At 63.9% G+C, this 55,487-nt stretch carries 59 protein-coding genes (2 of these 59 cut by a window edge); 35 read left to right on the top strand and 24 right to left on the bottom strand.

Annotated elements, in window-relative coordinates; all coding sequences use genetic code 11:
• From GRI68_RS13285 to GRI68_RS13275, 3 genes are all read right to left on the bottom strand, one after another.
• Positions 1 to 1,352: the 5' portion of a glycine betaine ABC transporter substrate-binding protein gene (locus tag GRI68_RS13285; protein WP_160617723.1), read on the bottom strand. It extends 181 nt beyond the left edge of the window; only the first 1,352 of its 1,533 coding nucleotides appear in the window; the start codon lies at positions 1,350 to 1,352; its stop codon lies beyond the left edge, outside the window.
• A complete protein-coding gene (locus tag GRI68_RS13280; RefSeq protein ID WP_160618000.1) occupies positions 1,349 to 2,071 on the bottom strand; it encodes an ATP-binding cassette domain-containing protein in 723 nt (240 codons plus the stop codon). The genes GRI68_RS13285 and GRI68_RS13280 overlap by 4 nt, the downstream gene beginning before the upstream one ends.
• 67 nt (positions 2,072 to 2,138) lie before the next feature.
• Entirely contained in the window at positions 2,139 to 3,626 is a 1,488-nt protein-coding gene (locus tag GRI68_RS13275; protein WP_160617722.1) for a sensor histidine kinase, read from the bottom strand.
• A 120-nt stretch (positions 3,627 to 3,746) separates the two neighbouring features.
• Between GRI68_RS13275 and GRI68_RS13270 the strand changes: the two genes are divergently transcribed.
• The 7 genes from GRI68_RS13270 (at position 3,747) to GRI68_RS13240 (ending at position 9,513) form a co-directional block, all read left to right on the top strand.
• Positions 3,747 to 4,913 (top strand): isovaleryl-CoA dehydrogenase, encoded by a 1,167-nt coding sequence (locus GRI68_RS13270; protein ID WP_160617721.1) that lies wholly within the window; start codon positions 3,747 to 3,749, stop codon positions 4,911 to 4,913.
• Positions 4,910 to 5,215, top strand: coding sequence for a zinc ribbon domain-containing protein YjdM (locus GRI68_RS13265; protein ID WP_160617720.1), 306 nt, complete (start codon positions 4,910 to 4,912; stop codon positions 5,213 to 5,215). Before GRI68_RS13270 ends, GRI68_RS13265 begins: the two co-directional genes overlap by 4 nt.
• 1 nt (position 5,216) lies before the next feature.
• Complete coding sequence (locus tag GRI68_RS13260; protein WP_160617719.1) at positions 5,217 to 6,824, top strand: carboxyl transferase domain-containing protein; 1,608 nt, start codon at positions 5,217 to 5,219, stop codon at positions 6,822 to 6,824.
• Positions 6,821 to 7,369, top strand: coding sequence for a hypothetical protein (locus GRI68_RS13255; protein WP_160617718.1), 549 nt, complete (start codon positions 6,821 to 6,823; stop codon positions 7,367 to 7,369). Before GRI68_RS13260 ends, GRI68_RS13255 begins: the two co-directional genes overlap by 4 nt.
• A 112-nt stretch (positions 7,370 to 7,481) precedes the next feature.
• The gene (locus GRI68_RS13250; protein WP_160617717.1) at positions 7,482 to 8,009 is read left to right on the top strand and encodes a chitin-binding domain-containing protein; all 528 of its coding nucleotides are present in this window, start codon (positions 7,482 to 7,484) and stop codon (positions 8,007 to 8,009) included.
• A gap of 84 nt (positions 8,010 to 8,093) precedes the next feature.
• Positions 8,094 to 8,717, top strand: coding sequence for a lysophospholipid acyltransferase family protein (locus GRI68_RS13245; protein WP_160617716.1), 624 nt, complete (start codon positions 8,094 to 8,096; stop codon positions 8,715 to 8,717).
• Positions 8,710 to 9,513 (top strand): DUF1295 domain-containing protein, encoded by an 804-nt coding sequence (locus GRI68_RS13240; protein WP_160617715.1) that lies wholly within the window; start codon positions 8,710 to 8,712, stop codon positions 9,511 to 9,513. The genes GRI68_RS13245 and GRI68_RS13240 overlap by 8 nt, the downstream gene beginning before the upstream one ends.
• Before the next feature lie 4 nt (positions 9,514 to 9,517).
• Here the strand turns inward: GRI68_RS13240 and GRI68_RS13235 are convergent, their stop codons facing one another.
• The 7 genes from GRI68_RS13235 to gyrB form a co-directional block, all read right to left on the bottom strand.
• Positions 9,518 to 11,035 carry a putative bifunctional diguanylate cyclase/phosphodiesterase gene (locus GRI68_RS13235; protein ID WP_234028812.1) on the bottom strand — a complete coding sequence of 506 codons (1,518 nt, stop codon included), beginning with the start codon at positions 11,033 to 11,035 and terminating at the stop codon, positions 9,518 to 9,520.
• An 86-nt stretch (positions 11,036 to 11,121) separates the two neighbouring features.
• Positions 11,122 to 11,985, bottom strand: a complete 864-nt coding sequence (locus GRI68_RS13230; RefSeq protein WP_234028811.1) for a CheR family methyltransferase — start codon at positions 11,983 to 11,985, stop codon at positions 11,122 to 11,124.
• Positions 11,982 to 13,085 (bottom strand): chemotaxis-specific protein-glutamate methyltransferase CheB, encoded by a 1,104-nt coding sequence (gene cheB, locus GRI68_RS13225; protein WP_234028810.1) that lies wholly within the window; start codon positions 13,083 to 13,085, stop codon positions 11,982 to 11,984. The genes GRI68_RS13230 and cheB overlap by 4 nt, the downstream gene beginning before the upstream one ends.
• 14 nt (positions 13,086 to 13,099) lie before the next feature.
• Positions 13,100 to 13,465 (bottom strand): response regulator, encoded by a 366-nt coding sequence (locus tag GRI68_RS13220; RefSeq protein WP_160617714.1) that lies wholly within the window; start codon positions 13,463 to 13,465, stop codon positions 13,100 to 13,102.
• Positions 13,466 to 13,554: 89 nt separating this feature from the next.
• Positions 13,555 to 13,998, bottom strand: coding sequence for a chemotaxis protein CheW (locus tag GRI68_RS13215; protein WP_160617713.1), 444 nt, complete (start codon positions 13,996 to 13,998; stop codon positions 13,555 to 13,557).
• Positions 13,995 to 16,376: a chemotaxis protein CheA gene (locus GRI68_RS13210; protein ID WP_160617996.1), complete on the bottom strand. Its 2,382-nt coding sequence runs from the start codon at positions 16,374 to 16,376 to the stop codon at positions 13,995 to 13,997. The genes GRI68_RS13215 and GRI68_RS13210 overlap by 4 nt, the downstream gene beginning before the upstream one ends.
• 102 nt (positions 16,377 to 16,478) lie before the next feature.
• On the bottom strand, positions 16,479 to 19,034 hold the full coding sequence (gene gyrB, locus GRI68_RS13205) for a DNA topoisomerase (ATP-hydrolyzing) subunit B (RefSeq protein ID WP_160617712.1): 2,556 nt from the start codon (positions 19,032 to 19,034) through the stop codon (positions 16,479 to 16,481).
• Positions 19,035 to 19,220: 186 nt separating this feature from the next.
• Between gyrB and GRI68_RS13200 the strand changes: the two genes are divergently transcribed.
• The 9 genes from GRI68_RS13200 (at position 19,221) to GRI68_RS13160 (ending at position 27,941) form a co-directional block, all read left to right on the top strand.
• Positions 19,221 to 20,603 carry an L-serine ammonia-lyase gene (locus GRI68_RS13200; RefSeq protein WP_160617711.1) on the top strand — a complete coding sequence of 461 codons (1,383 nt, stop codon included), beginning with the start codon at positions 19,221 to 19,223 and terminating at the stop codon, positions 20,601 to 20,603.
• Positions 20,603 to 21,301: a ZIP family metal transporter gene (locus GRI68_RS13195; protein WP_234028809.1), complete on the top strand. Its 699-nt coding sequence runs from the start codon at positions 20,603 to 20,605 to the stop codon at positions 21,299 to 21,301. The genes GRI68_RS13200 and GRI68_RS13195 overlap by 1 nt, the downstream gene beginning before the upstream one ends.
• A 232-nt stretch (positions 21,302 to 21,533) precedes the next feature.
• Positions 21,534 to 23,108 (top strand): glutamine-hydrolyzing GMP synthase, encoded by a 1,575-nt coding sequence (gene guaA, locus GRI68_RS13190; protein ID WP_160617709.1) that lies wholly within the window; start codon positions 21,534 to 21,536, stop codon positions 23,106 to 23,108.
• A 97-nt stretch (positions 23,109 to 23,205) separates the two neighbouring features.
• Entirely contained in the window at positions 23,206 to 24,219 is a 1,014-nt protein-coding gene (locus tag GRI68_RS13185) for a zinc-dependent alcohol dehydrogenase family protein (RefSeq protein ID WP_160617708.1), read from the top strand.
• Positions 24,220 to 24,361: 142 nt separating this feature from the next.
• The gene (locus GRI68_RS13180) at positions 24,362 to 24,994 is read left to right on the top strand and encodes a serine hydrolase domain-containing protein (RefSeq protein WP_160617707.1); all 633 of its coding nucleotides are present in this window, start codon (positions 24,362 to 24,364) and stop codon (positions 24,992 to 24,994) included.
• A 38-nt stretch (positions 24,995 to 25,032) separates the two neighbouring features.
• Positions 25,033 to 25,314 (top strand): hypothetical protein, encoded by a 282-nt coding sequence (locus GRI68_RS13175; RefSeq protein ID WP_160617706.1) that lies wholly within the window; start codon positions 25,033 to 25,035, stop codon positions 25,312 to 25,314.
• A 68-nt stretch (positions 25,315 to 25,382) separates the two neighbouring features.
• Entirely contained in the window at positions 25,383 to 26,093 is a 711-nt protein-coding gene (locus GRI68_RS13170) for an endonuclease III domain-containing protein (RefSeq protein ID WP_160617705.1), read from the top strand.
• 60 nt (positions 26,094 to 26,153) lie between these two features.
• Complete coding sequence (locus GRI68_RS13165; protein WP_160617704.1) at positions 26,154 to 27,287, top strand: alkene reductase; 1,134 nt, start codon at positions 26,154 to 26,156, stop codon at positions 27,285 to 27,287.
• Between the two features lie 3 nt (positions 27,288 to 27,290).
• Positions 27,291 to 27,941, top strand: a complete 651-nt coding sequence (locus tag GRI68_RS13160; protein WP_160617703.1) for an endonuclease III domain-containing protein — start codon at positions 27,291 to 27,293, stop codon at positions 27,939 to 27,941.
• On the opposite strand, the gene GRI68_RS13155 is transcribed toward GRI68_RS13160, so the two are convergent.
• Entirely contained in the window at positions 27,938 to 28,492 is a 555-nt protein-coding gene (locus tag GRI68_RS13155; protein ID WP_160617702.1) for a beta-class carbonic anhydrase, read from the bottom strand. The genes GRI68_RS13160 and GRI68_RS13155 overlap by 4 nt on opposite strands.
• A gap of 123 nt (positions 28,493 to 28,615) precedes the next feature.
• Here GRI68_RS13155 and GRI68_RS13150 point away from each other — a divergent pair, with 123 nt between their 5' ends.
• Positions 28,616 to 29,992: an MATE family efflux transporter gene (locus GRI68_RS13150; protein ID WP_160617701.1), complete on the top strand. Its 1,377-nt coding sequence runs from the start codon at positions 28,616 to 28,618 to the stop codon at positions 29,990 to 29,992.
• On the opposite strand, the gene GRI68_RS13145 is transcribed toward GRI68_RS13150, so the two are convergent.
• The 4 genes from GRI68_RS13145 to GRI68_RS13130 all read right to left on the bottom strand — a co-directional run bounded on the left by GRI68_RS13145 (position 29,982) and on the right by GRI68_RS13130 (position 31,855).
• Entirely contained in the window at positions 29,982 to 30,530 is a 549-nt protein-coding gene (locus tag GRI68_RS13145; RefSeq protein WP_160617700.1) for a DUF924 family protein, read from the bottom strand. The genes GRI68_RS13150 and GRI68_RS13145 overlap by 11 nt on opposite strands.
• A 12-nt stretch (positions 30,531 to 30,542) precedes the next feature.
• Entirely contained in the window at positions 30,543 to 30,965 is a 423-nt protein-coding gene (locus GRI68_RS13140) for a hypothetical protein (protein WP_160617699.1), read from the bottom strand.
• Positions 30,966 to 31,050: 85 nt separating this feature from the next.
• On the bottom strand, positions 31,051 to 31,275 hold the full coding sequence (locus GRI68_RS13135) for a zinc-finger domain-containing protein (protein WP_160617698.1): 225 nt from the start codon (positions 31,273 to 31,275) through the stop codon (positions 31,051 to 31,053).
• Positions 31,276 to 31,348: 73 nt separating this feature from the next.
• Complete coding sequence (locus tag GRI68_RS13130; RefSeq protein ID WP_160617697.1) at positions 31,349 to 31,855, bottom strand: DUF4402 domain-containing protein; 507 nt, start codon at positions 31,853 to 31,855, stop codon at positions 31,349 to 31,351.
• Positions 31,856 to 32,064: 209 nt separating this feature from the next.
• Here GRI68_RS13130 and GRI68_RS13125 point away from each other — a divergent pair, with 209 nt between their 5' ends.
• The 5 genes from GRI68_RS13125 (at position 32,065) to GRI68_RS13105 (ending at position 39,367) form a co-directional block, all read left to right on the top strand.
• On the top strand, positions 32,065 to 33,012 hold the full coding sequence (locus tag GRI68_RS13125; protein ID WP_199799766.1) for an ABC transporter ATP-binding protein: 948 nt from the start codon (positions 32,065 to 32,067) through the stop codon (positions 33,010 to 33,012).
• 509 nt (positions 33,013 to 33,521) lie between these two features.
• Entirely contained in the window at positions 33,522 to 35,360 is a 1,839-nt protein-coding gene (locus tag GRI68_RS13120) for a GGDEF domain-containing protein (protein WP_160617695.1), read from the top strand.
• Between the two features lie 126 nt (positions 35,361 to 35,486).
• Complete coding sequence (gene nadB, locus GRI68_RS13115) at positions 35,487 to 37,085, top strand: L-aspartate oxidase (protein ID WP_160617694.1); 1,599 nt, start codon at positions 35,487 to 35,489, stop codon at positions 37,083 to 37,085.
• A 451-nt stretch (positions 37,086 to 37,536) separates the two neighbouring features.
• On the top strand, positions 37,537 to 38,424 hold the full coding sequence (locus GRI68_RS13110; RefSeq protein ID WP_160617693.1) for an alpha/beta fold hydrolase: 888 nt from the start codon (positions 37,537 to 37,539) through the stop codon (positions 38,422 to 38,424).
• Positions 38,425 to 38,527: 103 nt separating this feature from the next.
• Positions 38,528 to 39,367, top strand: coding sequence for a GGDEF domain-containing protein (locus GRI68_RS13105; protein ID WP_160617692.1), 840 nt, complete (start codon positions 38,528 to 38,530; stop codon positions 39,365 to 39,367).
• 16 nt (positions 39,368 to 39,383) lie between these two features.
• On the opposite strand, the gene GRI68_RS13100 is transcribed toward GRI68_RS13105, so the two are convergent.
• Positions 39,384 to 39,620 carry a GlsB/YeaQ/YmgE family stress response membrane protein gene (locus GRI68_RS13100; RefSeq protein ID WP_160617691.1) on the bottom strand — a complete coding sequence of 79 codons (237 nt, stop codon included), beginning with the start codon at positions 39,618 to 39,620 and terminating at the stop codon, positions 39,384 to 39,386.
• Between the two features lie 684 nt (positions 39,621 to 40,304).
• Here GRI68_RS13100 and GRI68_RS13095 point away from each other — a divergent pair.
• The 3 genes from GRI68_RS13095 to GRI68_RS13085 all read left to right on the top strand — a co-directional run bounded on the left by GRI68_RS13095 (position 40,305) and on the right by GRI68_RS13085 (position 42,910).
• Positions 40,305 to 42,362, top strand: a complete 2,058-nt coding sequence (locus GRI68_RS13095) for a ribonucleoside-diphosphate reductase subunit alpha (protein WP_160617690.1) — start codon at positions 40,305 to 40,307, stop codon at positions 42,360 to 42,362.
• Positions 42,363 to 42,527: 165 nt separating this feature from the next.
• Positions 42,528 to 42,707 (top strand): hypothetical protein, encoded by a 180-nt coding sequence (locus tag GRI68_RS13090; RefSeq protein ID WP_160617689.1) that lies wholly within the window; start codon positions 42,528 to 42,530, stop codon positions 42,705 to 42,707.
• An 8-nt stretch (positions 42,708 to 42,715) separates the two neighbouring features.
• On the top strand, positions 42,716 to 42,910 hold the full coding sequence (locus GRI68_RS13085; protein WP_160617688.1) for a hypothetical protein: 195 nt from the start codon (positions 42,716 to 42,718) through the stop codon (positions 42,908 to 42,910).
• 100 nt (positions 42,911 to 43,010) lie between these two features.
• Here the strand turns inward: GRI68_RS13085 and GRI68_RS13080 are convergent, their stop codons facing one another.
• Positions 43,011 to 43,253: a DUF2171 domain-containing protein gene (locus tag GRI68_RS13080; protein ID WP_160617687.1), complete on the bottom strand. Its 243-nt coding sequence runs from the start codon at positions 43,251 to 43,253 to the stop codon at positions 43,011 to 43,013.
• 161 nt (positions 43,254 to 43,414) lie between these two features.
• Here GRI68_RS13080 and GRI68_RS13075 point away from each other — a divergent pair, with 161 nt between their 5' ends.
• Positions 43,415 to 43,942, top strand: coding sequence for a hypothetical protein (locus GRI68_RS13075; protein WP_160617686.1), 528 nt, complete (start codon positions 43,415 to 43,417; stop codon positions 43,940 to 43,942).
• A gap of 55 nt (positions 43,943 to 43,997) precedes the next feature.
• Here the strand turns inward: GRI68_RS13075 and GRI68_RS13070 are convergent, their stop codons facing one another.
• From GRI68_RS13070 to GRI68_RS13060, 3 genes are all read right to left on the bottom strand, one after another.
• Positions 43,998 to 45,074, bottom strand: a complete 1,077-nt coding sequence (locus GRI68_RS13070) for a serine hydrolase domain-containing protein (protein WP_160617685.1) — start codon at positions 45,072 to 45,074, stop codon at positions 43,998 to 44,000.
• Between the two features lie 67 nt (positions 45,075 to 45,141).
• Entirely contained in the window at positions 45,142 to 46,014 is an 873-nt protein-coding gene (locus GRI68_RS13065; protein WP_160617684.1) for a helix-turn-helix domain-containing protein, read from the bottom strand.
• A 90-nt stretch (positions 46,015 to 46,104) separates the two neighbouring features.
• A complete protein-coding gene (locus tag GRI68_RS13060) occupies positions 46,105 to 46,617 on the bottom strand; it encodes a hypothetical protein (protein WP_160617683.1) in 513 nt (170 codons plus the stop codon).
• 215 nt (positions 46,618 to 46,832) lie between these two features.
• On the opposite strand from GRI68_RS13060, the gene GRI68_RS13055 reads away from it, so the two are divergent.
• The 3 genes from GRI68_RS13055 to GRI68_RS13045 are packed head-to-tail and all read left to right on the top strand — an operon-like array spanning position 46,833 to position 49,137.
• The gene (locus tag GRI68_RS13055) at positions 46,833 to 47,906 is read left to right on the top strand and encodes a ribonucleotide-diphosphate reductase subunit beta (RefSeq protein WP_160617682.1); all 1,074 of its coding nucleotides are present in this window, start codon (positions 46,833 to 46,835) and stop codon (positions 47,904 to 47,906) included.
• Positions 47,907 to 47,938: 32 nt separating this feature from the next.
• On the top strand, positions 47,939 to 48,196 hold the full coding sequence (locus tag GRI68_RS14045; protein ID WP_160617681.1) for a hypothetical protein: 258 nt from the start codon (positions 47,939 to 47,941) through the stop codon (positions 48,194 to 48,196).
• 2 nt (positions 48,197 to 48,198) lie between these two features.
• Positions 48,199 to 49,137, top strand: coding sequence for a toll/interleukin-1 receptor domain-containing protein (locus GRI68_RS13045; protein WP_160617680.1), 939 nt, complete (start codon positions 48,199 to 48,201; stop codon positions 49,135 to 49,137).
• Positions 49,138 to 49,367: 230 nt separating this feature from the next.
• Here the strand turns inward: GRI68_RS13045 and GRI68_RS13040 are convergent, their stop codons facing one another.
• On the bottom strand, positions 49,368 to 49,574 hold the full coding sequence (locus GRI68_RS13040; protein ID WP_160617679.1) for an SEC-C metal-binding domain-containing protein: 207 nt from the start codon (positions 49,572 to 49,574) through the stop codon (positions 49,368 to 49,370).
• A gap of 134 nt (positions 49,575 to 49,708) precedes the next feature.
• Here GRI68_RS13040 and GRI68_RS13925 point away from each other — a divergent pair, with 134 nt between their 5' ends.
• From GRI68_RS13925 to GRI68_RS13020, 4 genes are all read left to right on the top strand, one after another.
• The gene (locus GRI68_RS13925; RefSeq protein ID WP_160617678.1) at positions 49,709 to 49,834 is read left to right on the top strand and encodes an excalibur calcium-binding domain-containing protein; all 126 of its coding nucleotides are present in this window, start codon (positions 49,709 to 49,711) and stop codon (positions 49,832 to 49,834) included.
• Positions 49,835 to 49,972: 138 nt separating this feature from the next.
• Complete coding sequence (locus GRI68_RS13030) at positions 49,973 to 50,512, top strand: hypothetical protein (protein WP_160617677.1); 540 nt, start codon at positions 49,973 to 49,975, stop codon at positions 50,510 to 50,512.
• 10 nt (positions 50,513 to 50,522) lie between these two features.
• Entirely contained in the window at positions 50,523 to 50,810 is a 288-nt protein-coding gene (locus GRI68_RS13025) for a PRC-barrel domain-containing protein (protein WP_160617676.1), read from the top strand.
• Between the two features lie 164 nt (positions 50,811 to 50,974).
• A complete protein-coding gene (locus GRI68_RS13020; protein WP_160617675.1) occupies positions 50,975 to 51,265 on the top strand; it encodes a DUF1294 domain-containing protein in 291 nt (96 codons plus the stop codon).
• A gap of 276 nt (positions 51,266 to 51,541) precedes the next feature.
• On the opposite strand, the gene GRI68_RS13015 is transcribed toward GRI68_RS13020, so the two are convergent.
• Genes GRI68_RS13015 through GRI68_RS13005 form a run of 3 tightly spaced genes read right to left on the bottom strand, consistent with a single transcriptional unit; the run spans position 51,542 to position 54,108 of the window.
• A complete protein-coding gene (locus GRI68_RS13015; RefSeq protein WP_160617674.1) occupies positions 51,542 to 52,114 on the bottom strand; it encodes a thermonuclease family protein in 573 nt (190 codons plus the stop codon).
• Between the two features lie 48 nt (positions 52,115 to 52,162).
• A complete protein-coding gene (locus tag GRI68_RS13010) occupies positions 52,163 to 52,792 on the bottom strand; it encodes a hypothetical protein (RefSeq protein WP_160617673.1) in 630 nt (209 codons plus the stop codon).
• Positions 52,789 to 54,108, bottom strand: coding sequence for a NupC/NupG family nucleoside CNT transporter (locus GRI68_RS13005; RefSeq protein ID WP_160617672.1), 1,320 nt, complete (start codon positions 54,106 to 54,108; stop codon positions 52,789 to 52,791). The genes GRI68_RS13010 and GRI68_RS13005 overlap by 4 nt, the downstream gene beginning before the upstream one ends.
• Before the next feature lie 131 nt (positions 54,109 to 54,239).
• Between GRI68_RS13005 and GRI68_RS13000 the strand changes: the two genes are divergently transcribed.
• Both GRI68_RS13000 and argB read left to right on the top strand, forming a co-directional pair.
• Entirely contained in the window at positions 54,240 to 54,935 is a 696-nt protein-coding gene (locus tag GRI68_RS13000) for a queuosine precursor transporter (protein ID WP_160617671.1), read from the top strand.
• Positions 54,932 to 55,487, top strand: partial view of an acetylglutamate kinase gene (gene argB, locus GRI68_RS12995; protein WP_160617670.1) — the 5' portion only. The gene runs 335 nt beyond the window's last position; only the first 556 of its 891 coding nucleotides appear in the window; it begins with the start codon at positions 54,932 to 54,934; its stop codon lies off the right edge, out of view. The genes GRI68_RS13000 and argB overlap by 4 nt, the downstream gene beginning before the upstream one ends.

Below are 55,487 nucleotides of genomic sequence, written 5' to 3'. Positions count from 1 at the left end.
TCGTAGCTCGGAAACGCACCGCGCGGATCGCTTAGCACAACCAGATTGTCCGCCGCGATGCGCCCGTCCGATGTGTAGGCGCTGATGACATCCGCTTCGCCCGATTGCAGTGCGTTGTACATGAAGGTCGCCGAGAAATTGCGCGCCTCGCCGAAGCGCAAGCCATAGGCGTCGCGCACCGCGATCCATTCGGGGCGCTCGAAAAACTCGGGATCCCCGCCGATCGTCAGCTGCGGCGCCACGCGCGCGAGATCGGCGATACTCTCGACACCCAGAGACTCGGCTCGATCCTCGCGCAGAGCGAGGCCATAATTGTTCTCGAAGCCGAGCCGCCCGAGCACGAGCGTGCCGGTGGTTTCTGCTTCCCAATCGACCAGCGCCTCATAAACCGCTTCGCGACCGGGATTATCGTCCCGCTTCATCTGGTTGGTCCACAAGGTGCCGGTGTAATCGATCGCGATGTCGATCGCCCCGGTCGTAACCGCGCTGTGGACCACGGCAGACCCCAGTCCGTCGCGATATTCGACATTGTATCCGGCATCCTCGAGCCGTTGCCCCATCAGCCGGGCGAGGATGTATTGTTCGGAAAACTGCTTTGCCCCGATCACGATCGTGTCATCGTCTTCGGGGGCGTAGAGCGTGAAAGCCGAGGCAGCGATTCCCGCCAGCGCTACGGCAAGACCGCCCCAGACCAGCGCAGGCTTGCGATTGGCGAAGCCCCGCTCGATCGCGCCAAGCAGCGTGTCCGCAATCAGAGCAAGGCCGGCCGAAGCGATGCAGCCAGCCAGCACAAGCGTCCAGTTCTGCGTCTGGAGCCCGGCGAAAATCGGATCGCCGAGGCTGGGCTGCCCGATCGTGGTCGATAGTGTCGCAGCCCCTATCGTCCAGACCGCCGCGGTGCGGATTCCGGCCATGATATAGGGCGCGGCGAGCGGCGCCTCGACCAGTCGTAGTTTCTGAGCGGCCGTCATCCCCACGCCATCGGCCGCCTCGAGCACGCCGGGCTCCATCTGCTCGCGCGCCGTCACCGCGTTGCGCAGGATCGGCAGCAGCGCATAAAGCGAAAGCGCCAGCAGGGCCGGAAGGAAACCGAGCGTTGGCAAACCTTCGCCGAACACTGCGCGCAGGCTCAGCAGGATCGGAAAGAACAGCGCCAGCAGGGCGAGTGCGGGGATCGTCTGCACCAGGCTCGCAAAACCCAGCGCTATGCGTGAGACGGTGGTCGATCGGCTTGCCCACACCGCCAATGGCAATGCCACCGCAATCCCCAGCCCGATCGCGGCGGCGGCAAGCAAAACATGCGCCGCAAGCTTGTCACCGAGCCCCAGCATCGCGGTCCACACCGCGCTCACCGCTCGATCCTCGCGAGCTTTTCCGCTTGCGCGCACGGCACCGCGACCAGAGCCTGCGCCTCGTCCCCACCCGCGCCGGCGAGAAGCGCGCCGGGCGCTTCGTCGGCGACGATCCGTCCGTCACTCATCACCAGCACGCGATCGGCAAGCAACAGAGCCTCGGCCATGTCGTGCGTCACCATGATCGTCGTCAGGCCCAGCCGTTCGTGCAACTCGCGCACCTTCTCGCCCAGGCTGTCGCGCGTCACAGGATCGAGCGCACCAAAGGGTTCGTCCATCAGCAGCAGGTCGGGCTGAGGCGCGAGCGCGCGTGCCACGCCGACACGCTGGCGCTGCCCGCCCGACAATTCGGACGGCATCCGCGATGCCATTGCGGGATCGAGCTCGACCAGTTCTAGCATTTCCGCAATCCGTCCCGCCCGGTCGCCCTCGCCCGCAAGCTTCAACCCGATCCCCACATTCTCACCCACGCTCATATGCGGGAATAGGCCAATCGCCTGGAACACATAGCCGATCCGCCGCCGCAAGGCGGGCCCCGGCACTGTGACGACATCCTCACCTTCGAACGTGACCCGTCCGCCGATGGGACGGATCAGCGCGTTGATCGTTTTGAGGAGCGTCGACTTGCCCGACCCCGAAGCGCCCACCAGCGCAGTGAAACTGCCCTCGGCGATGTCGCGCGTTACCCCGCGCAGCGCATCGACCGCGCCATAGCGCATCGCGACATCGTCGAGTTGTAGGATCGCCCCGCTCACCCACCCTGCCTAGGGGGCTGCGGGAAGCAGGTCAAAGCGCAGCGAGCGGCAATTCGATCTGCGCGCGGAAGCCGTCCTTACCGAAGTCGCGTTCGAGCTTGCCGCCGAGCTGCCCCTGCACGGTCATGGTAATAAGGCGCGTGCCGAACCCGTCCTCGCCCGGATCGCTGGCATCGGCCCCGCCTTCCTCGATCCAGTCGACCTCCACGTTCTCGCCGTCGATCCGGCTGGCAATCCGCACCGTTCCGGTGCCTGCATTGAGAGCACCATATTTGGCCGCGTTGGTCGCCAGCTCGTGAAAGACGAGTGCCAATGGAGTGGCCGACTTAGGATCGATCGGCACGTCCTCGCCCTCGATCACGACGCTGTCGCGCCCGTTCACGGTGTAAGGCTGGGCGAGTTCGCGCAGCAGACCGTGCAGCGTGTCGCGCGAGGCGCTGGCGCCAGGGCGGACATAATCGTGCGCCCGGTTGAGCGCCGAGATAGCTTCGCCGAAGCTGGTGGCGAATTCCTTCGCTTCGGGATGATCGCGGCTCTTCAATTGGGCGAGCCCACCGATGACGGCGAAGATATTCTTGATCCGGTGCGAAAGTTCGCGCGCCAGCAAATCCCGCTGCTCGCTCGCCTCGCGCTGGTCGTGGATATCGGTGATCGTGCCGAACCAGCGCCGGACCTTCCCGTCCACGCCTTTGAGCGGCAAAGCGCGGGTAATGACCCAGCGCCACTCGCCCGTTTTCGAGAGGAAGCGATACTCGCTTTCATACGGCTCTCCGCTCTTTGTAGCGGCCGTCCATTTCTCGATCGCGGATCGCTTCTCGTCCGGGTGGAGCAGGGGCGCCCAGCCGCTCGCATGGGCCGGTGGCTCGATGCCGGTGAATTCGGTCCAGCGGCGATTGTAGTAATCGAAATTGTCGTCGCTGTCGCACGACCAGAGGATATCGGGCATGTGATCGGCGACCACGGCGGTGCGATGTTCGCGCTCGAGGATTTGACGCCGCGCCTTCAGCCTCCGCATCACGGCCTGCGCCAGAACTTCGAGCCCTTCGCGCTGGAAATCGCTCAAGGCTTCGGTGCGTACCGCGCCATCGATCACGCACAGACTGCCGAGCGCGAGCCCTTCGTCGGACACCAGCGGCGCCCCTGCGTAATAGCGAATGCCGTCTTCCGGCGTGACGAGCGGGTTGTCGCGAAACCGATCGTCCTCGCGCGCATCGACCACTTCCATGATCTCTCGCCCGTGCATCGCATGGGCGCAAAAGCTCTGCTCGCGCGGCGTCCCGTTCATGTCGGAACCTTCACGGGCGATGAAATGCTGGCGTTCGTCATCGACCAGGCTGACGAAGCTCATCTTGGTGCCGCACAGTTTCGAAGCGAAGGCAGTGATCCGCTGGAGTTCGGGATCGTCTTGAAGCGCGTCGAATTCATAGTGCGACAGCACCGTCAATCGAAGGTCCTCGCGCCCCGTATCGGGCAGGTCGTAAAGGGCGGCGGGTGCCGCGTTCGAATCGTCGTGTGCCATTGCATTAACCGACAGCCGTTTTGCGCGATATCGTCAAGCGCCAGCCCGTTTCGAGTGCCTCCACCGCTTGCGGGCGCGCCCCGCCTTTGCCATGGCGCTGGGCAAGGAGAGACCAAGCCCATGCGCGCTACACCCGATTTCGATTTCCAGCTCGGCGAGACCGCCGAGATGATCCGCGAGACCACCGCCCGCTTCGCCGACGAGCAGATCGCTCCGCTGGCCGAGAAGGTCGATCGCGAGGACTGGTTTCCGCGCGACCTGTGGCCGGCGATGGGCGAACTCGGGCTCCACGGGATTACCGTCGCCGAAGAGGACGGCGGGCTCGGCCTCGGATATCTCGAGCATGTGATCGCGGTCGAGGAAGTCAGCCGCGCAAGCGCTTCGGTGGGGCTCAGCTACGGCGCGCATTCGAACCTGTGCATCAATCAGATCGCGCGCTGGGGGAATGACGAGCAGAAGGCGAAATACCTGCCCAAGCTGATCTCCGGCGAACATGTCGGTTCGCTCGCGATGAGCGAGGCGGGCGCGGGGTCGGACGTCGTTTCGATGAAGCTGCGCGCCGAAAGCGTCCAGGGCGGATACGTGCTCAACGGCACCAAGTTCTGGATCACCAACGCCCCCTTTGCCGACACGCTGGTGGTTTACGCCAAGACCACGCGCGATGCCGCCAGCCGCGGGATCACGGCGTTCCTGGTCGAAAAGGACATGAAGGGTTTTTCGATCGGCCAGAAGATCGAGAAGATTGGCATGAAGGGCTCGCCCACCGCCGAACTCGTGTTCGACGATTGCGAAGTGCCCGAAGAAAACGTGATGGGGCCGCTGAACGGCGGCGTCGGCGTGCTGATGAGCGGGCTGGATTACGAACGCGTGGTCCTGGCCGGTTTGCAATTGGGCGTAATGCAGGCCTGCCTCGACACGGTGATCCCCTATCTGCGCGAACGCCACCAGTTCGGCAAACCGATCGGCAGCTTCCAGCTGATGCAGGCCAAGGTCGCCGACATGTACGTCGCGCTGCAATCGGCGCGCGCTTATACCTATGCCGTCGCCAAGGCCTGCGATGCGGGCAAGACGACGCGCTTCGACGCGGCGGGCGCGATTCTGCTGGCCTCGGAAAACGCTTTTCGCGTGGCCGCCGAAAGCGTCCAGGCGCTGGGCGGCGCGGGCTACACGCTCGATTGGCCGGTCGAACGCTATATGCGCGACGCCAAACTCCTCGATATCGGCGCGGGCACGAACGAAATCCGCCGGATGCTGATCGGGCGCGAACTGATCGGAGCGGCAGGATGAGCAACGACGAAGATTACGTCTACGACGAGGCCAGCGGCGAATGGATGCCCGCCTCAGAACTCGAGGCCAAAAAGGCCGAGGCGGACCGGGTGGAAGTGCGCGACGCTGTCGGCAATTTGCTCGAAGACGGCGATCAAGTGACCCTCATCAAGGATCTCGAGGTCAAAGGCGCGGGCAAGACATTGAAGCAGGGCACGCTGATCAAGTCGATCCGCCTGACCGGAGACGATCAGGAAATCGACTGCAAATATCCCGGCATCAAGGGCCTCGTCCTGCGCGCCGAATTCGTGAAGAAGCGTTGATATGACCGCACCCGTCCTCACCTCCACGCTGGACCGCGACGCGCCCGACGCCAAGGCGCGGTTCGAGCATAACACATCGCTCGCCGCAGAGCTGCGCTCTACCGTGGCCGAGGCGGCGCTCGGCGGCTCCGAAGGCAGCCGGGAACGCCATGTTGGCCGGGGGAAGCTGTTGCCGCGCGAGCGGGTCGAGCGGCTGCTTGATCCGGGCAGTCCCTTCCTTGAGATCGGCCAGCTTGCCGCCAACGGCATGTACAAGGACGCGATCAACGGTGCGGGTCTGATCGCTGGGATCGGGCGTGTCTCGGGTCGGCAGGTGATGATCGTGTGCAACGACGCCACCGTGAAGGGTGGCACCTATTACCCGATGACGGTGAAGAAGCACCTCCGCGCACAGGAAATCGCGCAGGAAAACCGGCTGCCGTGCATCTACCTCGTCGATAGCGGCGGGGCGAACCTGCCGCATCAGGCGGAGGTCTTTCCCGATCGCGACCATTTCGGACGGATCTTCTTCAACCAGGCGAACATGTCCGCGCTGGGTATTCCGCAGATCGCCTGCGTGATGGGCAGCTGCACCGCAGGCGGGGCCTATGTTCCCGCCATGAGTGACGAGACCGTGATCGTGCGCAACCAGGGCACGATCTTCCTCGCCGGACCGCCGCTGGTGAAGGCCGCGACGGGCGAGGAAATCAGCGCCGAGGATCTGGGCGGCGGCGATCTTCACGCGAAGAAATCCGGCGTGGTCGACCACCTGGCGGAGAATGACGAGCACGCGCTCACCATCGTGCGCGATATCGTCAGCCATCTGGGCGAAAACACGGCAGCGGCGACCAATATCGACATCCGCGATCCGCGCCCGCCGAAATTCGACGCCGACGATCTCTACGCGATCGTCCCCGAAGACGTGCGGGCGCCGTACGACGTCCACGAAGTGATCGCCCGCCTTGTCGACGGCAGCGAATTCCATGAATTCAAGGCGCAATACGGCAGTACGCTGGTCTGCGGTTTTGCCCATATCTGGGGCATGCCGGTGGCGATCCTCGCGAATAATGGCGTGCTGTTTTCCGAAAGCGCCCAAAAGGGCGCGCATTTTATCGAACTCGCCTGTCAGCGCCGCATTCCGCTGCTGTTCCTGCAGAACATTTCGGGCTTCATGGTCGGCGGTAAATACGAGGCCGAAGGCATCGCCAAGCACGGCGCCAAGCTCGTCACCGCCGTTGCCACCGCGCAAGTGCCCAAGATCACCGTGGTGATCGGCGGCAGCTTCGGCGCGGGCAATTACGGCATGGCCGGACGCGCCTATTCGCCGCGCTTCCTGTTCACCTGGCCCAATGCGCGCATCTCTGTGATGGGCGGCGAACAGGCGGCATCCGTTCTCGCCACCGTCCACCGCGATGCCGATAGCTGGTCGGAGGAAGAGGCCGAGGAATTCAAGGCCCCGATCCGCCAGAAATACGAGGACGAGGGCAATCCCTATTACGCCACCGCGCGGCTGTGGGACGACGGCGTGATCGACCCGGCCCAGACCCGCGACGTGCTCGGCCTCGCCTTCGCCGCCACACTCGAAGCGCCGATCGAGGATCGCCCGCGCTTCGGCGTGTTCCGGATGTGACCGGAGTCAGGAAAACAACGCCGATAGTCGTCGGCATCGCGACGTTTCTCGTGGTCATTGCGATGGGTGTGCTTCACGAAGCAGGCCATGCCGTTGCTGCCAAAGCGCTCGGCTATGAAATTCGGGCCAACATAAACAGTGTCGGTCTGGCTTCAGGACACTATCGCACTCCGCTCGACGCGATGATTGTTAGTGCGGCAGGTCCCGTAATAACGATCGCGATCGCGCTATGGTCCATGACGTGGCGCGATCGCCGTGCATGGCTCGCACCGGTGATCGTGTTCGCGGCCCTTTGGAGCCGTGCCCTTGCTGCAATCGTCAGCGTGGCCAATCCCAACGACGAAGCGCGTGTCGGGCTCGAACTCGGCATCGGCTTCTGGACCTTGCCGATCGCGGTGAGCGTTTTGTTGGCGCTGCTGTTCGTGCGCCTGGCACGAAAGCGCAGGCTAGGCATGTCATGGTTCATGGCGTTCTGGCTCGGTGCCTCATTCGGCTTCGCGACCCTGGTATTCGGAGAAGCCCTCCTTCCGGACCTTCGTTTCTGATCCGGCCGAAACACACAGCGGTTTGTCAGCCGCCGATCTCTCGCCACTTTTTCGCCTTTTTTTGGAAACGCTCGCTCACTCGTTCGTTGGTGGGGCAAAGGAGACCGATTTCATGCGTAAATATACCATTATGCTCGCCGCCGCCCCGTTGGCCCTGCTGTCTGCCTGTGGCGATAGCGCCGACGACGAAACGGTGACCGAGACCGATGTCGTAGCCGAAACCGACGCTGCCGGCGATAGCGCCATGGTCGAAGATACATCGACCGGCCCCGCGACCAGGATCGATGATGCTGGCGAATATTCAGGTTCTTACAGCTTCGCCGATGATGCGGGCGAAACCCGCAATGTGCGTCTCTCGTCGAGCGACAACACCTACAGCTACACCGATGCCGACGGAAACGAGCAGACCGGAAGCTACACCGTCGACGACGACGGCTATCGCATCCGCCTGGCCGATTTCTACGGCGAGCCTGCCACCTTCGCCTATCGCAACGACGCGTTCTGGCTGGTCGATGGCGACCTGATCTTCGCCGAAGACACCGATGTGAACGGCGATCGCTATGCCCGCAATCGCGATGACGACGAAATGCCATCGCGCGCGCCCGAGCTCGGCAGCTCGGTCGATCGCGACCAGCAGTAAGCACAAGGAAAATCGGGCGCTTCTGCGCGACCGACTATCGCATTGCTCTCCCCGGGTGCTAAACCGCGCCCGGGGAGAGTTTTTTTGACGCGCAAACGATCATTCCTGTCGCGCGTGGTGCAGCGTGTGCTGATCGCACTTTATCGCTGGAAAGGATGGCGTCTCGAAGGCGAGAAACCGCCTTGCGACAAGTTCATCATCCTTGGCGCACCGCACACGTCGAACTGGGATTTCATATTCTTCATCGGCGCAGCGCACGAGCTTGGCATCCAGCCCAGCTTCATGGGCAAGCATACGTTGTTCGAAGGCCCTCAGCGCAATTTCATGCTCGATATGGGCGGCATTCCCGTCGTGCGGCATAAGAGCGGCGGCTACGTCCGGTCGGTGACCGAAGCGTTTGCGCAGGCGGACGAGATGGCGCTCGTCATTGCGCCCGAGGGATCGCGCACCAGCAAGGGCGAATGGCGCAGCGGGTTTTACCACATCGCGCTGGGCGCGGGCGTGCCGATCGTCCCCGCCTGGGTGAACCACGAGACCATGCGCGGTGGATTGGGCGATCCGATCATGCCGACTGGTGACTACCGCGCCGACCTCGCCCGGATCGCGGCTTTCTATCGCGAGAAAAGGCCCGATTGCGAGCGCTTCGTCGTGCTGGAGAAGACCGCCCAATCGCTCGATCAGCTTGATGGTGAACAAACCGATGCTTGACGCATTGCTCATAAATGCGGCTTTGCTCATTGTCGTGGTGCTGGTTTTGTGGCTGATCTCCGTGCGGCTTGGGGACGTCTCGTTCATCGATGCGTTCTGGGGCGCGGGCATGGCGATGCTGGCGATCTCGAGCTTCGTGCAGCTTGCCGATCCCGGTGTGCTCGCCTTCGTGCTGCTCGCCATGACCGCCGTCTGGGGCTTCCGGCTCGGCATCCACCTGTTGCGCCGCTGGTGGCGCGAAGGGGAAGACCAGCGCTATGAACGGCTGCTGCGCCAGGATCGCGAAAAGGGGCGCTTTGCCCTCGCCGCGCTGGTCAAGGTGTGGCTCGGCCAGGCGGTGCTGCTGTTCCTCGTGTCGAGTCCGGCGCAACTCGGCATTCTCGGCGCCGCTGCGCCCACACCCGTTACCGCGCGGGCGTGGGCCGGGTTCGCGCTTTACGGCGTCGGCGTCTTCTTCGAATGGCTGGGAGACTGGCAGCTGGCGCAGTTCAAGTCCGATCCGGCAAATGAAGGCGAGGTGCTCGACACCGGCCTGTGGCGGTACACGCGACATCCCAATTATTTCGGGGATGCCTGCGCGTGGTGGGGCATCTGGCTGGTGTGCGCTGCGGTCGACCCCTGGCTCGCGCTCTACACGGTAGCCGGGCCGATATTCCTCACTTTCACCCTCACCAAATGGTCGGGCGCGGCGCTGCTCGAAAGCGGGATGAAGAAGAAGCGCGGCGACAAATACGCCGGTTATATCGAGCGGACGTCCGCTTTCGTTCCCTGGCCGCCAAAGGACGACCGAACCTGAGCGATCAGGCCGCGTTCCGGCCGTTTTTCAGCCGCCCGCGGCGCTGCGCGGTAAGTTCTGCACCGAGTTCGTCCGCCGGCATCGGTTTGAAGTACAGCCAGCCCTGGATGTGGTCGCAGCCGGCGGTGCGGGCGAGATCCGCTTGCGCCTCGGTTTCGACCCCTTCGGCTGTAACAGCCATCTTCAGCGCACGAGCGACCGAAATGCTCGACAGCATCATCGCGCGGCTGCTTTCGTCTGTAGCCGAATCGACGATCAGCGAACGGTCGAGCTTGAGCTTTTCGAAGCGGAACTGGCGCAGGAAGCCGATCGACGCATAGCCCGTGCCGAAATCGTCGAGCGCGATGTTGACGCCAAAGCCGCGGATCAGGTCGAGGCTGCGCCCCGCCACCACGGGATCGATCACCAGCGAGGTTTCGGTCACTTCGAGCTCGAGGCGTTCGGGATCGAAGCCCGTCTCTTCGAGTATCACGCCGAGCTGGACCGGGAATTCGGGGTTGCGCAGTTGTGCCGCGGAGAGATTGACCGACAGCTTGATGTTGTCCCATTCGCCCGCATCCTCGCAGGCGCGGCGCAACACCCACAGCCCGATCGGATTGATGATCCCGGTGCTTTCGGCAACCGGGATGAACACGTTCGGGCCGATCTGCTGGCCATCCGGGCGATCCCAGCGCAGCAGCGCCTCGACCGCCGCGATCTCGCATGTCCTGGCATCGACCAGGGGCTGGTAGTGCAGCCGAAATTGTCCTTCGGCGAGCGCGACGCGCAATTCCGCGTCGATCCGCCGCATCGCCTCGTTGTCCTTGTCGAAATCGCGCGAGAACCAGGTGCAGCGCGCCTTGCCGCCGCGTTTGGAGGCATACATCGCGACATCCGCTTCGCGCACCAACTCGGCGCTAGACACACTTTCGCCGGGGCGGCGGCGTGCCAGACCGATGCTCGCTCCGATGCGCATTTCTTGGCCTTCGGCGCAGAGCGGGTGGCGCAACCGTTCAAGCAGGCTGCGACTGATGCCCTCGAGCAGATTGCCCGCAATCGGACCGTAAGCGAGGAGCGCGAATTCATCGCCGCCCAAGCGATAGGCGCATGCTTCGTCGCCGCAGACCTCGGCGATGGTGAGGCTGCATTCGCGCAGCATCTGATCGCCGACGAAATGCCCGTGGTGATCGTTGACGAACTTGAACCCGTCGAGATCGACCAACGCAAGTGCGCATTCCTCACCCTCGCGCAATTCGACTGCGGCGACATCGCGGTGCAGCGCGCGGCGATTGGGCAACCGGGTAAGTGCATCGACGAGGCTCAATTCCTCGATCCGGGAGAAACTGTGCAGCAGCGAGCGTGCAAGCAGGCCCAGCACGAGCAGGAAACTTGCCGTGGCGGCGATCATGGGTGTGGTCAGCAGCTCCTCGTGGCGGCCATATTGCCAGGCCACGAACATGCTCCAGGCGAACAGCGCGCAGACCAGCCATGCAAGCGGTCTCAGCACCAGCCTCTGCGGAGTCGTGGAATTCGTATCACCCATACCTGTTCGCAAGTCCGCCCGGTCCCTTAGTCTGAGGCGCCTTCGCCCGACTCCTTCACAATACTGAGAAGGAGTTACTGTCCGGTTTATCGGACAGCGGCAACGTCCGTCTGCACACCGGCACCATCGTCCTGATCGGCGCCGAACGGGCGGTACAGGCCCTGGCGCTTGCGATCCGGAATGAAGGCATCGGTCTGCCCGACCGAGGTCTCTCCCGCCCCGAGCATCAGCCAGCCATGCGGCGCCATCGCCTGGGCCAGACGGTCGAAGGCCTTGCGGCGGGTGTCGGCGCAAAAATACAGCAGCACGTTGCGACACAGCACAAGATCGAACTTGCGCGAGCTAGGAATCGGCTCGAGCAGGTTCTGCTGGCGGAAACTGATCATGTCGCGAATCTCGCGCCGGGGCTGCCAGCCCTGCGCAGTTTCCTCGAAATAGGTCAGCATCTGGCTGACTCCCAGCCCGCGCTGGATTTCGAATTGCGTGTAGCGCGCGTCGCGTGCCGATTTGATTGCCTTGCCGGACACATCGGTGGCGAGGATGTCGATGGTCCAGCCCTTCCATCGCAAGGCCTGATCGGTGATGATCATCGCGAGGGTGACCGCTTCCTGCCCGGTCGAGCACCCGGCCGACCAGATGGAGATACGCTTGCTTGCCTCGTTGCGCTTGGCAATCCGCGGGAGCACATCGTTCGCAAGCTGATCGAACATCGGTCGGTCGCGGAAAAAATAGGTCTCGTTGTTGAGCAGCGCCTCGACCGTCTCGCGCGCAAGGATATCGTCCGGCTGTTCCGAAAGGAGGCAGACGAGCTGCTGGACATTGTCGAGCCCGCGCTCGCGAAACAGTCCGGATAGCGCCGAGCCGATCCGCCAGCGCCGGGCGTCGGTCAGCTCCTGCCCGGTTCTCTCGAGCAGGAGATCGGCGATGATCTGTTCGGCGTAATCGTTCATCGCCAGGCCGACGGGTCCGCCATTTCGGCGATCCGCGCGCCGATCTTGTCGGGCGTCTCGACCGCGGCAGCGATCCCCGCTTCGGCAACCGCGCGGGGCATCCCCCACACCGCCGAACTTTCCTGGTCCTGCGCGATGATGACCCCGCCCACCTCGTGAATCTGTTTGGCACCGATCGCGCCGTCGCGGCCCATGCCCGACAGCACCACCCCGAGAGCGCGATCGCCGAAGCACTCCGCCATCGACGCAAACAGCGGGTCCACCGACGGCAGGCAGCCCGACGAGGCCTTGTCGTGCGACAATGCGGCCACGACGACATCGTCGCTGCCCCGGCGAACACCCATATGCGCTTCGCCCGGTGCGATCAGGATGCGATCGGCGCGCAGCGGCATGCCGTCCTCGGCCACCACTGCTTCGCCATCGTAAGCGAGCTCGAGCTGGCGCGCGAAAACCTGCATGAAGCTCGCCGGGAGATGCTGCGTGACGAGGATCGGCACGCCGAGTCCCTTGGGCAGCGATTTGAGCATCTGGGTGAGCGCGTGGATCCCGCCGGTCGAGGCGCCGATCCCGATGACCTGCGCCCGCCCGCGCGAGGCGGCGGGTCTGGCCGGCGGATCCGACAATTCGAAACTGGCTGGCTCGACCCGGCTCAGAGCGCTGCCGATCACACGGATCTTCTCGATCAGATTAGCCCGATAGGCATCGTCGAACTTGCCTGGGCGCGGCTTGAGCAGCGTATCGGCGGCCCCCATCGACAGTGCGGAAAGCGTCGCTTTCGCGCCCTTCTCGGTCAAAGCCGAATTGACCAGCACCCTCGCCCCGCGCGACAATTCGAGGATCTGCGGCATCGCGCGCAATCCGCCCATGCCGGGCATCTCGAGATCGAGCAGGATCAGGTCGACCCGGACCTGCTTGAGCTTTTCGATCGCTTCTTCTGCGGTACCGGCGACTTCGACGACTTCGAGGTCGTCCTCGCCTGCAACGATCTTGATCAGCACCGAACGCGCGGTCACCGAATCGTCGACGATCATCATCCGGATCGTCCGACTGGAGCTGCGGCGTCCGAAGCTGGGGCGGCGGTCCATCATGGCCTGGCTCATCGTCTCGTCTCCGCTCAGGCCATGCCGACCAGCTGCAGTTTGATCTGCAGCGTTTCATGGTCGAAGGGTTTCATCACATATTCGTCCGCGCCCGCTTCGATTGCGGCGCGGATATGGGCGACATCGTTTTCGGTGGTGCAGAACACGACCTTGGGCACATCGCCACCGTCGCAGGCGCGTAGCTTGGTGATGAACTCGATCCCGCTCATCACCGGCATGTTCCAGTCGAGCAGGATGAGGTCGGGCAAGGCCACCTCGCATACATCGAGCGCCTCGCGACCGTTTTCGGCTTCGCTGACGTCGAAACCGAGCGGTTCGAGGATGTGGCGTGACACTTTGCGAATCACGCGCGAATCATCGACGACGAGGCATTTTTTCATGCGTTTCCAGCTTTCTCAACGAATTGCTTGCGACCGTGCTAGGCCCCGATGGTAACGATCGCCTTAAGGCCCGCATGTGGCCACGCTTGTCAGGCAGCCTCTTCGAGCGGTCCGCCCACCACCTGGCCCAGATCGAGTAGCAGCACGGGGGCATCGTCGGTTTCGACCAGGCCGATCGCGCACCGTTTCCAGCCCGAGGCCAGCCTGCCCGGCACCGGAGTCGGTTCGGACCGCGCTTCCATCACGTCGAACACATCGTCGACCAGCAGCGCGTAGAGATGCCCGTCATGCTCGACCACGGCGGCGTTGCGCGAGGCGATCGATTCCAGCGCGACAGGTTCGGCCAGTTCGAGCGAACGCGCGCAATCGATCACGGTCAGCGCGCGGCTTCGCAGTGCGGTGAGGCCGGGAATGTAGTCCGGTACGCGCGGCACCGGCGTGACATTGTCGAGCGCGATTACCGAATTCACTTCGGCCGCGCGGATCCCGACCTTGCGGTTCGCGATCGTCACGATCAGCAGCAAGTCGCTCATGCTTCGCCTCCGCTGCGCGCATCGCCGAGCGCGGCGAGCAGCCCCGCCCGATCGTAGCGATAGATGGAATGCGGTGCGTTCTCGTTCGCCTCGGGCGTTTCGCGCAGCCAGATCACCCTGCCCGCGCGTGGCGCCCCCTCACCGTTTTCGACCGCAGCGAGCGCGATCGAGGCCTCTCCCTCGTCGTCCTCGCCGATCACCCGATAGCCGGCCGCCTCGACCAGCGGGCGCAGCAGCTGACGGGCCCAGGCATCGTCCAGCGGAAGTCGGCAGACTGGAGACTCACCTGTCGCGGTAGAGCGGGCATGGCGGGCGAACAGCCAATGGGCATCGACCAGTTCGGTCGGCTCGCCGCCGATGAGCGTAAGCCCTTCGATCTCGCCGGTGCTTTCCGACGTGATGATCTGGTGTTCGATCTGTGCGGTGTCGATCATTTCGCTGAAGGCATAGGTCAGCTCGGTCCGGCCATCGCCGACGCGGAACAATCCGACCCGGCCGTTCTTTGCGACGCTTTCGGGCTCGGCGCCGCCGAGACCGGCCAGGGGGAGGATATCTTCGCCCAGCACGACTTGCGCCCCGCCGCCCGACACGTCGATGGCCGATACCGGGACGCTTTCGATCCGGCAGACGATTTCCATCCGGATCGCACGCCGACGCCCGTCGACGCCTACGAACAGCAGGACTGGCTCGCGCGGTTTCTCGGCGCGCTGCTCTTCCTGCCGCGCTTCGTATTCCTCGCGATGGCGCGCCTCGGCCTCGAGATCGACGCCGCGCGCAAGCCCGGCGATATCGAGCAGCAATACCGGCGATCCGTCATCGAGCAGCGTCGTGCCGGCATACAGGCCGGTCGCCATGACGGCTGGCGCGATCGGCTTCACCACCAGTTCCTCGTGATCGAGGATCTGGTCGACCGAGATGGCGAACAGGTCTCCGCCCGGAAGACGCAAGAGGACGAGCGTACCGTCTTCGGCTGCCTTCTCGCCTTCGACACCGAGCACGTCGGCCAAGCGCAAGCAGGCCACGCGGCGACCACGGAGTTCGGCCAGCAGCGAATCGCCCACCCGCGCGAAATCGACATTGTCGCGCCGTCCGCTGACCAGCTCGACCACCGCCGACCGCGGGATGGCGAAGCGCTGGCCTCCGGTCTCGACCGTGAGCGCGGGAATGATGCTGAGCGTGAGGGGCAGGCGCAGGAAAATACGCGTGCCCTCGCCCGGGTCCGATTCGACTTCGATCGAACCTCCGACCCGTTCGATATTGGCGCGCACCACATCCATGCCCACGCCGCGTCCGGAAATACCGCTGACTTCGGTCGCGGTCGAAAGGCCCGGCTCGAAGATCAGCCGCTGGCGCTGCGTCGTGCTGTAGCGCGCGCCTTCGGAAGCCGAGACGATGCCCTTCTCGATCGCCTTCTCCAGCACGCGGGCACCGTCGATCCCCTTGCCGTCGTCCTCGATCGCGATGCTGATGCGATTGCCGGCCTGGCGGGCCGAGATCCTCAGCATCCCGCTTTCGCGCTTGCCTTTGGCGAGTCGCTCGGCGGGCGCTTCGATGCCGTGGTCGATCGCGTTGCGGATGATATGGGTCAGCGGATCGCGGATCATCTCGATCATTTCGCGATCAAGCTCGACTTCGCCGCCTTCCAGATCGACAGTCACCTGCTTTCCAAGCTCGTGCGCAAGATCGCGCACCAGCCGCGGGAAGGAGGAAAACAGCGTCTCGATCCGCTGCATCCGCATCCGCGTGATCGCGTCACGTACATCGGCCAGAATCGCCGAGAGCCGCTCGAACGGACCGTCGATGGTCGGCTGCGCTCCACTTTCGCGCAGGCGGCGCGACAAATCGTTGCGGGCGAGCACCATGTCGGAGACGCCGCTCATCACCCGGTCGAGCAGATCGACCGGAAGCCGGATCGAGCGTGCCGCCGCGGCCTGTTTGGCGGCAGGCTTGTCCTGATCGGCGACGACGGCGTCGCGCACCTCTTCGACGCAAATCACAGGCTCGGCCTCGGTCGCGCCCGGCGCGAGCGCATCGATCAGTGCGTCGTCGTCTCCCTCGATCTCCTCGCCGGCATCGATCGCGTCGATCATCGCGGAAATCCGGTCGACGATCGCGAGGACGGCGGACACCAGCTTTTCGTCGGCCTGCCGTTCGCCCGAGCGGCAATCGGCCAGCGCATCCTCGGCAGCGTGGCTGAGTTCGGCCAGTTGCGGCAGGTCGAAAAAGCCGCAATTGCCCTTCACGGTGTGTACGAAGCGGAAGATCGCGTCGAGCCGCTCGCTCTCGGTGGGATCGGCTTCCCACGCGACGAGCTCGCCCCCCAGTTTCTCCAGCATTTCACGGGTTTCGGCTACGAAATCCGCCAGCAGCTCATCCATCACGTCAAGTATACCCCACTGCGTGCACTGGCACGTCAATGGAGGCTGATGGTTAAGAAATGGCTATCCCTGCGCGCCGAGCAGTGCGCGAAGGGATGTCAATCAGACGTCCAGATTGGCCACATTGAGCGCATTGCGCTGGATGAACTCTCGGCGGGGTTCGACGACATCGCCCATCAGGCGGGTGAATATCTCGTCGGTGACGTCGGCATCCTCGACCTTCACCTGCAACAGTTCGCGATTGTCGGGGTCGAGCGTGGTCTCCCACAATTGCTCGGCATTCATCTCGCCCAGACCCTTGTAGCGCTGGACCGAGAGGCCCTTGCGCCCGGCGGCGAGCACGGTGTCGAGCAATTGCGTCGGCGTGGTGATCGCACCGTCGGCGGCGACGATCGGCGCGTCGGCATCGGTTTCCTGTGCCTCGTCGGTCTCGACCACTTCGCCGGTTTCGCCCTTCACCAGTTGCGAAGGGTGTTCGTAGGCGTCGGCCTGTTCGGCGGCGACCGAGTGGAGCTTGCGCGCTTCGGCACTGTCGAGGAACTTGGCCTCGATTTCGTGCGCGTCGGTGACCCCGCGCCACAGCCGTTCGAACATCACCGCGCCATCGCTGCGGATATGGGTCGACCAGCGGGCATCGGTATCGCCCGCCTGGAGGCGTGCGGCGGCATCGGACAGACGCTGCTGGCGCTGTTCGGGCGACGCCGCCGGATCGAGCGCACCGGTGAGCGCCATCTGTTCGATGAGCCCCTCGTCGTATTTGCGCGGCACGAAGGCGAGCAGATTGCGCATCCGCAGCGCATGGTCGATCAGCGACCGCAGATCCTCGCCGCTGCGGGGACCGGCGCGGGTTTCGAGGATCCGGCCCGACAGACCGCCATCGACGAGATAGCGATCGAGCGCCGCCTGGTCCTTCAGATAGACCTCGCTCTTGCCCTTCTGGACCTTGTAGAGCGGCGGCTGCGCGATGAAGAGGTGCCCGGCCTTGATGATTTCCGGCATCTGGCGGTGGAAGAAGGTGAGCAGCAGCGTGCGGATATGCGCGCCATCGACGTCGGCGTCGGTCATGATCACGATCTTGTGATAGCGCAGCTTGTCGAGCGTGAATTCGTCGCGCAGGCCGGTGCCCATCGCCTGGATCAGCGTGCCGACTTCCTTCGACGAGATGATCCGGTCGAACCGCGCGCGCTCGACATTGAGGATCTTGCCCTTCAGCGGCAGGATCGCCTGGATCTTGCGATCGCGGCCCTGCTTGGCCGATCCGCCGGCCGAGTCACCCTCGACCAGGAAGAGTTCGCAATTCGCCGGGTTGCGATCCTGGCAATCGGCCAGCTTGCCCGGCAGCGAAGCGACGCTCATCGCGCCCTTGCGGCTCATCTCGCGGGCACGGCGCGCGGCTTCGCGGGCGGCGGCGGCATCGATGATCTTCTGGACGATCGCCTTGGCGTCGTTCGGGTTTTCCTCGAGCCACTCGTTCATCTTCTCGCCCATCAGCGATTCGAGCGGCTGGCGGACTTCGGAGCTGACCAGCTTGTCCTTGGTCTGCGAGCCGAATTTGGGATCGGGCAGCTTGACCGAGACGATCGCCGTTAGCCCTTCGCGCATGTCCTCGCCCGAAAGCGAGACCTTGCCCTTTTTCAGAAGGCCCGAGGCATCGGCATAATTGTTGAGCGTGCGGGTGAGCGCCGAACGGAACGCCGCAAGGTGCGTGCCGCCGTCGCGCTGCGGGATGTTGTTGGTGAAGCAGAGGACGTTTTCGTAATACGAATCGTTCCATTCGAGCGCGACGTCGATCCCGATCCCGTCCTTCTCGGCCGAGACCGAGATCGGTTCGCCGACCAGCGCCTGCTTGTTGCGGTCGAGGTATTTGACGAAGGCGCCAATCCCGCCCTCGTAGAAGAGGTCGTGCTCTTCCGGCTCCTCGTGGCGGTTGTCGCGCAGCAGGATGCGGACGCCCGAATTGAGGAAAGCGAGCTCGCGGTAGCGGTGCTCGAGCTTTTCGAAATCGAACTCGGTAACGTTCTTGAACGTGTCGTGGCTCGGCATGAAGGTGACGCGGGTGCCCTTTTTCAGGCCGTTGTCGTCGCCATTCGAGGCCACTGGCGGCGCATCGCCGCGCACTTCGAGCGAGTGGACCGCATCGCCATGCTCGAACCGCATCCAGTGTTCCTTGCCATCGCGCCAGATCACCAGCTCGAGCCATTCGGACAGCGCGTTGACCACCGAGACGCCCACGCCGTGGAGACCGCCCGACACCTTGTAGGCGTTGTCGTCCGAGGTGTTCTCGAACTTACCGCCGGCGTGCAGCTGGGTCATGATGACCTCGGCTGCCGAGACGCCTTCTTCCTTGTGCATGTCGACCGGGATGCCGCGGCCGTTATCTTCGACCGAGACCGAGCCATCGGCGTTGAGTTCGATCAGCACCAGGTCGCAATGCCCTGCAAGCGCTTCGTCGATCGCATTGTCCGACACTTCGAACACCATGTGGTGCAGGCCCGAACCGTCGTCCGTATCGCCGATATACATGCCGGGCCGCTTGCGCACCGCATCGAGGCCCTTGAGAACCTTGATCGAATCGGCGCCATATTCGCCGTTCTGCCGCTTGCGTTCAGGGGTGATTGCGCCCTCTTCGGGGCCCGTTTCCGGAATGTTGTCTGCCATGCCCCCCGATATAGGCAGAAACGGCGAAATTCCCAAGTTTTCGAGCTCCGAACCCCGCGATTTATCCACCGGGTTGCCCCTGGCGCGAATCCGGCGCGGCAGCGGCTCGCGTGCCGCTACGGAAACGCAGGGCCGCAATGAAATCCCGTTTGCAATTCGGCGGCCCCGCGCGCATCGCTCGCCGCCATGCTTTCCGTCCTCGACATCTTCCGGATCGGGATCGGCCCGAGTTCGTCCCACACCGTCGGCCCGATGCGAATCACGCGGCGTTTCGTCCGCGCGCTGACCAGGGCGGGCGCGTTCGACCGCACCGCGCGGGTCCATGTCGAGCTGCAAGGCTCGCTCGCGCTGACCGGCGTCGGGCATGGAACGGTGGGCGCGACGATCTTGGGGCTGATGGGCTATCGCCCCGACACCCTCGATCCTGACGAGGGCGAAGCGGCGCTCGAGGCTCTGGAGAAAAGCCACACGCTCGATCTGGGCGGCAGCCGGTCGATCGCGTTCGACCCGAAGGCCGATATCGATCTTGCCGGCCACATCATCCCCGAACTGCATCCCAACGGCATGCGGCTGGACGCCTTCGACGAGGCGGGCGAACACCTGCTGACGAAGACCTATTATTCGACCGGCGGCGGCTTCGTTGCGAGCGAGCGGCAATTGCGCAACCCGCCGCGCAACGACCGGGTGCCGAGCGTATCGACGCCTTACGAATTCACCTCCGCCACCGATCTGCTCGCGATCTGCGGGCGTGAGGGACTGGCGATCTGCGACATTGTGCTCGCGAACGAGGATGCGAGGCGCTCGCGCGAGGAAACGCTCGACGGGCTCGACCTGATCTCCGAAGCGATGGACGGCTGCATCGATCGCGGCCTCTCCAAACGCGGCACCCTGCCCGGCGGACTGAAGGTCCAGCGGCGCGCGCCCGACATGTGGGACCGGCTCGAAGCCAATCCCCAATCGAATGAGCGCGAGCAATTGTTCGACTGGCTCAATTGCTTTGCGATGGCGGTGAACGAGGAAAACGCCGCGGGCGGGCGCGTCGTCACCGCGCCGACCAATGGCGCGGCAGGGATCATCCCGGCGGTGATGCGATTCTATTGCCGCGATACCGAAGCCAAGGCGTGCCGCGACAGCCGCCGCACCTTTTTGCTGACGGCGGGCGCGATCGGCCTGCTCTACAAGCAGCGCGCCTCCATCTCGGGCGCCGAGATGGGCTGCCAGGGCGAAGTCGGCGTGGCCTGTTCGATGGCGGCTGGCGGATTGGCGGCACTGTGGGGCGGCACACCCGAACAGGTCGCCAGCGCCGCCGAAATCGGAATGGAACACAATCTCGGCCTGACCTGCGATCCGGTCGGCGGGCTGGTGCAGGTTCCGTGCATCGAACGCAACGCGATCGGCGCGGTCAAGGCGGTCAACGCCGCCCGCCTCGCGCTTCATCGCACCGGCGCGGAAAGCTGCGTCAGCCTCGACCAGGTAATCGAAACCATGCGCCAGACCGGGCTCGACATGTCGACCAAATACAAGGAAACGAGCCAGGGCGGGCTCGCGGTCAACGTCATCGAATGCTGATGACCCTTGCCGTCGTCGTGGTCGTTTCGGGCGCGCTGATCGCCGGCGCGGCCTGGGGCATCTACGGCAAGCTCGGCAAACGCCTCGAAGGGTTCCTCGTCGCACTGGCTGGCGGCGCGCTGCTGCTGTCGGTGACGAGCGAGCTGATCGAACCCTCGATTGCCAAAAGCACGGTGTGGATGGCGATGGCCGGCGTTGCAGCAGGCGCAACCGTGTTCTCGATCGTCGACTACTGGATCGACGAGAAATGGGGACCCGAAAGCGGCGGCGGGCTGCTGGCGGCGATTACGCTCGACGGGATTCCGGAGAACCTCGCTCTCGGCGTCGCATTGATCGGGGCGATGCCGCTCGAAGTGGCGGCGCTGGCGGGCTCGATCCTGCTGTCCAACCTGCCTGAAGCGGCCGGCGGCGCGCGCCAGATGGCGCATGGCGGCAAGTCGAAACGGCGCATCCTTCTGCTCTGGACCGCGACGGCGACGTTGCTTTCGCTTGCGGCAGTCGGCGGCAATCTCCTCCTCGAAGGGGCCAGCGAACACCTGCTCGCCTTCATCCGCTGCTTTGCGGCAGGCGCGGTGATTGCCAGCCTTGCGACCGAAGTCTTTCCGCAGGCCTACAGGGACGACACGCACCTAGCCGGGATCGCCACCGCGCTGGGCGCAATCATGGCGTTCGTGCTCGGCTCGCTTGCCGGAGGCTGAAGGTTTCGGGTTTTGAAGGGAGGGTCGCGGCCGTCCGGAACCTGGGGGAAGGGGGAGAGGGGACGGTTGCCGAACGGCCGCTTGGAGTGACCCCCAAATGGTGCAGCGGCGGGATTCTCTCAAGCGCAATAATGTTACCATTTATTGCAAAAACTGCATGCCCAGCGCTCATTCCTCGTTCAGGTAATCGGGAGCGCTGGACAGAGCGGCGCGGTGGGCTTTAACGGGGCCCATGCAGCCAGACCATCTTCCCGATTCCATCCTCATCGTCGATTTCGGCAGCCAGGTGACCCAGCTGATCGCGCGCCGCGTGCGCGAGGCGGGCGTCTATTCCGAAATCGCGCCGTTTTCGCAGGCCGAGGAGGCGTTCCATCGCCTCAAGCCCAAGGGCATCATCCTGTCGGGATCGCCCGCCGGCGTGCCCGATGAAGGCAGCCCACGCGCGCCCGACATGCTGTTCGAGGCGGGGCTGCCGATCCTCGGCATCTGTTACGGCCAGCAGGTGATGACCCACCAGCTCGGCGGCGAGGTGCGGCCCGGGCACGAAACGGGTGAAGGTGGCGAATTCGGCCGCGCCTTCCTGACGGTCACCAAGTCCTGCGCGCTGTTCGACGGTTTGTGGAACGAAGGCGAGCGCCACCAGGTGTGGATGAGCCATGGCGACAAGGTCACGCGCTTCGCCGAGGGGTTCGAAATCGTCGCGGTCTCCGACGGCGCACCCTTCGCGGTGATCGCCGACGAGGCGCGCCAGTTCTACGGGACGCAGTTCCACCCCGAAGTGGTCCACACGCCCGACGGCGCGAAGCTGATCGCCAATTTCGCGCACAAGGTCTGCGGGCTGGCGGGCGACTGGACGATGGCCGAATATCGCGCGACCAAGATCGCCGAGATCCGCGAACAGGTCGGTGACGGCAAGGTGATCTGCGGCCTTTCCGGCGGTGTCGACAGCTCGGTCGCCGCGATCCTGATCCACGAGGCGATCGGCGACCAGCTGACCTGCGTGTTCGTCGATCACGGCCTGCTGCGGCTGAACGAGCGCGAACAGGTCGAGACGCTGTTCCGCGACCATTACAACATTCCGCTGGTGGTGGTGGATGCCGAGGAGCGCTTCATGAAAGGTCTCGCGGGCGAGACCGATCCGGAAAAGAAGCGCAAGTTCATCGGCGGTGAGTTCATCGCCGTGTTCGAGGAAGAGGCGAACCGGATCGGCGGGGCCGATTTCCTCGCGCAGGGCACGCTATATCCCGATGTGATCGAATCGGTGTCCTTCACCGGCGGGCCGAGCGTCACGATCAAATCGCACCACAATGTCGGCGGCCTGCCCGAACGCATGAACATGCAACTGGTCGAGCCCTTGCGCGAACTGTTCAAGGACGAGGTCCGCGAACTCGGCCGCGAGCTGGGCCTCAACGACATGTTCGTCGGCCGCCACCCCTTCCCCGGCCCCGGCCTCGCCATCCGCATTCCCGGCGAAGTGACCAAGGAGCGGTGCGACATCCTGCGCAAGGCCGACGCGATCTATCTCGAGGAAATCCGCAATGCGGGGCTCTACGACGCGATCTGGCAGGCCTTCGCCGTGCTGCTGCCCGTGAAAACCGTAGGCGTGATGGGCGACCACCGCACCTACGACAGCGTCTGCGGATTGCGCGCCGTCACCAGCACCGACGGGATGACGGCGGACGTCTATCCCTTCGACGCCAGCTTCCTCACCAATTGCGCCACGCGCATCGTCAACGAGGTGCAGGGCATCAACCGCGTGGTGTACGACTACACCAGCAAGCCGCCCGGCACGATCGAGTGGGAGTAGACCGGCGCGGGCGGAGAACCTGCGGGCGAGGGTGAACTTCTTGGACGCCTGGCCGTTGCCATCGTGAACCTGTTCACGCGCACACCGGAGCCACCCCATGAAAGCCGTCAAAGTCCGCAACCCCGCCAGTCTCGACAGTCTCGACAGTCTTGAAGTCGTCGAAATCGACGCTCCGGGCGAGCCGGGGGTCGGCGAAGTGCGGGTCAAGCTGCACGCCTCCTCGCTCAATTTCCACGACTATGCGGTCGTCGCAGGCATGATCCCGACCGAAGACGGACGCATCCCACTGTCCGATGGCGCAGGTGAAATCGAAGCGGTCGGCGATGGTGTCGAGGAATTCGCTGTCGGCGACCGGGTGATGTCGGTCTTCTTTCCGCAATGGAACGATGGCCGCCCGCCGCTGGGCAGTTTCGAAAGCACGCCGGGTGACGGGATCGACGGCTTCGCTCGCGAACAGGTCGTGAAACCCGCGCGCGCCTTTACCCGCATACCCGCCAATCTCGACTTCGCGCAGGCTGCCTGCCTGCCCTGCGCCGGGCTGACCGCATGGCGCGCGCTCATGGAGGATGGCAACCTGCAGGCCGGGCAGACCGTGCTGCTCGAAGGCACCGGCGGCGTGTCGATCTTCGCGCTGAAAATCGCCAAGGCGGCAGGCGCGCGGGTGATCATCACCTCCAGTTCGGACGAGAAACTGGCCAAGGCGCGCGATCTCGGCGCCGATCACACGATCAATTACAAAAGCAACGACGACTGGGGCCGACAGGCGTTCGACTGGTCGGACGGCGGCGTCGATCACGTGGTCGAGGTCGGCGGGCCGGGCACGGTCAACCAGGCGATCGACGCGATCCGTCCGGGCGGTCATATCCACCTGATCGGCGTGCTCACCGGGCAGAAGGGGGAGGTCGAAACCGCCGCGCTGATGCGCAAGATGGGGCGGCTTCAGGGCCTGACCGTCGGCAGCCGCGCGATGCAGTTGCGGATGATCGATGCGATCGAGGCCACGGGCATCGAGCCGGTCATCTCGGATCGCTTCGCGCTCGCCGACCTCCCCGACGCCTTCCGCCACGAACAGGACCAGAAGCACTTCGGGAAAATCGCCGTCGATATCTGACCGGCCATCGGACTCGCGCCTTGGTAAGCGCTGCGGTCTGCGGCGGGGCAATGCCGTCGTTGGCTGTCGGGCTTCCACGTCGACGCCGCTCAAGCTAGATGCCGTCGACGATGCGACCGCATCGGGACGGGAGATACCATCGATGAGACGTCACCTCTTGCTTGCAGCAACCGTACTTGCTGCTGCCTGCTCAAGCCCGGTATCTGCCGGCGACTATGCCGAAGCCGTGCTGACGCCCGGTGGCCATATCATCTCAGAAACCCATGGCGGAGACGCCCCCGGCGCGCTGTACGAAGCCGGCTCGATCGGCAAATTCGCCTGCACCATCGCGGTCTTGCGGCTGACGGATCGGGACATGGTATCGCTCGACGATACGATCGGTCGCTTGCTTCCGCAGTTTGCCGAAACGCCGATTGCGCCGATCACCTTGCGGCAAGTGCTCGCGAGCCGGAGCGGTCTGGCCGATGGACTGATGCCAGCCGTTCGCGAAGATCCGCGAAGCGTGCTGCAAACGCCCGATGCGACGACGGCGATCGGCCGCTTTGCGACCGGTCCTCTGGCCTTCCCTCCCAACTCGCAGTGGTCCTACGATCTGGTCAACTGGATCGTGGTCCAGGCCGTGCTCGAAAAAGTCGCGGGTCTTGCCGTGGACGAGTTGCTCGAGCGCGAGGTTCTTCGTCCCGCCGGGATGGGATCAAGCCGCATCTTCGTAGGCCGGCTCCGGAATGGCGCCGACGCACCGGCCAGCGACGCCCCCCTTTGCCGGGTTTCCTGACGTGCGCCGGCGGGCTCGGCACCACACCTGCAGACCTGGTGGCACTGGCCCGGTTCCCGCACATGGGCGGCCTCAGCACGAAGAGTTTGGCGGAGCTGACAACCGTGCACACGCCCGACGAGGGATATACGCTCGGCGGCCGTTTCATGTGGGAAAATGACGATCCCGCCAATCGTATGCTGAGCTGGCAAAGCGGCAGCAACGGGCCATACAAATCGCTGGTCACCTACGACCCATCCAGCGACACCGGCTTCGCTGCGATGACCACTACTGGAGACTCCGCCGAGATCGAAGATGCCCGCGCCAGATGGATGAAATAGCGCCTCTCGCAGCGGGATCACTCGCGTAATCCTTGGCAAGCGGCGCGAGGAACGGCATTCGGTCGCGGATGGAACTCCCCCTCGGCCCCGATCCGCGCACCGATACGTTGCGGCGGCTCCAGCCGCTGCTGGTGCAGCGCTTCGGGCATATCCGGCGCGCGGCGGCAGAATGGCGGGCGCCCGAATGGGTGATGGTGCAAGGGGTGATCGGGGCGCGAACCAAGTCCGAGATTTCGAACGCCGCGACCGATCGCCTGCTGAAACGGTACGGCAGTTGGGAGGGCGTGGCCGACGCCCTGCTCGCCGAATTGCAGGACGAGCTTTCCATCCAGACCTACCCCAACATCGCGGCGGAGCGGCTGAAAGCCTCGCTTACCGACCTGATCGCGCGGCGCGGGTCGGTCGATCTCTCGCATCTCGAGGACATGCCCACCGACGAAGCGATGGACTGGCTCGAACAGCTCCCCGGCATCGGGCGCAAGATTGCAGCTGGGATCATGAACGCCTCGACGCTCGATCGCCCGGTGCTGGTGCTCGACAGCCATCATCGCCGGATCCTCCAGCGCATGGGGCTGGTGCCCGAAAAGGCCGATACCGCGCGCGCCTATGCCGCGATCATGCCCGCCATGCCGCCCGAATGGTCGGCGGCCGATTACGATGAGCATCATCTGCTGATGAAGAAGGTCGGGCAAACCTGGTGCCGCCCACGCTCGCTCGATTGCGCGAATTGCGTGGCGCAATCGCTGTGCGAGACCGGACGGAAACAGCTTTCCGGCTAGCGGCTGGAACGGCGTGCCCCTCCGCTCCGTTTGGTGCTCAAACCCTACAACGGAGAATTCATGCCCCAGCACGCCCCCCTGCTCGATCCCGTCACCATCGGCGCGTTCGAAGCGACCAACCGCATCGTCATGGCCCCGCTCACCCGCAGCCGCTCAGAAGCGAAGACCAACGAACAGACCGGACTCCACGCGCTCTATTATGCCCAGCGCGCGAGCGCCGGACTGATCGTGTCCGAAGCCACCCAGATCAGCCATCAGGGCCAGGGCTATGCCTGGACGCCGGGCATCTTCACCGACAGCCAGGTCGAAAGCTGGAAAACGGTGACCGACGCCGTCCACAATGCGGGCGGGCGGATCTTCTGCCAGCTTTGGCATGTCGGCGCGATCAGCCATCCGGTGTTCCAGCCCGATGGCGGCCAGCCCGTTTCGGCCAGCGCCTGGACGCCCGAGGGCGAGGCCTTCGTCGGCGACCGGCTCGAGGATGGGCCGCAAGTTCCGTTTCAGGAATCACGCGCGCTGCGCACCGACGAGATCCCCGGCCTGATCGAGGATTACCGGCACGCCGCGAAATGCGCGGCCGAGGCCGGGTTCGACGGCGTCGAGGTGCATTGCGCCAACAATTACCTGATCGACCAGTTCATCCGCTCGGCCACCAATGATCGCGGCGACGACTATGGCGGCAGCCTCGACAACCGCCTGCGCCTGATGCGCGAGGTGGTCGACGCGGTATGCGAGGTGCTTCCGGCGGATCGCGTCGGGGTGCGACTTTCGCCGCAGGGTGGACCGGGCGGCACCGAAGACGCCAAGCCGGGCGAGACCTATCCCGCCGCCGCCAAGGCGCTGGCCGGGCGCGGGCTCGCCTATCTCCACGTGATCCGCCCCAATTCGCACACCGGCGACGGCAAGGACGAAAGCGGCGACACGGTGCTGCACAAGATGCGCGCCGAGTTCGACGGACCGTTCATCGCCAATGGCAATTTCGAACCCGACGAAGCGGCGCAATGGATCGACGCCGGGCATGCCGATGCAGTCGCGTTCGGACGCCTGTTCCTCGCCAATCCCGACCTGCCCGCCCGCATTGCGCAAGGCGGACCGTATAACGAGCCCGACGAGAGCACGTTCTATGGCGGCGGCGCGGAAGGCTACACCGACTATCCGACCCTCGAAACGGTCGACGATCCGCTGTCGGCCTGACCCTTGCTGGCGGGCGCCGAGATAGAGCGGGTCTACCGCATCCTGTCGCAGGAAATGCCCGGGCGCACGCCGGGGGCGAAAGGGCCGAAGGGCCAGCCCGACGCGTTCCGCTCGTGCATTTCCTGCATGCTCTCCGCCCAGTCGCTCGATCGCAATACGGCCAAGGCGAGCCGCGCCCTGTTCGCGCTCGCCACGACGCCGGAAGCGATGCTCGAACTCGACGATCGCGACATCGCGGCGGCGATCAAGCCGTGCGGGCTCTACAACAACAAGACCCGCTCGATCCGCCGGTTCTGCGAAACGCTGCTGGCAGAGCACGGCGGGGTGGTGCCCGATACCCGCGAAGGGCTGATGAGTCTGCCCGGAATCGGTCGCAAATGCGCCGACATCGTGCTCAGCTTCACGTTCGGAAAAGACGTGATCGCGGTCGACACCCATGTCCACCGGGTCTGCAACCGGATCGGGCTGACCGACGCGAGGACCGCCGACAAGACGGCGGAGCAGCTCGAAAACCGCTCACCTGCCTGGGCGCTTGCCGACGGACATTTCTGGCTGATCCAGTTCGGCAAGCGGATCTGCACCAGCCGCTCACCGAAATGCGAGGCATGTCCGGTAAGCGACTGGTGCGAATATTACGCCGAGGAAGTGGCCTAGTTCACCTCTTCGAGCCGGCCGCTCTTGCAGTCGTAGATGTAGCCGCGCACCGGGATCGACTTGTTGACCAGAGGATGCGATTTGATCCGGTCGACATCGTCGCGCACGCTCTGGGCGAGGTCGGCGATGGTCAGCCAGGCGATCTGGTCGGCTTCCTTCGAGCCCGGGCCGGAGCCCTCGTTGCGCCAGCCATTCTCGTCGATCGTGGCGGTCTCGAGACTGCCCGCGAGCAGGTCGCGCATGATCGGATCGGTAAAGGTCTCCATCCCGCAATCGGTGTGGTGGACGACATACCACTCATTCGTGCCGAGCAGCTTGTGCGAAATCACGAGACTGCGGATCGCGTCGTCACTGGCACGACCACCGGCGTTGCGAATCACATGCGCATCGCCTTCTTCGAGCCCGGCGAACTTCGCCGGATCGAGCCGCGCATCCATACAGGTGAGAATCGCAAGCTTGCGCGCGGGCGGCATCGCCAGCTCGCTCTTGTCCCCGAAATCTGCGGAATAGTCGGCATTGGCGGCCAGGATGCGGTCGAGATTGTCGCTCATCTTCTGTCTCCATCGGTTCCACGCGGGATTGCGAATCTGCTGGGCAGAACCCGGGAGTGTGCGGTGCGTTTCTTTTGCGCGCAAGGCCTAGGCAGGGTCGCAGGTTGGCCTTAGGGCGCGGCGATGCCAAATGGAGACACAAGCGACGAGCCGAGTTCGGCCAGGCTGACGCGCGGATCGATCCGCGGGCATTTGGTCTCGCAGACCGCCCCGATGATCGTCGGGATCGCGGCGATTATGTCGATCGGCATCGTCGACGCGTATTTCATCGGTCAGCTGGGCGCGGCGCAACTGGCGGCGGTCGCCTTCATCTTCCCTGTGACGCAGGCGCTTTCCAGTCTGGGCGTGGGCGTGATGGCCGGGATCGCCTCGGTCGTCAGCCGCGCATTGGGCCGTGGCGAAGACCGGCACGCAGAGGGACTCGCCAATCTAGGCTTCGTGCTCGCCGCCGGTGTCGGCATCGTCCTTGCGCTGGCGCTCTACGCGCTCCGCCAGCCGCTGTTCGAATTGATGCAGGCGGACGACAATCTGCTGCCGATGATCGATGCCTATATGGGCCCGTACGCGATCGGGTTCTTCGCCCTGCCCTTCATGATGGCGGTCAACGGCGCGCTGCGCGCCCAGGGCGCGGCCAAGCGATCGATGGCCGTGCTGATCACCATGGCGGCGACGAACTGGGTGCTCGATCCGATCCTGATCACCGGTGGCTTCGGCTTCGAAGGCTTCGGGATTGCCGGGGCCGCCTATGCCACGCTGGCCAGCTGGGTGATTGCCGCCACGGTCGGCTTCACCCTCCTGCAGACGAGCGATATCCGCTTCGCCCCCTCCGCCATCCGCCATTGCATGGTGAAACGCGATGCCGGCGCGCTGAGCCGGGTGGCGGTGCCATCGGCCTTTGCCAATTCGATCAACCCGGTCGGCTTGTCGATCCTGACCGCGCTGCTCGCAAGCGCGGGTCAGGATGCGGTCGCGGGCTTCGGCGCAGCCGGACGCTTGCAGGCCTTCGCCACCGTTCCACTGCTCGGCCTGTCGAGTTCGATCGGTGCGATCGTCGGCCAGAACTGGGGGGCCGGCCAGGTGGGCCGCGCGCGCTCGGCCCTGGTGCAGAGCTTCGCCTTCTCGCTTGTCTGGGGGCTTTCGGTCGCAGCGCTGCTGGTGTTCTTCCGCAGCGATTTCGCGGCGATGTTCGCCGATGACGGCGCAGTGAAGGACAGTTTCGAACGCTATGTCCTGATTGCCGCCTGGGGTTATGCCGGGTTCGGCATGTTCATCGTTGGCAATGGTGCGCTCAACGCGATCGATCACGCAGCCTGGGCGCTGGGGCAATCGATCGTGCGGGTCGTGCTGTTCATGATCCCCGTCGCTTGGCTGCTGCGCAGCGCTTGGGGCGAGGATGCGATTTACGCCGCCGAGCTTTCGGCCAATGTGCTGGGCGGCGCGCTGGCAGTTGCGGTGGCGCTGTGGTTCGTGCGCGAGGGACGCGCGAACGCTACCAGCTGAAGCCCGCCTCCACCGCGCGTTTTTCTGCTGCGGTCGAACGCCGGCCAAGCACGTCGTTGCGGTGCGGGAAGCGCCCGAAGCGTGCGATCATCCGGTGGTGGCTGCGGGCGTAATCGAGCGAGGTGCCGAGCGCCGCGAAGGCCCTCAGGCTCAGTTCCTGGTCGCGAATGTCCTCGCTGTGCATCAGCGGCATGTAGAGGAATTGGCGCTGCTTGCGGTTCAAGTGCGCATCCCAGCCGCGCGCGATTTCGCCATGGGTGATCGCCCGGGCGAGCCCGTCGCTGGAAAAGGCGCGCGGATCGTCGCGGAAGATGTTGCGCGGCACCTGGTCGAACAGCACCACGGCCCCCAAGGCCATGCGCGGCGAGGAGAGGAATTCCGCCGCGGGGCGACGATGGAGCATGTTCCAGTAGCGGGCAAACCGCCGCTCGATGGCGGCATCCACATGAGAACCCCCGCGAAACCAGTCGCGGGGGCCGAGTTCATGAAACCAGAAATGCAGCAATTGCGCCGCCCACGGTCTTGCAACCATGCTCATCGCGGCGCTTGTTCAGCCTTCGTCTTTATCTGCGCGGGCGTAAGGCACGAATTCCTCGAGACTCACGAGGCCGGTGAGGAAATTCCCGCTCCGCGAATAGGTTTCGAGCTGCTCGTTCTCGCACAGGTTCGAATCGATCCCGTAGCGACGGATCACGAGGATATCGTCGGCGTCGAGCGATTCGGGATTGGACGTACGGTTGAGATAAACCGTGCTGCCATTGCGAACCACGATACCCTCGCCATCGACGATGGTAATCCGGGCATTGGCAAAGGTGGTAACGCACCGCTCGGGATCCCCAGCCACACGATCGCCGATCAGGCGCTCGAGCTGCTGTTCACCGCGCGTTTGCTGGCTGTCGTCCTTGGCCAAGGCAGGCCCGGCGACAAGGCCGAGGGCGGCGACGGAAGCGAGTGAGGCAATGATAGGGCGCATGGGTCTTCTCCGACTGTTTCGAATCGATAACGACTCGTATGCCGGAAATATCCTGAACCTATGCTGAGGGATTTCTTTGCCGAAATTACGCGGCGGGGTCGTAGACGAACCGGCGATCGCAATAGCCGCAATCGACGAAACCGCGCTCGTCGATCTGCATGTAGACGCGCGGATGGCCGAGCGCGACGGGCTTCACGCCCTTTGGCGCGCGGATGTGTTCGGCCCCGTCGCACCACACGCTGCGGGTATCGACCGACACCGTTTCGGGTACGAGGGCGCTATCGGCGGGGGCATCGGGAACCTGGCTCATGGCCGCATCCCTTAGCAACCGGTGCGCGAGCCGCAAAGAGGCTTTGCGCACGGGCTGATAGACCGCTTCGGCGTCACTGGTACTCGATATTGACGACCACTTCGCCGCTGTAGCGGCCCGGCGCCTGATCGCCCGCGACATTGAGCCTGCCGCCGAGACGGAATTCGAACACGCCATCGGTGGTGAGGATCAGCCCGCTCGCGGTGCGATTGCGGGTGCGATAGGTCCACAGGTCGGGGCTGGTGTTGAGCGTCAACGCATCGACGATGATGTCGTCCCCCGGCCCTTCGAGCACGATGTCGCGTTGCGGCACGCTGATCCGCACGCGCATCAGCCAGGCCCCGTAGCCGGCGAAGGACGCCGCCCGGCACTGCCCCTGCAAACCCATCGAACTTGCCGTGCTGCACTCGCTGGTCGCCGGGTTGAGCGTCACCTGCCCGCCCCCGCTGTTGCCGATCGCGATCGCTCCGAAATCCATGTCGTCGATCTTGACCAGTGTCAGCGGCCTGACGACAGTAACGCGGGCTTCGGCGCTGGCGCTTTGCGCCTGCGCGGCTTGGGGCGCAAAAAGGCACAGCAAGCCCGCGATGCCGCATGGCACCATTGCAAGCCGGCGCGCGATTCGCCCGTGTCTGATAATTGTCCCGTCCATCCAGCATCCCGTCTACCCGCACCGGGTGAACGGACTTCTGCAGGATCGTGGTTAATTTCGCTTTACCATCCAGACACGGTGCCGGTTGAATCGGTCCAGGGATCCGCAGGCCTTGCGTGCGATGCATCGCTTGGGGCATGGGTCGCGGCGTGAACGAACCAGCCGCCATCGCCATTCGCGACCTCGCCAAGACCTATCCCGGCAGCGGCAAGGCGCCGCCCAAGCACGCGCTGAAAGGCGTCAGCTTCGAAGTGCCGCAAGGCGGCGTGTTCGGCCTGCTCGGCCCCAATGGTGCGGGCAAGTCCACCCTCATCAACATCCTTGCCGGGCTCGTTTCCAAAAGTTCGGGCAGCGCGGAGATCTGGGGCTTCGATATCGATGCCAATCGCCGCAATGCGAAAGCGAGCATCGGGATCGTGCCGCAAGAGATCGTGTTCGATCCGTTTTTCACGCCGTTCGAAGTGCTCGAAATCCAGGCCGGGCTCTATGGCGTGCCGCCCGAAAAGCGCCGCTCGATGGAAATCCTCGAGCAGCTCCGCCTTGCCGACAAGCGCGATGCCTATGCCCGCACGCTGTCGGGGGGCATGAAGCGCCGCCTGCTGATCGGCAAGGCGATGGTCCATTCGCCGCCGATCCTGGTGCTCGACGAGCCGACTGCCGGCGTCGATGTGGAATTGCGCCGCCAGCTATGGGAACTCGTCACCGGGCTCAACGAGCAGGGCGTGACCGTGGTGCTGACCACGCACTATCTCGAAGAAGCCGAGCAATTGTGCGACCGGATCGCGATCATCAATCACGGCGAGCTGATCGCCAACAAGCCCACGCGCGAGCTGATCGACATGGCGCGCGAGAAGATCGTCCGCGTCTCGGTCGACAAGGATCTCGCCGGCCCACCGATGGAAGAGGTCTTCACCAAGAGCGAGGCGATTGCCGACCGCGTGCTCGAAGTGACCTACGATCGCGACAAGGCAACCGCGGGCCAGGTGCTCGCGCTGATCCAGCAGCACGGCTATGCCATCGAGGACGTCACCACCCGCGAAGCCGATCTCGAAGACGTGTTCGTCCAGCTGACCGCCGACGGCTAGGCCGGGCCCACCCGTTTGCCCTCCGCCTGTGCGGCGGCGGGGCGCCCTTGCGCCAGTCGCGGTGGTCGCGGCGCCAGATCGCGGCACCGCACACCGCACAGATCCCGGTCATGAACACGTCCCGTGTCCGAACCCGGTTTCGGACCGGTTTATGATAATTCCTAAGGCAATGCAGTCTTTGCAGGATCATGCAGAGGCTCCGTCTGCGTCGGCACAGCCGACCCGATCGGGACGATCGTTTGGCTGTTGCGACAAGGCTTCGACGTGCCTTTCTTCAAGAGATACGGACGCTCTTTGAACTGATGAAGTCTAACAGCGGAACACGTGTTCGCATCGCTTCACCCGGCAATCTGATGGCGCCAGACCGACCGGACGTCATCATCACCGGATCGCGGGCAACCGGCCTCACCGCACAGCTTTCTGCCCGATGTGTTTCATGCCTCGCTAACCTTTGATCAACTGGCCGTCGCTAACCCGGCCATGTGACAATATTCCCATCCTTGCTGACGATGTGGCACCAGATCATCGCTCCGGCAGCGATCGTCGTCATGCTTCTCACGAGCCCGGCGAACGCAGCGCGCTGCGTCGGTAGTTCCGATCCGGTCGTCAAGCGGATGGAACTCGCCACCGGGCGGGATCCTTCCGCAGCCGTCGATATGATCGACGACGCCATCGCAAATACCGACCCTGCCAACCGCCGGCGGCTGGCAGAACTGTATGTCGCGAAATCGCAGGCCCTCAACATGAGCGGCTCCCCATCCGAAGCGCCGTTGAAGAAGGCGCGCAGCATCGGCGGACCTTTCGGCCCGACCGATAACCTCGGCATTTATCTGCGCCTCACCGAGGCTTACGGGAATACCGCCGCAGGCGAAGTTGCGAAGGCGCTGAAATCGATCGTTCCCGACTTCGAGGCCTTGCCCGACGGCAGTCCCGCCAAGACGTGCCGCGGCGCCGACCTGGCGTTTTTCAATTTCGCGATCCGACGCACTTTCCAAGCGATGACGTTCGCCACGCAGGCATACCGAAATGCCGACCGGAACAGGAACTCGTTCGAGCGGGCGCATGCGGCATCGATCCTGGCGTATATCGTGATGGCCGGGCGCGACTTCGACTACTCCGACGAGCTGCACTCGGAAGCTTACGCGATCCAGCGCGAACTCGGTCTGAGCGACCTTGCGGCCAATCAGCTGCTCGTGCGGGGCTACTCCTACCTCGATCGCAAGATGGCAGACCGGGCGGTTGAGGATTTCGAGGCATCTCTCCGCGAAGCGCGAAGCTACGGCAACCCATATGCGGTCAACTTTGCGCAATTGGGGCTTTGCCACGCCAATCTCGAGCACAAGATGACAGAGCGGGCGGCCCCCGCTTGCGAAGCTGCCTATGAGGGACTGACCAACTCGGGCGAGCGAATAGACGGAGCGGCCATCACGCTCATGGCGAGGCTCGAGGTGGAGCGGGGTAACCCGGCTCGAGCCCTGCAATTGCTTACGCCGATATTGGAGGCAAGCGACGACGTTGCCCCGTCTCTGCTGTGGATCATGGCGCAGGAAGCGCGCGCGCAAGCCCTCTTCCTGACGGATCGTGATGAAGAGGCGTATTTTGCGTTGCGCAAGGCGAACGCCATATCCAAGGAATATCACGACCGCGAATTGCAAGACGGCGTCGCCGCGCTGCAGGCACGCTTTCAGACCGAGGAATTGCAGAAGCGTCTTGCGGCGGAGGAAATGGCGAGCAGCGCGCGCCTGCGACTCGTGATCGCGGTGATCGTAGGATCCGTTGCGATTCTTGCGCTGCTCGGCGCGCTGATCTTCATTCTGTTGCGGCACCGCCGCAAGTTCCACCGGCTCGCGATGACCGACCCGCTGACCGGGCTCGCCAATCGGCGGGCAACGCTCGAACAAGCGAAGGAGGCGCTCCGTGGCCTGGGGCAGGCAAGGCCGCGCGCATCGATCGCTCTGATCGACCTCGACCACTTCAAATCGTGCAACGACAGGTTCGGTCATAATGCGGGCGACCTGGTCCTGCGCGAGTTTGCGCGGATCATGGAATGCTGCGTTCGCCCGAGCGACATCGTCGGGCGGTGGGGCGGTGAGGAATTCATCGTGATCTTTCCGGCCACGAACGCGCAAAAGGCAGCAAACATCGTGAATCGGATCCGCGCGTCCGCTGCGCACGAACGCTTCGCCTTTTCGCCCGATTACCGGTTGGAGTTCAGCGCCGGAATCGCGATGCTCGACGAGATGGACGAGGTGGACGCCTGCATCACACTGGCCGACAAGCGCCTCTATGCGGCGAAGGCGCAGGGACGCGATCGGACCTGCCTTGAAGAGGCCGAGGGCGAAACCTGATTGCCTGGTGAAACCTGCGGCGCCACCACCCCCACCCTGCCCTCACGGCAGCTCCGCCGTGATGGACCACGCTGAGAAATTCCACTCCGGCTTGCGGCCTCCACGCGCTCCCGCCATGACGGGGGAATGACCGAAAGAAATGACTCCACTACGCACGATGTCATCGTGATCGGATCGGGTGCAGCGGGGCTGACCGCGGCGCTCGAGCTGGCGGAAAGCAAAAAGGTGCTGGTGCTCGCCAAGGGTTCGCTCACCGGCGGGTCGACCGCCTGGGCGCAAGGCGGGATCGCCGCGGTGCTCGATGCCGGCGACACGTTCGAGAACCATATCCGCGATACGATGATCGCAGGCGCGGGGCTGAACGATCGCAAGACGGTCGAATTCGTGATCGAGCGCGCGCCTGCCGCGATCGACCGCTTGTGCGAATTGGGCGTCCCCTTCAACCGCGACAGCGGACATTTGCATCTCACCCGCGAGGGCGGGCATTCGCATCGCCGGATCGTCCATGTCGACGATGCCACCGGATGGGCGGTGCAGGAAGCCTTGCTCAACGCCGCCAAGGCCAATCCCAACATTACCCTGCTGCCGGGCCGGAGCTGCGTCGATTTCATCACCGGGCGCAATGCCGAGCCGTTTTCGGGCGCGGGCCATGTCTGGGGAGTCTATGCGCTCGACGAGGAAACCGGCCGGGTCGAAGCCCATGTTGCGCGCGCGACGATCCTCGCCGCGGGCGGCGCGGGTCGCGTCTACCAGTTCAGCACCGCGCCGAGGGGCGCGACGGGCGACGGGATCGCAATGGGCTGGCGCGCGGGCTGCCGCGTTTCCAACATGGAGATGATGCAGTTCCACCCGACCTGCCTCTACAATCTCGAGGTCAAGAATTTCCTCGTTACCGAGGCGGTGCGCGGCGAAGGCGGGCGGCTCTACAACCCCGTCACCGGCGAGCGCTACATGGAGAAATACGATCCGGAGCGGATGGAGCTCGCCCCGCGCGATGTCGTGGCGCGCGCGAACGACGACCAGATCAAGCGCTATGGCCTCGACTACGTCCATCTCGATATCAGCCACAAGCCGCCCGAATTCGTGAAGGAGCATTTCCCCACGATCTACGACAAGCTGATCGGGCTGGGCATCGACATGACGAAGGAACCGATCCCGGTCGTCCCCGCGCAGCATTACACCTGCGGCGGGGTGGTGATCGACCTTGCCGGTCGCACCGATTTGCCCGGGCTTTGGGCGGCGGGCGAAGTGACCGAAAGCGGTCTCCACGGTGCCAACCGGCTGGCATCGAACAGCCTGCTCGAATGCTTCGTTTTCGGCGAAGCGGCGGGCAAGGATATCTGCGCGAAATGGGATACGCTGCCCGAACCGCCGCCGATCCGCGAATGGGATGCCAGCCGCGTGACCGATTCCGACGAGGAAGTCGTCATCAAGCAGAACTGGACCGAGATCCGCCGCTTCATGTGGAACTATGTCGGCATCGTGCGCACCACTAAGCGCCTCGAACGTGCGCGCAACCGCATCGCCATGATGCAGGACGAGGTGGCGGATTATTACGGCAGCTTCCGCGTCACGACCGACCTGATCGAACTGCGCAACCTGCTGCAAGCCGCCGAACTGATCGTGCGCAGCGCCCTGCAGCGCCACGAAAGCCGCGGGCTGCACTTCACGCTGGATTACCCGGAGACGGACGAGGAGCCGGTGGATACGGTGCTGGTGCCTTGAAGCATAGTCAACTCAGAGCCGCCGGACATAATATCGCCGACAGTCTCTCAAGCGGTTGCAGCGTCGTGTTTGGAGTGTTCGACAATCTGGTGTGGGAGTCCGTCGAACTAACTCGGGCCGGCGAACTTTCAATCGATCTACTGCGAGGAAAGGTCCTCTCACGAAACGCACCGTGGCGCTTCCGGCGATTAGTTTCGCGCGCCAGCAAGACAATCGAGCGGGCTCTCGCCAACCACGGTTTCGAGCCCGAGTTGGTCACAAAACTCGAAATTACTTTTCGACTGTCACACCGGATGCGGCGATCTAGAGAGGTCGAAGTCACGGTTGGGCAGTCTGATGGCCGCTGGAGCACCGACCGTTACATCGGCAACCCTCTCAAGAGACCGGTTTTCATCGATAGTTTAGAGCGGCGCAGAACTGAACGCGCGCCTATTGCGAGAGGACGCAGATAATGCCCACGACCACAGCCAACGGAATCACTCTCCACTACGAAGACAATGGCGATCCCGCGAACCCGGCGATCCTGCTGATCATGGGGCTCGGCGCGCAGATGACGCTGTGGCCGGACGAGCTGGTCGCGGCCTTGGTCCAGCGCGGCTTTCGCGTCATCCGCTACGACAATCGCGATATCGGCCTCAGCGAGAAGATGGAGGGGGCCAAGGCTCCGGGCATCGCGCGGCAGGTGATCTTCGGCAAGCTCGGCTTCCCGCCCAAGACGCCTTATTCGCTGTCGGACATGGCGGCTGATGCGGTCGGCCTGCTCGACGCGCTCGGGATCGGGAAAGCGCATGTGGTCGGTGCCTCGATGGGCGGGATGATTGCACAACTGGTCGCGGTCGAGCATCCGGGCCACGTCCTCTCGCTCACCTCGATCATGTCGACCACCGGATCGTCCAAGGTGCCAGCGGCGCAGAAGGAAGCGCTCGACGTGCTGACCAAGCGCCCCGCATCAACCGATCGCGACGTGATGATCGAACACGGGCTCAAGATCCAGCGCACGATCGGCAGCCCTGGCTATCCGATGGATGACACCTATGCCCGCAAGCTGGTCACCGACGGGTTCGACCGCAGCTTCTATCCGGCCGGGATGCCGCGCCAGCTGGCCGCAATCGTCGCCGATGGCGATCGCACCACGCGGCTTGCCGATGTCACCGCGCCGACATTGGTGATCCATGGCGAGGACGATCCGCTGGTGCCGTGCGAAGGCGGCCGCGCGACCGCCGCGGCAATCCCCGATGCAACGCTCAAGACCTATCCGGGCATGGGTCACAGCCTCCCGCTCGAGCTTGTCGACGACATGGCCGATCAAATTTCCGCCCATGCGAATGCCGCCGTATAGGGGCGCCGGCCGGCCGCTTGGTTAACGGCGCCCTTACAACCCGTAATACCTCTGGTTGACAGTCTCGCCCCCGTTCCTGACCGAGGGGAAGGGAGAACCAAATTTGCGCATCTACAACGCCACCCGTTTTCTGTTTCCGCGCAGCTATCGCCTGCGCGTGTTCGCGATCTGCTTCGGCTCGGTCCACATACCTTTGATCACGTTCCTCGTGATCCAGGGGCTCCGGGGCCAGTGGGATTGGTCGATGATAACCGCCCTCCTGATCGCGACCGTGGTCGGCACCGGGGTCGCGATCGTGGGCCTGGCCGGTCTGCTTGCGCCGATCCAGCTCGCCATGGACCGCCTGGCCCAATTGCAGCGCGGAGAGTCGGTCGAGGATTGCCCCGAAGCGGGCCAGGATCTGGCGGGCGATCTGCTACGCGCCACCACGGAAGCCTCGCAAAGCACGATCCGGCGGATCGACCGGCTCAAGGGCGCGGCAGCAACCGATGCGCTCACCGGGCTCGCCAATCGGCGCGGCCTGCTCGAGAAACTCGGCGAAAAGATGCAGAACGGCTCGCGCGGCAGCATCGCACTGCTCGACGGAGACCGGTTCAAGCAGGTCAATGACCGCCTCGGCCATAGCGAGGGCGACCGACTGTTGAAGCGGATCGCTTCGCGCATTCTCGACAATGTCCGCGAATCCGATATCGCCGGTCGCTGGGGCGGGGATGAATTCGTGATCTATTTCGACGGGCTTGATCGGGACGGCGCCATCGCGGCCATCACGCGCATCAAGGGGGCCGTCTTGCGCCGATCCCCGATTCTGCTCGATGGCGAACCGGTGGCTTTCAGCCATGGTTGCGCTTCGCTCGAGACGCCCGGTCGGAAGGCATTCGACCGGGCGCTCGAGGAAGCCGACAAGGAGCTCTATCGCGACAAGGCGCGACGCATGTCCGCCTGATCGCGCCTGTCGTTGTTTAGAACAGCACCGTCCCGATGAAGATCAGGACCATGCCGCCCAGAATGCTGGCGAAGAAGCCCGCGCTGTGAAAGCCGGGCGCGCCGCGATGGGTCACGAGGCCGGCAACGAGCGATCCGGCAATTCCCAGAAGGATCGTTTGCAGGAGGCCCATATCGACCGCGCCCGGATAGAAAAAGCGCGCCAGGATACCGACGATCAGTCCGGTCAGGATGGCTGCGAGAATGTTGAGCAAGTGTCTTCCCCTTTATGATCGATCCGCCGTCTGGCCGATCGCTTGTATTCGCCTGTCGAGTGCAGGATGGGCGAATGCCCACGACGCGACTTTATAGAATGCCCCGGCTCAGAACAGCCCGAATTTGAATCGCCCGGAGGATCGCATGCGAGGCCGTGCACGCCCGCCCGGCGACATCGATCGGATCGGCCGCGCTCGCGATTCCAGCATGAAAATTGCGCGCTCGCTTCATGATGATTCAAAGCTGGATTCGAAAGATTCAATCACCATATTTTTCTACACAAATCCATTTTGGGGCTTGCGTTGCGCGTGACCCTAGCTTTCCCCGCGCGTCGCGGCGTAGCAGCTGGATAAGACACCCTCCCGCACGGCTTCGAACGGGTGCGAAAAGCCGATTTAGCGCTTGCGCTCGAATCGCACGATAGGCACTATCGGTAGTGGCTCTTCGGGTAGGAGCCCTCTAGAACTTGAGCCCCGCCACCGCAGCCCATCGGGCGGCGAAGGCCGGATTCGGCTCTTGCGAGGGCGCCTTTCAAGGCGGGTCCGGGGACAAGCGGGGGAAAACTATCGCAAGGCCCCACGGGATCGATCTGGTAGGCAGGACGCATTGCCGCCGACTCGAACGAACAGCAATTTCGGGGTCGCGCGCAGCGGCTCCGGCAATAGGCAGGAGCGGGCGGAAACATGGAACTGAGAAACGGGGACGAAGCGACGATGGCAGAGCTGGACGAGATGATCGAAGACGCGCCGACGACCGCCAAGACCGCGCCCGCCAAGGCCGCGCCGACCAAAGCAGACAAGGACACATCCGTGACCGCGACCGACACCGGGACCGCCGAAGAAACCGCGCTCCTCGCCGCCACTGGCGCGATGGCCGAGGCGGCGAAGGCCGCTGCTGCGGACAAAAACGATTCCAAGCGCGTCAACAAGCGCCGCTTCGACATCAAGACCGATCCCGCGCGCGATGCGAACCTGACCGCATTCGGCAAGGAAACGCTGACCGACCGCTATCTGCTGCCCAATGAGAGCTATCAGGACCTGTTCGCACGCGTCGCCGATGCCTATGCGGATGATCAGGAGCATGCGCAGCGGCTCTACGATTACATTTCGAACCTGTGGTTCATGCCCGCCACGCCCGTCCTGTCGAATGGCGGCACCGGCCGCGGCCTGCCGATCTCGTGCTACCTCAACTCGGTCGAGGACAGCCTCGAAGGGATCGTCGGGACCTGGAACGAGAATGTCTGGCTCGCCTCCAAGGGCGGCGGCATCGGCACCTATTGGGGCAATGTCCGCGGCATCGGCGAACCGGTCGGCCTCAACGGCAAGACCAGCGGCATCGTGCCCTTCGTGCGGGTGATGGATTCGCTCACGCTGGCGATTTCGCAGGGCTCGCTGCGGCGCGGCTCGGCCGCCTGCTATCTCGACGTGTCTCATCCGGAGATCGAGGAATTCCTCGAGATCCGCAAACCGGCCGGCGACTTCAACCGCAAGGCGCTGAACCTGCACCACGGGGTGCTGCTGACCGACGAGTTCATGGAAGCGGTCCGCGACGGCGCCGATTTCGATCTCAAATCGCCCAAGACCGGCGAAGTCCGCTCCACCGTCAATGCGCGCGCGCTGTTCCAGAAGCTGGTCGAAACGCGCCTCGCCACCGGTGAGCCCTACATCGTGTTCAACGACACGGTGAACCGCATGATGCCCAAGCATCACCGCGAGCTGGGGCTGAAGGTCTCGACTTCGAACCTGTGCTCGGAAATCACCCTGCCGACCGGTATCGACCATCTCGGCAACGATCGCACCGCGGTCTGCTGCCTGTCTTCGCTCAACCTCGAAAAGTGGGACGAGTGGAACGGCGACAAGCAGTTCATCGAGGATGTCATGCGCATGCTCGACAACGTGCTGCAGGATTACATCGACCGCGCGCCCGACGAGATGGCCCGTGCCAAGTATTCTGCCACCCGCGAGCGCAGCGTCGGCATGGGCGTCATGGGCTTCCACTCCTATCTCCAGTCGAAGGGGATCGGGTTCGAAAGCGCCATGGCCAAGGCGATGAACCTGAAAATGTTCAAGCACATCAACGCCAAGGCCAACGAAGCCTCGATGATGCTCGCCCACGAGCGCGGCCCCTGCCCCGATGCAGAGGAAATGGGCGCGATGGAACGCTTCAGCTGCAAGATGGCGATCGCGCCGACCGCGTCGATCTCGATCATCTGCGGCGGCACCAGTGCCTGCATCGAGCCGATCCCGGCCAATATCTACACCCACAAGACGCTCTCGGGCAGCTTCGTGGTGAAGAACCCGTATCTGGAAAAGCTGCTCAAGAAGAAGAGCAAGGACACCAACAACATCTGGAACTCGATCCTCCAGCACGAAGGCTCGGTCCAGCATCTCGATTTCCTCAGCCAGGAGGAAAAGGACGCGTACAAGACCAGCTTCGAGATCGACCAGCGCTGGCTGCTCGAATTCGCCGCTGATCGTTCGCCCTATATCGACCAGGCACAGTCGCTGAACCTGTTCATCCCGGCCGATGTCGACAAGTGGGACCTGATGATGCTGCACTTCCAGGCATGGGAAAAGGGCATCAAGTCGCTCTATTACCTGCGGTCGAAGAGCGTGCAGCGCGCGGGCTTCGCCGGCGGAGTGGAAGCAGACAACACGTCCGATCAGGCCAAGATCGAATTGCAGGCCGCGGCCGATGCCGCCGGGCCGACCGATTACGAGGAATGCCTCGCCTGCCAGTAAGGCCGTCGAGGACAGAATGATCGCGGCGCCCCGCTTCACCGGATCGGTGAGGCGGGGCGCCTTTCTTTTCGATGCCAATCTTTTCGATGCAAACCCGCCTTCGCAAGCGATAGCGCTTGCAGGCCGTCGCACCGTGCCTACTATCGAACGGGCAGGAGAGCCGCCGTGTTATACGTGATCGCCATCGTCTTCGTCGTGCTGGTCGCGATCTTCGTGATCGCCCACGCCGTGCGCATTCGCGATATCGAAGAACGCCGGGCGCGCGCGCCGCGGTTCTTCCTTCTGGGTGGCATATTGCTGGCCTTTGCCATCGCCCTCACCGTGATGGAACTGGCGGGCGTCTGACCGCATCGATGACCTGGCTCATTTTCTACACCATTGGCTGCGCGCTGACGCTGATTCTCGCTTACGCGATCGGGCTGGGTGCGAGCAAGCGACGCCCGTCGCTGGGCTACAGCTTCGGTGCGATCCTGCTGGCCATCGCGATCTGGCTCGGACTGCGCGCCTGGACGGTCGCCAGCCATATCTGGCCCGGCATTTTCGGCTGAGAGGCCGAAGGCGGATACACGAAGCCCGGCCTCTTGGGTGTGAGACCGGGCTTACGTCGCTACCATCCGCTAGGGACGGCAGGATATCGATGGTGTGGCGTCAGGCGGTTTCGACGGCCTTCGTACCGAGACCTTCGGGGAGGCGTGCGCCTTCCTTGAGGTAGACCCGGTTGTCGTCGACCTTCTCGACGTCGTCCATCGAAAGGAAGTGGTGCATGTCGTCCATGCTGTCCGACTTGGTCAGCTTGATCTTGCCATCGTCGACTTCATCGACGGTGCCGAGATGCATGCCCTTGCTGTCGGTGACTTCCATGTGTTCCTTGATCCGAAAACGTTCGAACATAATTTAATCCTTTCCGTTGAGGCGTTTGTATAATCAACGGGTGGATGCGGATCATCGTTCCTCGACTCGTCGGCGCTGAGCCACGTCTCGTTGATTTGGCTCAAACCCGCCCCGCAGGCGCGCACCAATTCCGCCCGACTTCCGATGTTCGGCGTTGATGGGTGACCGCACAGCTGCCAATCATCGTGCGGATGGACGGGTTCTTCGATCAGACAAACGCGCTTTTCCCGGCTGTCGGCGCGGTCGCCGGTCTCGCGATTGCGGCGAGCCAGATGTGGTGGAGGAAGTGGCGCATCGCACGGCGGACCCGGCGCATCGAGCGGGCCGGCAGTGTCGAGGAATGGCAGAGGGCCAAGGCATTGGCCGAACCGCCGGAGAAGAATTTTGCCTGGCCCAAGCTGATGCTCGACGCCGCTCTGGGTGCCGCAATCGGGATCACCGTCCTGTTCGCAAACGACGCGCTTGCGGTGCCGCTCGCGCTTCTCGCATGGGGCGTTCTTAGTCTGATCGCCGACCGTATTTTGCGCCGCATCAGGCCCGATCTCTACGAACAGGACGATCCCGAGCCGGATGGCGATCTCGATTCTGCGTTCTTCGGCAATTATGTCCCGAGCGAGGCGCGGTGGGGGTTCGTCGCAGCGCTCGGCATGGTCGCAATGATCATTGGCGCGATCTGGCTGTTCGCCTGAGCGCCCTGCGATGGCGTGAGGAAATGCCGCACCGGCGCTGTAACGCCCCGTAGCCTCATTCGCGTTCCAGCAATGCGGGCAGGAGTTCCTGAGCGAACAGGCGCTCGCTCTTCGCGTGGGCGTCGCGCTGGCCGAAATTGGTGGTGGTGATCACGGTCACAGAACGCGTTTCGGGTTCGATGATGACCTTGTTGCCGCCATTGCCGCTCATCGACTTTGTGACGACGTCGCGGCCCACAGCTTCCACCGCCTGAAGCCAGACGAGGTAACCGTATTCGGTCCCGTCGCGACCGGGAACGTCGACTTGCGGGCGCAGCGTGTCGGCCACCCAGTCCGCCGGGATCAGTCTCTTTCCGTCGTGAACACCTCCATCGAGCAGAAGCTGCCCGAGCTTGCCGAGCGAGCGGCTCGACAATTCGAGGCCGCCCCCGCCCTGCGCCAGGCCGAGCGGCGAGAAGGCCCATTCCGCCTCCTCGATCCCGAGCGGTTCGAACAACCGTGTGCGCGCATAATCTTCCAGCGGCATACCCACCGCACGCTCGACCACGGCACCCAGTGTCGTAACGCCGGCGGTGCAATAGGAAAACGCGCGGCCATAGGGGCTGTCTTCGGGCTTGGTGGCCCAAGGGGCGAAACCCTTCACCGGCAGGTCGAGATAGAAGCCCGGCCAGTCCTCGATCAAGTACATGCGTTCTTCATTGCCGCGCGAGAACATGTTGCTGTCGTCGCATTCGGCGATCGAGCTCATCGTGACGAGATCCTCCACCGTCACCGCTTGCTTGCGCGGATCGGGGTTCAGCGCCTCGTGTCCGGGAAAGAAGCTTGCGATCCGGCTGTCGCGTGCGAGCAGCCCGTCGCCCACCGCGATCCCCGCCAGCATGCCGGTGACGGTTTTGGTGGCCGAGCGGGTGTTGCGCAGCGCCCCCGCGCCGCCCTCGTCGAAATAGCGTTCTGCCAGAATCGCGCCGTCATGCATCACCAGCACGCTGGTCGTGCCGCCATACGCCGCGTCTTCGCCCGCGACCGGGAGACTATCGAGATCGATCGCACCCGCTTGCTGCGCATGGGAGGGCGCGGACAGGGCGAGCAGCGCAGGCACGGCGAGGGCCAGGGCACGGCGGAAGACAGGCATGGTATTCTCCAGAAAGGCAGTAACGGCGCCCCGGTTGCCCGTTCGCCGCGCGGCATTCTTGCAGATTTCAAACATCGCGCATCCGCTTGCGCCAGGCTCCGGGCGACACCCCCGCCCGGCGGCAGAAGACATTGGTGAAATGCGCCTGGTCGCAAAAGCCCAGCGCGAGCGCGATCTCGACCAGCGGCGTGTTGTCGCGGGCCAGCATGCGGCAGGCGTCTTCGAACTGGCGGTCGCGAAGCAATTGCCCCGCGGTGCGGCCGCACAAGCGGCGGAAACTGCGCGCGACGTGGACCGGGTGGATATCGGCCTCGCGCGCCACGCGGTCGAGATCGATCGCCGCGATGTCCTCTTCCATGACCAGGTCCCAACTACGCGCCAGCCAGGCCGGAATCTTCGCAGGCGCGGGTGACGGCTCGCGCTCGGTCAACCCGGCGGCGAGTTCCTCGACCGCCAGCGTCGGCCGCGCGAATTCGAGGTCTTCGATCAACGCGGTCATCCGCGCGAGCGTCGTGCGGTCGCGCCGCACCGTCGCCGGCCCCTCCCACGACAGCGCGGGATCGATATTGATCGCGAGGAAGCGCCCCGTCGAGCCGAGGAAACGGTCGCGATGGCTGGTACCGGCGGGGTTGTCGACCAGCACCGGCGTTGCGCAGACCGGCGGCGCGCCTTGCGCGCTGGTGATGTACTGGCCGCTCATCAAGAAGATCAGGTGGCGGTCTTCGTGGCAATGCGGCTCGATCTCGATGTCGATCGCGTCATAGACCGCGAAATCGACCCCGCGGCTGCTCTGCCGACGCGATCGCTCGCCCCAGATTTCGCCGGGACGGCGGGCGAGCGGTGCGGAAGATCGGTCGGCGTCCATCGATCCTGATGGCATAGCGGGTTGCCGCAACCGGTCCAGCAAAGGCTCGACCGACGCGCCGCTGCGATCTGCCATCGCCACCCGATACGCAAAACGCCCCTTCCGGTGGGCGGAAGGGGCGTCAGGGTCGCGGCGTCCACTCACCGCGAAAAAGGGCGTGGGCCATCAGGCGCCCGGATTATCGCGGTCGATCCGCGCCTGCTGGGGAGCGACGTCCTCAAGATTGTCGTCGTTCAGATCGCCCTTGGGCTTATCGCTGCCGGACTTCGACTGCGACTGGCTCTGGCCTTGGCTTTGGCTTTGCGACTGCCTCTGGCGCTTTGCGCCCGCGCTGCCGTAATCGGCCTGGCCGGTTTCGAAATCGTCGGCCGCATCTTCGCGGGTCTTGTCGTCCCACTCGTTCTGCTGGACCTGCTGGCGGACCAGCGGATCGGCCTGGTACTGCGCCTCGCCATGATCGAGGTCGGATGCTTCGAACTGGTCGTTGTCGACCGAGCGTTCCTGCTGCGCCCCGCGCTCGCCATCGGCGGCATCGGCATCGGGCCGGTCATCGAGCGATTGCTGGGCGCGGTCGAATTGGTTGGCTTGCGTCGGCTTTTCGGCAAAGCGTTCGTCGCCCTGCTCGGGCTTGGCATTGCCATGCACCACGCGGCTGTCTTTGGGTTCGAGTTCGGACATCGGGAATCTCCATGTGGGGGCTTTCGTAAGCCCGGTGTTACCCGACCAATCCGCGCGCGCGCCGCTTCGTTCCGGCCCGTTCGACCATGCGCGCACGGAATGCGACGAGTGGTTTCACAACTGCGGACAGCCCTGTGGAAGCGGCCATTTGCCCCGTTCCCAATCGGGCCCCGAATCACTATATCTGGAGGTCAGACACGCAAGGGGATCACAACATGTCGCTGCTCGAAGCCCGCAAGACCTACAAGCCGTTCGAATATCCGTGGGCTTACGATTTCTGGAAACGCCAGCAGCAGGTGCACTGGATGCCCGAGGAAGTGCCGCTGGGCGAGGACTGCCGCGACTGGGCGCAGAAGCTCTCCGATCACGAGCGCAACCTGCTCACCCAGATCTTCCGATTCTTTACCCAGGCCGATGTCGAGGTGCAGGATTGCTACCACGAGAAATACGGCCGCGTGTTCAAGCCGACCGAAGTGAAGATGATGCTGGCCTCGTTCTCCAACATGGAGACGATCCACATCGCCGCCTATTCGCACCTGCTCGACACGATCGGCATGCCCGAAAGCGAATACGGCATGTTCCTCGAATACGAGGAAATGAAGGACAAGCACGACTACCTGCAGGAATTCGGCGTCGACAACGACGAGGATATCGCCCGCACGCTGGCGATGTTCGGCGGCTTCACCGAAGGGCTGCAGCTGTTCGCCAGCTTCGCCATGCTGATGAATTTCCCGCGCTTCAACAAGATGAAGGGCATGGGCCAGATCGTCAGCTGGTCGGTGCGCGACGAATCGCTGCACTGCGAAGGCATCACCAAGCTGTTCCACGCCTTCTGCAAGGAGCGTGACTGCCTGACCAAGTCCGTGAAGGAAGACATCATGGACATGTGCCAGAAGACCGTTCGGCTGGAAGACGCCTTCATCGACCTCGCCTTCGAGGACGGCCCGGTGCCCGGCATGACGGCCAAGGAAATCAAGAAATACATCCGCTACATCGCCGACTGGCGCCTGTCGCAGCTCGGCCTGCCGAGCATCTACATGGTCGAGGATCACCCCCTCCCCTGGCTCACCCCGCTGCTGAACGGCGTCGAGCACGCCAACTTCTTCGAAACCCGCGCCACCGAATATTCGAAGGGCGCCACCCGCGGCGACTGGCAGGACGTCTGGTCGAGCTTCGACAAGCGCAAGAAGGCCGGCGCGGCGAATGAGGAAGGCGACGCCGAGGATGATGGTCCGGGGCTGTTTGAGGATTCGGGTGCGAGCGAGAGTGCCGGGGTGGCTGCGGAGTGATGTTCTAAAATAACCCCCCCTATGGACACGAAATGTTCTTCTCGATATTGGTATTCGGGAGGAGATTTGAAGTGGTTGCATCTAAGGAGCGTGTCGAGCCTCAACTCTATCGCGAGTGCGAGAAATGTGGGGGGTCCGGGACCTTTAACGAGAGCGAAAAGCGTGGGTCGAGCATGACCTTCAGTCATGGTCCGTGTCCAGATTGCGAGAGTATCGGAGCTATCCCTACAGACGAGGGCGCGCGAGTCTTGGATCTTATCCGGCGCTGGCGTCAGTCGGGGAGGTTGTAAGTTTGCCTGCAAAAGCGTTCATATCTTATTCTCACGTCGATCAGAGTCATATTGACCGACTGTCTAAGCATTTGGCTCAGCTAGAGCGTGATGGAACGTTGTCTGGTTGGTTTGATCGTGAAATTCACGCTGGAGGAAACCTAGATGATGAAATTTCAAAGCAGTTGCTTTCATCAAGCATTTTTCTAGCTTGCGCGAGCCCAGACTATATTGCCTCGAATTACTGCTATGATCGAGAGTTGGAAATCGCGCTTGAGAGAGAACAGGCTGGAAATCTCACGATAGTCCCTGTCGTTCTCGAACCTTGTGAATGGCTGCAAACTCCACTCAGCAAATTTAAAGCGGCACCCAAAGATGGGAAACCAATCTCTGAGTTCACAAATCCCAATGTGGCATTCCTCGATGTCGCAACCGAAATCCGACGCCTTTGTCAGCACGGCAGTGACGTAAAAGAGTTCAAATCCGCTTCACCGACTTCGGAACCTGACGATCCACGGGGCGGGTCTCGTTATCGTGTACAGCGCGAGTTTGATGAACTTCATAAAAGAGATTTCGTAGAGAGATCATATGATGAAATTCTCTCGTTTTTTGAATCCTCAGTAGGCGAAATTCAATCAGTAGCGGACGTTGAAGCTCGGCTTCATAAAACAAGCGACGCACATTTTTCTTGTACTGTTATAAATCGCGGGATTTCGCGTGGTTTTGAGACCTTACACGTACGACGCGGTGGGTCATTTGGTGCAATTGATATTCTTTATGGTGAAGGAAATCGAGCGAACACATCTAACGGTGGGTTTGCCGTAGTGGCCGATGATTATCAGCTCTATCTAAACTCGATGCTTTTTCATTTCTCAGGCGAGGAGAAGAAAATGACCCCGCGTGAAGCCGCACAGATGCTTTGGGACGATTTGCTTAGCAAAGTAGGTATCGGATATGCCTGAACCTGCTGGTTTTAGATGTGATAGCTGCGGAGAAGGATTCATGCAGCAGGTTCTGACCGACACAGAACGTGAGCAACTTCGTCGCGAGGATAAGCGAGGAAGCCCTAATCAATGCCCCAAATGCGGTAGCTTCAACGTTAATAGAGTTTAGTCTCCGTTGAGTTCCGCGATGAGTATACCAAGGGGAGTTTCGGGGACAGTATATGTAACCCGCACCCTTGTCCGTCTCGTCAATTACCGCCAATAATCCCGCCGTTCGGCCCGGTCGAAAGCGGCCCGATGGCATGCAGCAGCGCTTGAAATCTTTTCCCTGAACCGCACGGGCATGGGTCAATCCGCCCGAGCTTTTCGAGCAGTTCGATCTGTCCGCCTTTGATGGTCCGTTGTCCGCGCTTGACTTTCTTCTCGCTGGGGAAGCCCTTACGCCATTTCGACATCCGCTCTAAAGGACGGGAGCGCGGGTGGGGGAGAGTTTTTGTTTGGTCCCTCATACGCCGGGCGGCGGGCATCCGCCCGCCTTGGCTACGCCGCATAAGCGGCGGCGTACGGTCGTGCGCTCGCACGCTGCCGCGTGCAAATCCTGGACGGATATCGGTGGGGTTTCGCTGGCCTCCTTTATCGCGGCGAGCTGGGCTATCGTCCTCGCCTCGATGGCGACAATGACGGGATCGCCTGCGAGCCCTATCGCGGACGGTAAGCGGCGCGTTAACTGCGTCCTGCGGAACATATTGAAAATAAAACGGAACGTTCGCGGGTCCCATCCGCTGCTTAGGTAGGGCCACACATCGTCGCAGGCTGCGGTCGCGTGCTGGCTCCAAACAGGAGGCCCCGACCCATGGCCGAAATCCCCGTAGAAAAGAAATCCTCCATGTCCCTGCTGCCGTGGCTGTTGCTCGCCGCAGGCGTCATCGCACTATTGTGGTGGCTGCTGGCCGAGGGTGACGATCCCGATGCGCAGGCCACGCTGGACGACGATGTCGCCGCGCAGACCTACGACACCGAAGGCGCGGAAGACGAGGAATGGACCGTCGATGAAGATGGCGCCGTTGCCCTCACCGGCATCGCCGGCCTTGCCAGTCTCGGCGATTTGATCGGACGCGATGTCGCGCTGACCGACGTGGCCGTGAACCGCGTGGTGGGCGACGAAGCCTTCACCATCGGTGAAGGCGACAACGAGACGCTCGTGATGTTCGATGAAGAACGCACGCCGAATACGCCGATGGAAGGCAATGTCGACGTCAATCCCGGCTCCAACGTCACCATTCGCGGCGAAGTCCGCGCGTTCCCCGGCGACCTGCCGCAGAGCGTGACCGAAGAAGTCGATACCGATGCCACCGCCATGATCTTCGCATCCAGCGTCGAAACGGTTGAATAAGGAACATCCCATGAAACACGACGACAGGTTTGCAGAACTCGATTCGCTGTCCGACTGGCAGCTCGTCAACGAAGACCAGGACATTCGCGGCTGGCCCGTACGTTCGGCCACCGGCGAAGAATACGGCAAGATCGACGACATGCTGGTCGACAAGAAGCACGAACACGTGCTCGCCGTGCGGATGGAAGACGGCCGGTTGGTCGCGGTCGAGCATCTCGACATCCGCGACGATCACGTCATCTATGCCGACACCGCTGCGGCATCGACCGTGCACTACACCAAGGTGCGCGCCCGCTGACGGCACCGTACCCACACGAACGAACACCGAAGGGGGCACCGGAGCGATCCGGTGCCCCTTTTGCGTGGCGCGCGGGGCGCTTGCCCGACGGTCGGAATGGCGGGCTCGCATCGCCGGTCGAGCGCGGCTATCCTGGGCCCTCTTTCGGAGCGCACGAGCCAGCCATGCCGGATCTTCCCTACGAATATGCCGCCTATTATCTGATCGCGATCAATACGGGCGCCTTTGCGATGTTCGGGATCGACAAGGCTCGGGCCGAGAACGGTGCGCGGCGGATCAGCGAGGACCAACTGCTGGGTTGGGCGATCCTCGGCGGGACGCCCGGGGCCTATGCCGGCCGCCGCCTGTTTCGCCACAAGACTCGCAAGCAGCCATTCTCGGACCACCTCCGCATCATCGCCATCCTCCAGATCGCGGCAGCCGTGGGACTGGCGGTCTATTTCATGCCGCTGTGAACGAGGGGCGAAGCAGACAGACCGAAACGGCAGCAAGGCGCGTCCCCCTCCCGCAAGCGGGAAGGGTTAGGGGTGGGCACTGATACGCGCCGCCTCTCCCGATTTTCCTACATAGCCGCGCGCAGATAGACTGGCCGGATGACGTCCACCGCGCGCGTTTTTCTTATTGGATATGCCGATCGAAGCACCGCAATCCGTCCGGAAAATTGTTTCCCCTTGGACTGTGTAACAGGCGGTCCATGTGCCCCTCAGCAGCGACGAACCGAGTGGGACGACTCAGTTGCACCATCCCTCGCGCGTACCGCCGTGATAGCGCCGCGCGAGGGCCCGCTCGACCAGTTCGGGGCCGACATAGGCCCGCATCCCTGCCGCGTCCTTGCGATAGACCTCGCGCAGCTCGCGGCCATAGCGATCGGACGGATCGTCGAACCGCCCCCGCATCCAGAACGGGCCGCGATTGAGCCATTCGAGCAAGGCCGCGCGCGCTTCTGCCGCCAGTTCGGCTTCGCGCGGGCATCGCGCATCGAATTCGGGCGTGTCGAACCCCACCACGCGATAGCTGGCGCTTCCGATGCGGAAGGTGTCGCCATCGACGACGCAATGCGTGGCGTATCCGGTGCCGCATTCGCTCCAGCGCGCATCGACCCGCTGCGGCTCGGTCGAGAACAGGTCGGGCACGCCGACGAGATCCGGTCGGCTCCACACCACTGCGAACGCGATGAGGAAGACGAGCAACACCGCCGGACGCACCGAACGCCACGCATCGGCCCAATCCGAGCCCGGCCGGCGACGGCGGAATCGCGCTGGTCCAGCGCGCTTGCGGCGGCGGAAGGGAAGAAGGTTGCCCATGGCGCCGAGACTAGCGCGGCAGGATTACCGATCGGTGGACGGGCGCGCTTACCAGCCCCAGGCTGGCGGCGGCACTTCGACCGGCTCGCTGGCATCGAACTCGACCCGGAACAGGCGAGTGGGATCGTTGCGGCGGGTGAGCTGGTAGGCGAAGCGCGGGGCGCGAGCGTCGGCCGGATCGACCTCGACGCGCCAGACATTGGTGAGCGAGACGTCGAGCCCCTCGCGCTCGAACAGCGCGATCGAATAGGCGTCGACCGGGAAGTCCTGCACCCGTGCGGTGCCGGCGGACAGCGTGTCGCCGCCATACTGCGTCACTGCATCCTCGCTGCCGTCGGCATGCCGGTGATCGTGCTTGAGGCGCAGGCCGTCTTCGGTGCGGCTGACGACCCAGGTGCGCGAGCGGTCCCAGCCGTCGGCCTGCGCGTCGTCCTCGACGTGGAACGCGATCGCGATGCGGGTGGACGAGCAGTCGGCCCAGTGGGCGATCATCCGCTTGCCCTGCCAGTCGGCATCGCGCGCATCGCTGCTCGCGAGTTCGCCTTCATAGGCATTCCCGCAATGGCTCTCGAGCGCTTCCCAGAACCGCTCCTGCGGCTCGGGCAGCGGCGCGGTGTCGGGCATTGTGGTGCACGCGGCGAGCGCGGGCAGCGCGGCGAGGATGGCGAGGCGCGTCATATGGAGAGGAACAGGCCGGCCAGCGCGGCGCTCATCAGGTTCGACAGCGAACCGGCGACCAGCGCGCGCACGCCGAGCTTGGCGATCATCGGGCGCTGGTTGGGGGCGAGCCCGCCGGTCACCGCCATCTGGATCGCGATCGAGGAGAAGTTGGCAAACCCGCACAGCGCGAACGTGACCACCGCCACCGTCCGCTCGGAAAGTCCGGTCGCGTCGCTAGCTGCGGCGGCGCCGAGATCGATGAAGGCGACGAACTCGTTGAGCACCACCTTGGTGCCGAAATAGCCACCCGCCTGCACCGCCTCGCCCCAGTCGGGCGTGGCGAGCAGGTAGAAGAACGGCGCGAAAATGTAGCCGACGATCTGCTGGAAGGTGAGGTCTTCCAGCCCGAACCAGCTGCCGACCCCGCCGAGCAGGCCGTTGGCGAGCGCGATCAGGGCGACGAAGGACAGCACCATCGCGCCCACCGCGACGGCGAGCTTCACCCCGGTCTGCGCGCCCTGGGCGGCGGCCATGATGATGTTGGCGGGCTTCTCTTCCTCGTGCTCGACAGCGACCGGCTCGTCGATCTCCTCGCGGTTCAGGGCCGCGGCGGCGAGGCTGGGAGGAGCCTCTTCCTCGGTCACCGCCTCGGCTCCGTCCTGCACCACCGGCGCAGCGATCGGATCGGGCATGATCATCTTCGCCATAAGGATCCCGCCCGGCGCGCTCATGAAGGCGGCGGCGACGAGATAATCGATGCGGATGCCCATGCTGGCATAGGCCGCGAGAATAGTGCCCGCGACGCCCGCCATTCCCACGCTCATCACGCAGAACAGCTGGCTGGGTGTAAGGCTCGCGAGATACGGGCGGATCACCAGCGGGCTTTCGGACTGGCCGACGAAGATGTTCGACGCCGCGCACAGGCTTTCGACCTTGGAAATCCCGGTGATCTTCTCGAGCCCGCCGCCGAGCCATTTGATCACCAGCTGCATGATGCCGAGGTAATAGAGGATCGCGATCAGCGAGGCGAAGAAGATGATCACCGGCAGAGCCGCAATGGCAAAGCTGGTGCCGCCGATTTCGGGCGAAGCGAGCGGACCGAAGATGAACTTCACCCCCGCCCCGGCATAGCCGAGCAGGTTTTCGACGCCCTTGGCTGCGCCCTGCAATACCCGGTTGCCGAACGGCACATACAGCACCAGCGCCGCGAACCCGGCCTGCAACAGGAAAGCCGCACCGACCACCCGCAGGCGGATAGCCTTGCGATCCTTCGACAGCAGGAAGGCGAGCGCGAGGATCAGGACGATCCCGATCAGCGAATAGGCGACGGACATAGGTTCGGGCTCCCCCTCAGAAGCGGCATTCGGTTGGCCGGGGGTCTAGCGGCGGTCGCGCGCGAAGGCGAGCGTGGATGTGCGGCTTTGTCACACTTTCGCAAAAGCGCGCCCTGCGCTATCGGCTCGCCATGGAACAGACATCGCCCACCACGCATGAAACCGCTGCCGCAAACGGCACCGCGACTTTCACGCCCAACGCCCTCTTCATCATCGCGCTGATCTATGGCGGGATGTGCGTGCTCGCCGGGGTGCTCGGCTTCAAGCAAGTTTCGCTCGGCCCGCTTGCGGTGGAATCGGGCATTTTCGCGTTTCTCATCCTCGTCGTGCTTTCGAGCACGGTGGCCGAGCTATACGGCACAAAGAATGCCAACCGGCTCGTGCTGTGGGGTTTTCTCCCGCTCGCGATCGCGTTCTTCCTGACCCAGTTCGTGCTGCTGCTGCCGACCGACCCGGACAGCTACGCGCCTGAAGCCTTCGTGACCGTCCTGTCCGGCACGCTGCGGATCTGGATCGCGGGACCGATCGCCTACGGCGTGTCGATGTTCCTCAACGTCTACCTCTTCAACCGCTTGCGAGGATCGGCGACCACGTCGGGCGGCGGAGCCAGCCTGATGGTGCGCGCCGCCATCGCATCGGCGCTGAGCCAGGCCGTGGACACGGTGATCTTCATCACGGTTGCGTTCGTGGGCGAGCGCCCGATCGGAAACCTCATCGTCGGCCAGGCGACCGCCAAGGTCGTGCTGAGCCTGATCCTGGTACCGTTCCTGATCCAGGGCGCGGTGGCGCTGGGCCGGAAATTCGATCAGCGGGCCGTGCAGCCATGACCGACGCCGCACAGGCCAAAGCCGCCACCCTGATGGAAGCGCTGCCCTATCTGCAGCGCTATGCCGGGCGCACCTTCGTGGTGAAATATGGCGGCCACGCGATGGGCGACGAAGATGCCGCCACCGCCTTCGCCCGCGATGTCGTGCTGTTGAAGCAGGTCGGAATCGATCCGGTCGTCGTCCATGGCGGCGGACCGCAGATCGGCGCGATGCTCGAACGATTGGGGCACGAAAGCGAATTCATCGACGGCCTGCGCGTGACCGACGCGACCACTGCCGAGATCGCGGAAATGGTGCTGTCGGGCGGGATCAACAAGGCGATCGTCGCGCGCATCCAGCAGGAAGGCGGCAAGGCAGTCGGCCTGTCCGGCAAGGACGGACGGTTGGTGCAGGCGCGCAAGCTCGAACGCACACGGCGCGATCCGGACAGCGCGATCGAGCAGGTCATCGATCTCGGTTTCGTGGGCGAACCCGAAACAATCGATACCGCGATCATCGCCACCGCGCGCGACGCAGGGATGATCCCGGTGATCGCGCCGGTCGCCGCCGGCG

Source organism: Alteriqipengyuania halimionae, from assembly GCF_009827575.1.
Lineage (GTDB): Bacteria > Pseudomonadota > Alphaproteobacteria > Sphingomonadales > Sphingomonadaceae > Alteriqipengyuania_A > Alteriqipengyuania_A halimionae.
This window is presented reverse-complemented; position numbering and strand designations above follow the sequence as displayed.

Coding starts and splice junctions, on each gene's coding strand:
- GRI68_RS13070 (WP_160617685.1), bottom strand. CDS start 45,074: ATGCCTGTCTTCCGCCGTGCCCTGGCCCTCGCCGTGCCTGCGCTGCTC.
- GRI68_RS13125 (WP_199799766.1), top strand. CDS start 32,065: ATGGGTCGCGGCGTGAACGAACCAGCCGCCATCGCCATTCGCGACCTC.
- GRI68_RS13270 (WP_160617721.1), top strand. CDS start 3,747: ATGCGCGCTACACCCGATTTCGATTTCCAGCTCGGCGAGACCGCCGAG.
- GRI68_RS13265 (WP_160617720.1), top strand. CDS start 4,910: ATGAGCAACGACGAAGATTACGTCTACGACGAGGCCAGCGGCGAATGG.
- GRI68_RS13180 (WP_160617707.1), top strand. CDS start 24,362: ATGAGACGTCACCTCTTGCTTGCAGCAACCGTACTTGCTGCTGCCTGC.
- GRI68_RS13170 (WP_160617705.1), top strand. CDS start 25,383: ATGGAACTCCCCCTCGGCCCCGATCCGCGCACCGATACGTTGCGGCGG.
- GRI68_RS13010 (WP_160617673.1), bottom strand. CDS start 52,792: ATGACGCGCCTCGCCATCCTCGCCGCGCTGCCCGCGCTCGCCGCGTGC.
- gyrB (WP_160617712.1), bottom strand. CDS start 19,034: ATGGCAGACAACATTCCGGAAACGGGCCCCGAAGAGGGCGCAATCACC.
- GRI68_RS13200 (WP_160617711.1), top strand. CDS start 19,221: ATGCTTTCCGTCCTCGACATCTTCCGGATCGGGATCGGCCCGAGTTCG.
- GRI68_RS13095 (WP_160617690.1), top strand. CDS start 40,305: ATGGAACTGAGAAACGGGGACGAAGCGACGATGGCAGAGCTGGACGAG.
- GRI68_RS13140 (WP_160617699.1), bottom strand. CDS start 30,965: ATGCGCCCTATCATTGCCTCACTCGCTTCCGTCGCCGCCCTCGGCCTT.
- GRI68_RS14045 (WP_160617681.1), top strand. CDS start 47,939: ATGTTCTTCTCGATATTGGTATTCGGGAGGAGATTTGAAGTGGTTGCA.
- GRI68_RS13275 (WP_160617722.1), bottom strand. CDS start 3,626: ATGGCACACGACGATTCGAACGCGGCACCCGCCGCCCTTTACGACCTG.
- GRI68_RS13135 (WP_160617698.1), bottom strand. CDS start 31,275: ATGAGCCAGGTTCCCGATGCCCCCGCCGATAGCGCCCTCGTACCCGAA.
- GRI68_RS13145 (WP_160617700.1), bottom strand. CDS start 30,530: ATGAGCATGGTTGCAAGACCGTGGGCGGCGCAATTGCTGCATTTCTGG.
- GRI68_RS13150 (WP_160617701.1), top strand. CDS start 28,616: ATGCCAAATGGAGACACAAGCGACGAGCCGAGTTCGGCCAGGCTGACG.
- GRI68_RS13005 (WP_160617672.1), bottom strand. CDS start 54,108: ATGTCCGTCGCCTATTCGCTGATCGGGATCGTCCTGATCCTCGCGCTC.
- GRI68_RS13015 (WP_160617674.1), bottom strand. CDS start 52,114: ATGGGCAACCTTCTTCCCTTCCGCCGCCGCAAGCGCGCTGGACCAGCG.
- GRI68_RS13020 (WP_160617675.1), top strand. CDS start 50,975: ATGCCGGATCTTCCCTACGAATATGCCGCCTATTATCTGATCGCGATC.
- GRI68_RS13080 (WP_160617687.1), bottom strand. CDS start 43,253: ATGTTCGAACGTTTTCGGATCAAGGAACACATGGAAGTCACCGACAGC.
- GRI68_RS13260 (WP_160617719.1), top strand. CDS start 5,217: ATGACCGCACCCGTCCTCACCTCCACGCTGGACCGCGACGCGCCCGAC.
- GRI68_RS13235 (WP_234028812.1), bottom strand. CDS start 11,035: ATGGGTGATACGAATTCCACGACTCCGCAGAGGCTGGTGCTGAGACCG.
- cheB (WP_234028810.1), bottom strand. CDS start 13,085: ATGAGCCAGGCCATGATGGACCGCCGCCCCAGCTTCGGACGCCGCAGC.
- GRI68_RS13250 (WP_160617717.1), top strand. CDS start 7,482: ATGCGTAAATATACCATTATGCTCGCCGCCGCCCCGTTGGCCCTGCTG.
- GRI68_RS13210 (WP_160617996.1), bottom strand. CDS start 16,376: ATGGATGAGCTGCTGGCGGATTTCGTAGCCGAAACCCGTGAAATGCTG.
- GRI68_RS13060 (WP_160617683.1), bottom strand. CDS start 46,617: ATGTCCGAACTCGAACCCAAAGACAGCCGCGTGGTGCATGGCAATGCC.
- GRI68_RS13085 (WP_160617688.1), top strand. CDS start 42,716: ATGACCTGGCTCATTTTCTACACCATTGGCTGCGCGCTGACGCTGATT.
- GRI68_RS13040 (WP_160617679.1), bottom strand. CDS start 49,574: ATGTCGAAATGGCGTAAGGGCTTCCCCAGCGAGAAGAAAGTCAAGCGC.
- GRI68_RS13055 (WP_160617682.1), top strand. CDS start 46,833: ATGTCGCTGCTCGAAGCCCGCAAGACCTACAAGCCGTTCGAATATCCG.
- nadB (WP_160617694.1), top strand. CDS start 35,487: ATGACCGAAAGAAATGACTCCACTACGCACGATGTCATCGTGATCGGA.
- GRI68_RS13220 (WP_160617714.1), bottom strand. CDS start 13,465: ATGAAAAAATGCCTCGTCGTCGATGATTCGCGCGTGATTCGCAAAGTG.
- GRI68_RS13110 (WP_160617693.1), top strand. CDS start 37,537: ATGCCCACGACCACAGCCAACGGAATCACTCTCCACTACGAAGACAAT.
- guaA (WP_160617709.1), top strand. CDS start 21,534: ATGCAGCCAGACCATCTTCCCGATTCCATCCTCATCGTCGATTTCGGC.
- GRI68_RS13065 (WP_160617684.1), bottom strand. CDS start 46,014: ATGGCAGATCGCAGCGGCGCGTCGGTCGAGCCTTTGCTGGACCGGTTG.
- GRI68_RS13240 (WP_160617715.1), top strand. CDS start 8,710: ATGCTTGACGCATTGCTCATAAATGCGGCTTTGCTCATTGTCGTGGTG.
- GRI68_RS13155 (WP_160617702.1), bottom strand. CDS start 28,492: ATGAGCGACAATCTCGACCGCATCCTGGCCGCCAATGCCGACTATTCC.
- GRI68_RS13030 (WP_160617677.1), top strand. CDS start 49,973: ATGGCCGAAATCCCCGTAGAAAAGAAATCCTCCATGTCCCTGCTGCCG.
- GRI68_RS13120 (WP_160617695.1), top strand. CDS start 33,522: ATGTGGCACCAGATCATCGCTCCGGCAGCGATCGTCGTCATGCTTCTC.
- GRI68_RS13165 (WP_160617704.1), top strand. CDS start 26,154: ATGCCCCAGCACGCCCCCCTGCTCGATCCCGTCACCATCGGCGCGTTC.
- GRI68_RS13215 (WP_160617713.1), bottom strand. CDS start 13,998: ATGAGCGACTTGCTGCTGATCGTGACGATCGCGAACCGCAAGGTCGGG.
- GRI68_RS13280 (WP_160618000.1), bottom strand. CDS start 2,071: ATGCGCTATGGCGCGGTCGATGCGCTGCGCGGGGTAACGCGCGACATC.
- GRI68_RS13000 (WP_160617671.1), top strand. CDS start 54,240: ATGGAACAGACATCGCCCACCACGCATGAAACCGCTGCCGCAAACGGC.
- GRI68_RS13195 (WP_234028809.1), top strand. CDS start 20,603: ATGACCCTTGCCGTCGTCGTGGTCGTTTCGGGCGCGCTGATCGCCGGC.
- GRI68_RS13185 (WP_160617708.1), top strand. CDS start 23,206: ATGAAAGCCGTCAAAGTCCGCAACCCCGCCAGTCTCGACAGTCTCGAC.
- GRI68_RS13230 (WP_234028811.1), bottom strand. CDS start 11,985: ATGAACGATTACGCCGAACAGATCATCGCCGATCTCCTGCTCGAGAGA.
- GRI68_RS13025 (WP_160617676.1), top strand. CDS start 50,523: ATGAAACACGACGACAGGTTTGCAGAACTCGATTCGCTGTCCGACTGG.